Source organism: Pseudomonas sp. FeS53a, assembly GCF_000931385.1.
GTDB classification, from domain to species: domain Bacteria; phylum Pseudomonadota; class Gammaproteobacteria; order Pseudomonadales; family Pseudomonadaceae; genus Metapseudomonas; species Metapseudomonas otitidis.
This window is the reverse complement of record NZ_JYFT01000011.1, coordinates 140,733-197,225: the sequence shown is the minus strand read 5'-3', so window position 1 is coordinate 197,225 and position 56,493 is coordinate 140,733. Positions and strand designations below refer to the sequence as shown.

47 protein-coding genes, 1 tRNA gene, 1 rRNA gene and 3 pseudogenes (1 of these 52 cut by a window edge) are annotated in these 56,493 nt (G+C 60.8%); 19 read left to right on the top strand and 33 right to left on the bottom strand.

Going from position 1 to position 56,493, the window contains the following annotated elements:
- Positions 1-284 carry the beginning of a delta-9 fatty acid desaturase DesA gene (gene desA, locus SZ55_RS04540; RefSeq protein ID WP_044402012.1) on the bottom strand. 901 nt of this gene lie to the left of the window's left edge, so the window shows 284 of its 1,185 coding nt (coding positions 1-284); its start codon is at positions 282-284; the stop codon falls past the left edge of the window.
- Between the two features lie 183 nt (positions 285-467).
- Between desA and dibA the strand changes: the two genes are divergently transcribed.
- The 6 genes from dibA to SZ55_RS04510 all read left to right on the top strand — a co-directional run bounded on the left by dibA (position 468) and on the right by SZ55_RS04510 (position 6,688).
- A complete protein-coding gene (gene dibA / locus SZ55_RS04535) occupies positions 468-2,408 on the top strand; it encodes a phosphodiesterase DibA (protein WP_044402009.1) in 1,941 nt (646 codons plus the stop codon).
- Positions 2,409-2,542: 134 nt separating this feature from the next.
- On the top strand, positions 2,543-2,722 hold the full coding sequence (oscA, locus tag SZ55_RS04530) for a sulfur starvation response protein OscA (RefSeq protein WP_044402006.1): 180 nt from the start codon (positions 2,543-2,545) through the stop codon (positions 2,720-2,722).
- Positions 2,723-2,848: 126 nt separating this feature from the next.
- The gene (locus SZ55_RS04525) at positions 2,849-3,859 is read left to right on the top strand and encodes a sulfate ABC transporter substrate-binding protein (protein ID WP_044402003.1); all 1,011 of its coding nucleotides are present in this window, start codon (positions 2,849-2,851) and stop codon (positions 3,857-3,859) included.
- A 137-nt stretch (positions 3,860-3,996) separates the two neighbouring features.
- Positions 3,997-4,815: a sulfate ABC transporter permease subunit CysT gene (cysT, locus tag SZ55_RS04520; RefSeq protein ID WP_044402000.1), complete on the top strand. Its 819-nt coding sequence runs from the start codon at positions 3,997-3,999 to the stop codon at positions 4,813-4,815.
- A gap of 10 nt (positions 4,816-4,825) precedes the next feature.
- Positions 4,826-5,695: a sulfate ABC transporter permease subunit CysW gene (gene cysW, locus SZ55_RS04515; protein ID WP_044401997.1), complete on the top strand. Its 870-nt coding sequence runs from the start codon at positions 4,826-4,828 to the stop codon at positions 5,693-5,695.
- 3 nt (positions 5,696-5,698) lie between these two features.
- On the top strand, positions 5,699-6,688 hold the full coding sequence (locus SZ55_RS04510) for a sulfate/molybdate ABC transporter ATP-binding protein (protein ID WP_044401994.1): 990 nt from the start codon (positions 5,699-5,701) through the stop codon (positions 6,686-6,688).
- 122 nt (positions 6,689-6,810) lie between these two features.
- Here SZ55_RS04510 and SZ55_RS04505 read toward each other — a convergent pair whose 3' ends face one another.
- Positions 6,811-7,215 carry a hypothetical protein gene (locus tag SZ55_RS04505; RefSeq protein WP_044401991.1) on the bottom strand — a complete coding sequence of 135 codons (405 nt, stop codon included), beginning with the start codon at positions 7,213-7,215 and terminating at the stop codon, positions 6,811-6,813.
- A 134-nt stretch (positions 7,216-7,349) separates the two neighbouring features.
- Here SZ55_RS04505 and SZ55_RS04500 point away from each other — a divergent pair, with 134 nt between their 5' ends.
- The gene (locus tag SZ55_RS04500; RefSeq protein WP_044401988.1) at positions 7,350-8,141 is read left to right on the top strand and encodes a helix-turn-helix domain-containing protein; all 792 of its coding nucleotides are present in this window, start codon (positions 7,350-7,352) and stop codon (positions 8,139-8,141) included.
- A gap of 136 nt (positions 8,142-8,277) precedes the next feature.
- A complete protein-coding gene (locus tag SZ55_RS04495; RefSeq protein ID WP_044401985.1) occupies positions 8,278-9,018 on the top strand; it encodes a hypothetical protein in 741 nt (246 codons plus the stop codon).
- Positions 9,019-9,216: 198 nt separating this feature from the next.
- Here the strand turns inward: SZ55_RS04495 and SZ55_RS04490 are convergent, their stop codons facing one another.
- A complete protein-coding gene (locus SZ55_RS04490; RefSeq protein ID WP_044401982.1) occupies positions 9,217-9,741 on the bottom strand; it encodes an Mpo1 family 2-hydroxy fatty acid dioxygenase in 525 nt (174 codons plus the stop codon).
- 90 nt (positions 9,742-9,831) lie between these two features.
- Here SZ55_RS04490 and SZ55_RS04485 point away from each other — a divergent pair, with 90 nt between their 5' ends.
- Positions 9,832-10,527: a Crp/Fnr family transcriptional regulator gene (locus SZ55_RS04485; protein ID WP_044401979.1), complete on the top strand. Its 696-nt coding sequence runs from the start codon at positions 9,832-9,834 to the stop codon at positions 10,525-10,527.
- 4 nt (positions 10,528-10,531) lie between these two features.
- On the opposite strand, the pseudogene SZ55_RS28990 reads toward SZ55_RS04485, so the two are convergent.
- Positions 10,532-10,939: pseudogene (locus tag SZ55_RS28990) on the bottom strand (methyl-accepting chemotaxis protein); the annotation flags it as partial.
- 620 nt (positions 10,940-11,559) lie between these two features.
- Positions 11,560-12,570 (bottom strand): AraC family transcriptional regulator, encoded by a 1,011-nt coding sequence (locus SZ55_RS04475; protein ID WP_044401976.1) that lies wholly within the window; start codon positions 12,568-12,570, stop codon positions 11,560-11,562.
- 102 nt (positions 12,571-12,672) lie between these two features.
- On the opposite strand from SZ55_RS04475, the gene SZ55_RS04470 reads away from it, so the two are divergent.
- The gene (locus SZ55_RS04470) at positions 12,673-13,740 is read left to right on the top strand and encodes a fatty acid desaturase (protein ID WP_044401974.1); all 1,068 of its coding nucleotides are present in this window, start codon (positions 12,673-12,675) and stop codon (positions 13,738-13,740) included.
- A gap of 117 nt (positions 13,741-13,857) precedes the next feature.
- Positions 13,858-14,022 carry a rubredoxin gene (locus SZ55_RS04465; RefSeq protein ID WP_044401971.1) on the top strand — a complete coding sequence of 55 codons (165 nt, stop codon included), beginning with the start codon at positions 13,858-13,860 and terminating at the stop codon, positions 14,020-14,022.
- 16 nt (positions 14,023-14,038) lie between these two features.
- Here the strand turns inward: SZ55_RS04465 and SZ55_RS04460 are convergent, their stop codons facing one another.
- Positions 14,039-14,611: a TetR/AcrR family transcriptional regulator gene (locus SZ55_RS04460; protein WP_044401969.1), complete on the bottom strand. Its 573-nt coding sequence runs from the start codon at positions 14,609-14,611 to the stop codon at positions 14,039-14,041.
- Positions 14,612-14,693: 82 nt separating this feature from the next.
- Between SZ55_RS04460 and SZ55_RS04455 the strand changes: the two genes are divergently transcribed.
- On the top strand, positions 14,694-15,434 hold the full coding sequence (locus tag SZ55_RS04455; protein WP_044401968.1) for an SDR family oxidoreductase: 741 nt from the start codon (positions 14,694-14,696) through the stop codon (positions 15,432-15,434).
- Positions 15,435-15,591: 157 nt separating this feature from the next.
- Positions 15,592-16,188, top strand: a complete 597-nt coding sequence (locus SZ55_RS04450; RefSeq protein WP_044401966.1) for a 2-hydroxychromene-2-carboxylate isomerase — start codon at positions 15,592-15,594, stop codon at positions 16,186-16,188.
- Here SZ55_RS04450 and SZ55_RS04445 read toward each other — a convergent pair.
- From SZ55_RS04445 to gabD, 3 genes are all read right to left on the bottom strand, one after another.
- Positions 16,175-17,383 (bottom strand): HDOD domain-containing protein, encoded by a 1,209-nt coding sequence (locus SZ55_RS04445; RefSeq protein WP_044401963.1) that lies wholly within the window; start codon positions 17,381-17,383, stop codon positions 16,175-16,177. The genes SZ55_RS04450 and SZ55_RS04445 overlap by 14 nt on opposite strands.
- 197 nt (positions 17,384-17,580) lie before the next feature.
- Entirely contained in the window at positions 17,581-18,858 is a 1,278-nt protein-coding gene (gene gabT, locus SZ55_RS04440; protein ID WP_044402076.1) for a 4-aminobutyrate--2-oxoglutarate transaminase, read from the bottom strand.
- A gap of 175 nt (positions 18,859-19,033) precedes the next feature.
- Entirely contained in the window at positions 19,034-20,485 is a 1,452-nt protein-coding gene (gene gabD / locus SZ55_RS04435; protein WP_044401960.1) for an NADP-dependent succinate-semialdehyde dehydrogenase, read from the bottom strand.
- 420 nt (positions 20,486-20,905) lie between these two features.
- On the opposite strand from gabD, the gene SZ55_RS04425 reads away from it, so the two are divergent.
- Positions 20,906-20,982, top strand: a tRNA-Arg gene (locus SZ55_RS04425).
- 292 nt (positions 20,983-21,274) lie between these two features.
- Here SZ55_RS04425 and SZ55_RS04420 read toward each other — a convergent pair.
- The 3 genes from SZ55_RS04420 to SZ55_RS04410 are packed head-to-tail and all read right to left on the bottom strand — an operon-like array spanning position 21,275 to position 22,957.
- Positions 21,275-21,559: a hypothetical protein gene (locus tag SZ55_RS04420; RefSeq protein WP_044401957.1), complete on the bottom strand. Its 285-nt coding sequence runs from the start codon at positions 21,557-21,559 to the stop codon at positions 21,275-21,277.
- A gap of 11 nt (positions 21,560-21,570) precedes the next feature.
- Complete coding sequence (locus SZ55_RS04415) at positions 21,571-22,731, bottom strand: Arm DNA-binding domain-containing protein (RefSeq protein WP_042165080.1); 1,161 nt, start codon at positions 22,729-22,731, stop codon at positions 21,571-21,573.
- A complete protein-coding gene (locus tag SZ55_RS04410) occupies positions 22,724-22,957 on the bottom strand; it encodes a hypothetical protein (RefSeq protein WP_003282466.1) in 234 nt (77 codons plus the stop codon). Before SZ55_RS04410 ends, SZ55_RS04415 begins: the two co-directional genes overlap by 8 nt.
- Positions 22,958-23,106: 149 nt before the next feature.
- On the opposite strand from SZ55_RS04410, the gene SZ55_RS04405 reads away from it, so the two are divergent.
- Positions 23,107-23,319 (top strand): helix-turn-helix domain-containing protein, encoded by a 213-nt coding sequence (locus SZ55_RS04405; protein WP_003282467.1) that lies wholly within the window; start codon positions 23,107-23,109, stop codon positions 23,317-23,319.
- A gap of 17 nt (positions 23,320-23,336) precedes the next feature.
- On the opposite strand, the gene SZ55_RS04400 is transcribed toward SZ55_RS04405, so the two are convergent.
- The 3 genes from SZ55_RS04400 to SZ55_RS04390 form a co-directional block, all read right to left on the bottom strand.
- Positions 23,337-26,396 (bottom strand): hypothetical protein, encoded by a 3,060-nt coding sequence (locus SZ55_RS04400; protein WP_177329724.1) that lies wholly within the window; start codon positions 26,394-26,396, stop codon positions 23,337-23,339.
- 68 nt (positions 26,397-26,464) lie between these two features.
- Positions 26,465-28,912: a hypothetical protein gene (locus SZ55_RS28595; RefSeq protein WP_044401947.1), complete on the bottom strand. Its 2,448-nt coding sequence runs from the start codon at positions 28,910-28,912 to the stop codon at positions 26,465-26,467.
- A complete protein-coding gene (locus SZ55_RS04390) occupies positions 28,909-29,376 on the bottom strand; it encodes a hypothetical protein (protein WP_044401944.1) in 468 nt (155 codons plus the stop codon). Before SZ55_RS04390 ends, SZ55_RS28595 begins: the two co-directional genes overlap by 4 nt.
- A 406-nt stretch (positions 29,377-29,782) precedes the next feature.
- Here SZ55_RS04390 and SZ55_RS04385 point away from each other — a divergent pair, with 406 nt between their 5' ends.
- Positions 29,783-30,358, top strand: coding sequence for a hypothetical protein (locus tag SZ55_RS04385; RefSeq protein ID WP_044401941.1), 576 nt, complete (start codon positions 29,783-29,785; stop codon positions 30,356-30,358).
- Positions 30,359-30,443: 85 nt separating this feature from the next.
- Here the strand turns inward: SZ55_RS04385 and SZ55_RS04380 are convergent, their stop codons facing one another.
- The 8 genes from SZ55_RS04380 to SZ55_RS27275 form a co-directional block, all read right to left on the bottom strand.
- Positions 30,444-31,046, bottom strand: a complete 603-nt coding sequence (locus tag SZ55_RS04380; RefSeq protein ID WP_023083689.1) for a DUF6088 family protein — start codon at positions 31,044-31,046, stop codon at positions 30,444-30,446.
- A gap of 2 nt (positions 31,047-31,048) precedes the next feature.
- Positions 31,049-31,312 carry a BPSL0761 family protein gene (locus SZ55_RS27285; protein WP_021702831.1) on the bottom strand — a complete coding sequence of 88 codons (264 nt, stop codon included), beginning with the start codon at positions 31,310-31,312 and terminating at the stop codon, positions 31,049-31,051.
- 540 nt (positions 31,313-31,852) lie between these two features.
- Entirely contained in the window at positions 31,853-33,013 is a 1,161-nt protein-coding gene (locus SZ55_RS04370; protein ID WP_223717863.1) for an McrC family protein, read from the bottom strand.
- Between the two features lie 147 nt (positions 33,014-33,160).
- A complete protein-coding gene (locus tag SZ55_RS04365) occupies positions 33,161-34,327 on the bottom strand; it encodes an AAA family ATPase (protein ID WP_236692388.1) in 1,167 nt (388 codons plus the stop codon).
- Entirely contained in the window at positions 34,299-34,931 is a 633-nt protein-coding gene (locus SZ55_RS04360; protein ID WP_023083685.1) for a hypothetical protein, read from the bottom strand. Before SZ55_RS04360 ends, SZ55_RS04365 begins: the two co-directional genes overlap by 29 nt.
- Positions 34,888-37,113, bottom strand: coding sequence for an Eco57I restriction-modification methylase domain-containing protein (locus tag SZ55_RS04355; protein ID WP_023083684.1), 2,226 nt, complete (start codon positions 37,111-37,113; stop codon positions 34,888-34,890). Before SZ55_RS04355 ends, SZ55_RS04360 begins: the two co-directional genes overlap by 44 nt.
- On the bottom strand, positions 37,110-38,204 hold the full coding sequence (locus SZ55_RS27280) for a DNA adenine methylase (protein ID WP_023083683.1): 1,095 nt from the start codon (positions 38,202-38,204) through the stop codon (positions 37,110-37,112). Before SZ55_RS27280 ends, SZ55_RS04355 begins: the two co-directional genes overlap by 4 nt.
- Entirely contained in the window at positions 38,201-38,389 is a 189-nt protein-coding gene (locus SZ55_RS27275) for a hypothetical protein (protein ID WP_023083682.1), read from the bottom strand. Before SZ55_RS27275 ends, SZ55_RS27280 begins: the two co-directional genes overlap by 4 nt.
- Positions 38,390-38,552: 163 nt before the next feature.
- Between SZ55_RS27275 and SZ55_RS28590 the strand changes: the two are divergent.
- Positions 38,553-38,876, top strand: a pseudogene (locus SZ55_RS28590) (IS5/IS1182 family transposase); the annotation flags it as partial.
- 171 nt (positions 38,877-39,047) lie between these two features.
- On the opposite strand, the gene SZ55_RS04350 reads toward SZ55_RS28590, so the two are convergent.
- Positions 39,048-39,869 (bottom strand): hypothetical protein, encoded by an 822-nt coding sequence (locus tag SZ55_RS04350; RefSeq protein WP_044401867.1) that lies wholly within the window; start codon positions 39,867-39,869, stop codon positions 39,048-39,050.
- A gap of 448 nt (positions 39,870-40,317) precedes the next feature.
- Between SZ55_RS04350 and SZ55_RS04345 the strand changes: the two genes are divergently transcribed.
- The gene (locus SZ55_RS04345; RefSeq protein ID WP_003288355.1) at positions 40,318-40,548 is read left to right on the top strand and encodes a helix-turn-helix domain-containing protein; all 231 of its coding nucleotides are present in this window, start codon (positions 40,318-40,320) and stop codon (positions 40,546-40,548) included.
- Positions 40,549-40,570: 22 nt separating this feature from the next.
- Here SZ55_RS04345 and SZ55_RS04340 read toward each other — a convergent pair whose 3' ends face one another.
- The 5 genes and pseudogenes from SZ55_RS04340 to SZ55_RS04320 all read right to left on the bottom strand — a co-directional run bounded on the left by SZ55_RS04340 (position 40,571) and on the right by SZ55_RS04320 (position 50,303).
- Entirely contained in the window at positions 40,571-41,557 is a 987-nt protein-coding gene (locus SZ55_RS04340) for a Wadjet anti-phage system protein JetD domain-containing protein (RefSeq protein WP_044401855.1), read from the bottom strand.
- Entirely contained in the window at positions 41,557-45,978 is a 4,422-nt protein-coding gene (gene mukB, locus SZ55_RS04335) for a chromosome partition protein MukB (RefSeq protein ID WP_044401852.1), read from the bottom strand. Before mukB ends, SZ55_RS04340 begins: the two co-directional genes overlap by 1 nt.
- Complete coding sequence (locus SZ55_RS04330) at positions 45,975-46,655, bottom strand: chromosome partition protein MukE (protein WP_042165060.1); 681 nt, start codon at positions 46,653-46,655, stop codon at positions 45,975-45,977. The genes mukB and SZ55_RS04330 overlap by 4 nt, the downstream gene beginning before the upstream one ends.
- Positions 46,652-47,959, bottom strand: a complete 1,308-nt coding sequence (locus SZ55_RS04325; RefSeq protein WP_044401849.1) for a condensin subunit F — start codon at positions 47,957-47,959, stop codon at positions 46,652-46,654. The genes SZ55_RS04330 and SZ55_RS04325 overlap by 4 nt, the downstream gene beginning before the upstream one ends.
- 66 nt (positions 47,960-48,025) lie before the next feature.
- Positions 48,026-50,303 (bottom strand): annotated as a pseudogene (locus SZ55_RS04320) (AAA family ATPase).
- Between the two features lie 592 nt (positions 50,304-50,895).
- Between SZ55_RS04320 and SZ55_RS04315 the strand changes: the two are divergent.
- Positions 50,896-51,141: a hypothetical protein gene (locus tag SZ55_RS04315; protein WP_042165052.1), complete on the top strand. Its 246-nt coding sequence runs from the start codon at positions 50,896-50,898 to the stop codon at positions 51,139-51,141.
- 633 nt (positions 51,142-51,774) lie between these two features.
- Here the strand turns inward: SZ55_RS04315 and SZ55_RS04310 are convergent.
- The 4 genes from SZ55_RS04310 to rrf all read right to left on the bottom strand — a co-directional run bounded on the left by SZ55_RS04310 (position 51,775) and on the right by rrf (position 56,422).
- A complete protein-coding gene (locus SZ55_RS04310; RefSeq protein WP_044401845.1) occupies positions 51,775-53,271 on the bottom strand; it encodes a PucR family transcriptional regulator in 1,497 nt (498 codons plus the stop codon).
- A 60-nt stretch (positions 53,272-53,331) separates the two neighbouring features.
- The gene (locus tag SZ55_RS04305; RefSeq protein ID WP_044401843.1) at positions 53,332-54,564 is read right to left on the bottom strand and encodes an aromatic amino acid transport family protein; all 1,233 of its coding nucleotides are present in this window, start codon (positions 54,562-54,564) and stop codon (positions 53,332-53,334) included.
- Between the two features lie 80 nt (positions 54,565-54,644).
- On the bottom strand, positions 54,645-56,051 hold the full coding sequence (locus SZ55_RS04300) for an NAD(P)/FAD-dependent oxidoreductase (protein ID WP_044401840.1): 1,407 nt from the start codon (positions 56,049-56,051) through the stop codon (positions 54,645-54,647).
- 255 nt (positions 56,052-56,306) lie between these two features.
- Positions 56,307-56,422 (bottom strand): 5S ribosomal RNA (gene rrf, locus SZ55_RS04295).
- Positions 56,423-56,493: the final 71 nt, after the last annotated feature.

Sequence of the window (56,493 nt, the reverse complement as noted above, 5' to 3'; positions counted from 1 at the left end):
ACGGTGGACAGGCCCTTGTGCACGGGGCTGTGGGGATCGTCCACGGTTTCGCACTTGGCGTGGTGCTTGCGGTGGATGGCCGTCCACTCACGGGTGTTCATGGCGGTGGTCATCCACAGCCAGAAACGGAAGAAGTGCTTGAGGGCCGGGTGGAGTTCGAGGGATCGATGGGCGGAGTAGCGATGCAGGTAGACCGTGACGCTGACGATGGTGATGTGCGTCATCACCAGGGTGACTGCCACGAGCTGCCAGGCCGACAGGTCGAGAAAACCGTTGTACCACATGGGGTGCATAACCTCGGGGGAAGAAGGAACGAGATCTGCCCGCGATGATTTGTCGGACAAACGACCTCATTATCCCCATGCTTCGTGAGAAAACCATCCTGTTCTTTAGATAAGAAAGAGATGAATGCGCGTTCATCTATAATGCGCAACCGATCACAAATCCGACACGGCCCCGACCACCCCATGAGAGCCCGATTCAGCGCCATGCGCGTGGTGTTGCCCTACTTCCTGCTGTCCTGCCTGTGGGTCATCTTCAGTGATCGCCTGCTGCGCCAGCTGCCGCTCGGCGATGCCCAGCGCGACCTGCTGCAATCGGCGAAGGGCCTGTTCTTCGTACTGCTCAGCAGCGCCTTCCTCTACCTGCTGATCTGCCTGTACCTGCGCCGCCTGAGGGCGTACCTGCAGGCGCGCCGGGAGCAGGACGCCAGCCTGCGCCAGGCGGCGGCGGTGTTCGACAGCACCCAGGAAGGGGTACTGGTCACCGACGCGGAGCAACGCATCGTCCACGTCAACCGGGCCTTCGCCCGCATCACCGGCTACAGCGAGGAGGAGGTGATCGGCCGTACGCCGATGCTGTTCAAGTCCGGCCGGCACGATGGAACGTTCTACCAGTCGATGTGGAACGCCCTGGCCAACCGCAACGAGTGGAGCGGGGAGATCTGGAACCGTCGGCGCAACGGCGAGACCTACCCGCTGTGGCAGAACATCCGCGCCATCCACGACGAAGACGGGGCACTGACCCACTACGTGGCGGTGTTCTCCGACATCAGCGCCATCAAGCGCTCGCAGAACGAGCTGGACTTCCTCGCACACCACGACCCGCTGACCGGCCTGCCCAACCGCCTGCTGTTCACCGAGCGCGTGGAGCACGCCCTGGAGCGCGCCCGTCGGGAAGGCAGCGAGGGCATCGTGGTGCTGCTGGACCTGGACCACTTCAAGCACATCAACGAAAGCCTCGGCCACAACGTCGGCGACCAGTTGCTCAAGGCCGTGGGCGAACGCCTGGGGCCGCTGGCCGAGGGCGGCATGACCCTGGCCCGGCTGGGAGGCGACGAGTTCGGCCTGCTGGCCGAGCGACGCAGCGCCGAGCAGGCCGCCGATCTCGCCGGGCGCATCCAGCAACGCCTGGAGGCCCCCTTCGAATCCGGCGGCCGCGCGCTATTCATGAGTGCCAGCCTGGGTATCGCCCGCTTCCCGGGGGACGCGACCAACGTCGAGCAGGTGCTGCGCAACGCCGACTCGGCCCTGTTCAAGGCCAAGAGCGCCGGGCGCCAGACGTTCGCCTTCTACAGCCAGGACCTCACCGAGCAGGCCCGCCAGCGGGTGGAGCTGGTCAGCGCCCTGCGCCAGGCCCTGGAGCGGGACGAGCTGCGGGTCTACTTCCAGCCCATCCACGCCCTGGCCACCGGTCGCCTGCTGGGCGCCGAGGCCCTGGTGCGCTGGGAGCACCCGCAACGCGGGCTGGTGCCGCCCGGCGAGTTCCTCCCGGTGGCAGAGGAAAGCGGCCTGGTGGGCGCCATCGACGCCTGGGTGCTGGAGCGCGCCTGCCGCCAGATGCAGGCCTGGAGCGAGCGCGGCCTGGCGCTCTCGTTCATCTCGGTGAACGTCTCCTGCCGCCTGTTCAGCCGGGGCGAGCTGGACACCCGCGTCGCCCGTGTCCTCAAGGAAACCGGCCTGGAGCCGGGGCGCCTGGAGCTGGAGATCACCGAAAGCGCGGTGATGGAAGACCCGGACACCGCCCTGGAGCTGCTCCAGCGCCTCTGCGCCCTGGGCGTGCGCCTGGCCATCGATGACTTCGGCACGGGCTATTCCTCCCTGCAGCGCCTCAAGCGCCTGCCGGTGCAGAAGCTGAAGATCGACCAGAGCTTCGTGCGCAACCTGCCCCAGGACCAGGACGACATGGCCATCGCTCGCGCGGTGACCGCCCTCGGCCACAGCCTGGGCCTGCAGGTGCTGGCCGAAGGCATCGAGCGCCAGGACCAGATCGAGACGCTGCTGGGCCTGGGCTGCGACCAGGGCCAGGGCTACCTGTTCAACCGCCCGCGCCCGGCGGCGGAGCTGGAGGCGGAGTGGTACCAGGTGACCCACCCGCAGGAGCACCCGGGGCAGATTCCGCTGATCTGACGCCAACCTGCCTGAAAGTTATATAAAAATTCTTAAATAGTATTTTTAAGAATATTTGCGCCTTGCTTAAATGCGCCCACGCCACGCGAACAACCTGTTCATCGACGCGGGGCCCCTCATCAAGGAGCAAGATCATGAGCGCAACCCTCCGTAGCATCGACGGGCAGGACGAGGCCAGCATCCTGCGCGAAATCCAGAGTGCACTGAACGGCCTGCGGTTCGGTGCCGTCGAGATCACCGTCCACAACGGGCAGGTGGTCCAGATCGAACGCAAGGAAAAATTCCGCCTGCAGCAACCGGCCAAGCACGGTTGAGACACAGGCCCGACTGGACCACCGGAGGGCTGCCGCGCCGACCACCTCGGCGGGCCTCCCGCACGTCGCCGCTCGGCCGTGCCCAATAACAACACCAATCGCCGACACGAATTCCCAGGAGCTTCCATGTCCATCCGCCGTTTCGCCCTGGCCAGCCTGGCCGGTGCCCTGCTCTCCACCCTGGTGGTCGGCCCCGTGGCCGCCGCGACCGAACTGCTCAACGTCTCCTACGATCCGACCCGTGAGCTGTACCAGGCCTACAACGCCGCCTTCGCCAAGCACTGGAAAGCCCAGGGCGGCGAAGACGTGAAGATCCAGCAATCCCACGGTGGCTCGGGCAAGCAGGCCCGTGCGGTGATCGATGGCCTCAAGGCCGACGTGGTGACCCTGGCGCTGGCCGGCGACATCGACGAGCTGCAGAAGCTCGGCAAGCTGATCCCCGAGAACTGGCAGGCACGCCTGCCGGACAACAGCACCCCCTACACCTCGACCATCGTGTTCCTGGTGCGCAAGGGCAACCCCAAGGGCATCAAGGACTGGGGCGACCTGACCAAGGCCGGCGTGGAAGTCATCACCCCGAACCCGAAGACCTCCGGCGGCGCCCGCTGGAACTTCCTGGCCGCCTGGGCCTGGGCCAAGAAGCAGTACGGCAGCGACGCCAAGGCTCAGGAATACGTGCAGGCCCTGTACAAGCACGTGCCGGTTCTCGACACTGGCGCCCGCGGTTCGACCATCACCTTCGTCAACAACAACATCGGCGACGTGCTGCTGGCCTGGGAGAACGAAGCCTTCCTGGCCCTCAAGGAGCAGGGTGGCGAGAACTTCGAGATCGTCGCGCCGAGCCTGTCGATCCTCGCCGAGCCGCCGGTTTCCGTGGTCGACAAGAACGTCGACAAGAAGGGCACCCGCAAGGTCGCCGAAGCCTACCTGCAGTACCTGTACAGCGAGGAAGGCCAGCGCATCGCCGCGCAGAACTTCTACCGCCCGCGCAACGAGAAGGTCGCTGCCGAGTTCGCCAACCAGTTCCCGAAACTGGAGCTGGTGACCGTGGACAAGGACTTCAACGGCTGGAAGGAAGCGCAACCGAAGTTCTTCAACGACGGCGGCATCTTCGACCAGATCTACCAGGCGCAATGACGCGCCGCTGAAGCAGAAACAAGGGCGGGTTCCAATCCCGCCGGGACAAGGGGAAGCGCGAGCTTCCCTTTGCCGTGCCCGGGCCAGCGACGGCCGGCATCGGGCTTGAGCGTTCCAACGCAGAAAAAGGACAGATGATGTCTCGACGTATCTCCCCCGTCATACCCGGCTTCGGGCTGACGCTGGGCTACACGCTGGTGTACCTCAGCCTGCTGGTCCTGATCCCACTGGGTGCCATGTTCCTTCGGACCTTCGACCTGAGCTGGACCCAGTTCTGGGGCATCGTCAGTTCACCCCGTGTGCTGGCCGCGCTGAAGCTGAGCTTCGGCACCGCGCTGGCCGCCGCCGTGATCAACGGCCTGATCGGCACCCTGCTGGCCTGGGTGCTGGTGCGCTACGACTTCCCCGGGCGCAAGATCATCGACGCCATGATCGACCTGCCCTTCGCCCTGCCCACCGCCGTCGCCGGCATCGCCCTCACCGCGCTGTATGCGCCGGCCGGCCTGGTCGGCCAGTTCGCCACCGACCTGGGCTTCAAGATCGCCTACACCCCGCTGGGCATCACCCTGGCGCTGACCTTCGTCACCCTGCCCTTCGTGGTGCGCACGGTGCAGCCGGTGCTGGCCGACATCCCCCGCGAGGTGGAAGAAGCCGCCGCCTGCCTGGGCGCCAAGCCGCTGCAGGTGTTCCGCCACATCCTCCTGCCGGCGCTGCTGCCCGCCTGGCTGACCGGCTTCGCCCTGGCCTTCGCCCGGGGCGTGGGCGAGTACGGCTCGGTGATCTTCATCGCCGGCAACATGCCGATGAAGACCGAGATCCTGCCGCTGCTGATCATGGTCAAGCTGGACCAGTACGACTACACCGGCGCCACCGCCATCGGCGTGCTGATGCTGGTGGTCTCCTTCATCCTGCTGCTGCTGATCAACCTGCTGCAGCGCCGCATCGAAACCCCCTGAGGAGGCCGCCATGAGTTCCGCTACCCTGACCGCCGCCTCCGCCAATGCCGCCCGTCGCGGCAACCCCTGGGGGCGCTTCGCGCTGATCGCCGCCGCCTGGCTGGTGTTCGCGCTGTTCCTGCTGCTGCCGCTGTACATCGTCCTGAGCGAGGCGCTGAAGCAGGGCTTCGGCACCTTCTTCGAAGCCATCATCGAACCGGACGCCCTCTCCGCCCTGAAGCTGACGCTGATCGCCGTGGGCATCTCCGTGCCGCTGAACCTGGTGTTCGGTGTCGCTGCCGCCTGGTGCGTGAGCAAGTTCGAGTTCCGTGGCAAGAGCATCCTGGTCACCCTGATCGACCTGCCCTTCTCCGTCTCCCCGGTGATCGCCGGCCTGATCTACGTGCTGCTGTTCGGCGCCCAGGGCTACTTCGGCAAGTGGCTGAGCGACCACGACATCCAGATCGTCTTCGCCCTGCCCGGCATCGTCCTGGCCACCGTCTTCGTCACCGTGCCCTTCGTCGCCCGCGAGCTGATCCCGCTGATGCAGGAACAGGGCACCCAGGAGGAGGAAGCCGCGCGCCTGCTGGGCGCCAACGGCTGGCAGATGTTCTGGCACGTGACCCTGCCCAACATCAAATGGGGCCTGATCTACGGCGTGGTGCTGTGCACCGCGCGGGCGATGGGCGAGTTCGGCGCGGTGTCGGTGGTGTCCGGCCACATCCGCGGCGTCACCAACACCCTGCCCCTGCACGTCGAGATTCTCTACAACGAGTACAACCACGTCGCCGCATTCAGCGTCGCCAGCCTGCTGCTGCTCCTGGCGCTGTTCATCCTGCTGCTCAAGCAGTGGAGCGAAGCCCGTCTGTCCCGCCTACGTCACGCCGACGCGGAGGAGTAACCCATGTCCATCGAAATCCGTAACGTCAGCAAGAACTTCAACGCCTTCCGCGCGCTGAACGCCATCAACCTGGACATCCAGAGCGGCGAACTGGTCGCCCTGCTCGGCCCGTCCGGCTGCGGCAAGACCACCCTGCTGCGCATCATCGCCGGCCTGGAGACCCCGGACGCCGGCAACATCGTGTTCCACGGCGAGGACGTCTCCCAGCACGACGTGCGTGATCGCAACGTCGGCTTCGTGTTCCAGCACTACGCCCTGTTCCGCCACATGAGCGTGTTCGACAACGTCGCCTTCGGCCTGCGCATGAAGCCCAAGGGCGAGCGCCCCAGCGAGCCGGAGATCGCCGAGAAGGTCCACGAGCTGCTGAACATGGTGCAGCTGGACTGGCTCGCCGACCGTTACCCGGAGCAACTCTCCGGCGGCCAGCGCCAGCGCATCGCCCTGGCCCGCGCCCTGGCGGTGAAGCCGAAGATCCTGCTGCTCGACGAACCCTTCGGCGCCCTCGACGCCAAGGTGCGCAAGGAGCTGCGCCGCTGGCTGGCGCGCCTGCACGAGGAGATCAACCTGACCTCCGTGTTCGTCACCCACGACCAGGAAGAAGCCATGGAAGTGGCCGACCGCATCGTGGTGATGAACAAGGGCGTGATCGAGCAGATCGGCGCCCCGGGCGAGGTCTACGAGAACCCGGCCAGCGACTTCGTCTACCACTTCCTCGGTGACTCCAACCGCCTCTACCTGGGCAGCGACGAGCACGTGCTGTTCCGCCCCCACGAGGTGTCCCTGTCGCGCCAGGCAGTGGACGAACACCGCGCCGCCGAAGTGCGCGACATCCGCCCGCTGGGCGCCATCACCCGCGTCACCCTGAAGGTGGACGGGCAGGACGAGCTGATCGAGGCCGAGGTGGTCAAGGACCACGACAGCCTGGTGGGCCTGGCCCGCGGCGAGACGCTGTTCTTCAAGCCCAAGGCCTGGCAGGCCGCGTCCTCGCTCTGAGCCGGTGACCCGCAAGCCCCTCCCCGGAGGGGCTTTTTCATGGGCGCGCGACCCTGGGCGGGGTGGACCCCGCTCAAGCGAACGCCCAGGGCGCATGGACAGCAGCGACCGGCTTGCCCGGGTTATCCACAGACCGCCTCGGCCGAGCGCTTCAGCCCCAGGTACTGCAGCTCGGCGAACAGCACCACCGCCAGCGCCTGGGCGATGACGAAGGCCTGGCCCCAGAAGGTCGGCTGCACCCAGCCGCTGGCCAGCAGCAGGAGGCTGTCCACCACCCAGGCGGCGTTGACGGCGATCACCGCCCACACCGCGCGCCGGTCCAGGGGCGCGCGGCGGGCCATCCACAGCAGCACACCGCACCAGGGCAGCATCAGCAGGCCGGCGATCTGCAGCAGCGCGAGGGGCAGCCCCAGCAGGGCCGACAGGGGCGCCGCCCCCAGGCAGAGCAGCAGGCCGGCGCCGCCGCTGAGCAGGGCATCGAGTTGCAGGACACGGCGGAGCAGAGGATTCGGTTGCACGGTGTTCATGGCGAGTCTCCTGGCTGGACGAGGCGGCGGCGAAGGCCACTGCCGACGGGCCGAGGATTCGCCGTCCCGCAGCATCGCGTCGATTACCTGGCAGGTAATGGCCAGCCCTACCAGCCTCGACTATCGTCGCTGCCATGAACGCACCAACTCTCCCCATCGGCGCCCTGCTGCGCCACTGGCGCCAGCGCCGCCGCCTCAGCCAGCTCGACCTGGCCTGCAGCGCCGACATCTCCACCCGCCACCTGAGCTTCGTCGAGACCGGACGGGCCCAGCCGAGCCGGGAGATGCTCCTGCACCTGGCCGAGCACCTGGAGATTCCCCTGCGCGAGCGCAACCGGCTGCTGGCCAGCGCCGGCTTCGCCCCGCTCTACCCGCAGCACAGCCTCGACGACCCGGCCCTGGACGCCGCCCGCCAAGCCATCGGGCAACTGCTCAAGGCCCATGAGCCGAACCCGGCCCTGGCCATCGACCGGCACTGGAACCTGCTGGCCGCCAACGACGCGGTGATGGCGCTGGTGGCGGGTGTCTCGCCGGCGCTGCTGGTGCCGCCGATCAACGCCCTGCGCCTGTCGCTGCACCCCGAGGGGCTGGCGCCGCGCATCCTCAACCTCGGCACCTGGCGCGCCCACCTGCTGGCGCGCCTGCGCCGGGACCTGGAGGCGAGCGGTGACGAGGCCCTGGCCGCCCTGCATGCCGAGCTGGCGGCCTACCCGGCGCCGCCCAGCGCAGAGACGCCGAGCGGCGATGCGGTGCTGGTGCCGCTGCTGCTGGACACGCCGCTGGGGGTGATCCGCTTCATCAGCACCATCACCGTGTTCGGCACGCCGGTGGACATCACCCTCTCGGAGCTGGCCCTGGAGACCCTGTTCCCCGCCGACCCGGAGAGCGCCGAGCGCCTGCGCCAACTGGTTCGACCGTCGGAATGAAGGCCCCGCCGGCACCAAATCACTCTTTCGGGTAATTCCGTCCATCCCGCGTCGCAGTAGGCTGTGCGCGCACCGGGCGGGCCCCGTGGGCCCGTCCTTCGTCTGCTCACAACAACAAGAAAAGGAGCACGCCGGGATGCTTTCAGACGCTCTATCACGCGCTTTCATCGGATTGCTGCTGGGCCTTGCCGGGGCCGGGATGGCCCTGGCCGCCGAGCTGGCCCCCATCGACCAGATCCAGGTCCACGCCTGCCGCGCCACCAGCAGCCTGCTGCTGTACCGGGGCGAAGGTTTCCAGGAGACCCACAAGGCCCGCTTCGAGGCCGACCTCCAGGCCCTGGATGCCGCGTTCCAGGCGGTGCCGCAGCCCAGCGACGGGCTTCGGCAGAAGTACCGCGCCCTTGTTACCCAGCTGCAGCAGGGTGTTTCCTACGGCCACAACGAGGAGGACGTGCCCTGGCGCTTCCCCCAGGAGCTGGCCAAATCCCTGCGCGACCTGCTGATCGCCGCCCGCGCCGCGCCCGGCAACACCCCCCAGGGCGAGCTGCCGGCCAAGGTCGAGTACCTCGCCGTGCAGTACCTCAGCCGCGCCTACATCGGCACCTTCGAGATCGCCCGGGAGAACGGCGACACCTACATCGGCCAGGACGAGCGCACCCTGCTCCCGGCCATCGACGCCCAGCTCCAGCCCCTGGACAAGGCCGACCCGGTGGTGGGCAAGTTGAAGACCCGCTGGGGCTTCCTCAAGGCAGCGCTGGCCGACATGAACAGCCAGAGCAACACCCTGGTCAGCGCCTCCGGCCGCCCCTACGCACCGATGATGGTGGACCGCCACGCGCGCTCCATGAGCACCCAATTGCTGGCGGCAGGGGGTTGAGGGAACGGGTCGCAGCGCGGGTTATCCACAGCTGAGCCTGCGACCGATCGCGGATGAGTCCGCTCCCGCAGGGGCGCGAGGATCGACCGGGCGCAGGGTGGACGTCGCTTTTCACGTCCACCATCGGTGTGGCGGGTGGCACCGACGATGGACCGATGAAGCGCGGTCCACCCTGGCGCGGGTTATCCACAGAGCGGCTCAGGCGGTGGCCTTTTTCTCGCGGATGCAGGTGGGGCCGGAGCGTTCCTCGATGGCGCGCTCCACCTCCTTGCGCAGGCCGAGCATGAAGCCCAGTTCCGCCACCACGAACAGCGGGCCCACCACCAGACCCATCAGGTCGTCGACGAAGGCGGGCTTGCGGCCCTCGTAGTAGTGGCCGATGAACTGGATGACCCAACCGACGAAGAACAACCCCAGCCCGGCGCCCAGCCACACGGCGGTGGACTGCACGGCCAGGTGCTGGCCGGCCCAGAGGCTGAGGCCGAGCAGCGCGGTCATCACCACGCCGAAGCGCGTGTCGAGGCGGAAGTAGAACAGCGCGGCGGCCAGGGCCACGACGCTGGCGGGCGACAGCCACAGGCCGGCGACGGGCAGGCCCGGGCGGGACAGCAGCACGGCCACGGCGACCACGATCATGGGGATGCCGATGAAGTGGCTGAAGATGTTGCGCCGGTCGCGGTGGTAGTCAGCGTACTGGCTCAGGTGATCGATGAGGGTTTTCATTGTTGTTTCCTCGGGTTCGGGCAGTGCGGTCGATAATGGCGCCTGCACTGGCCTATCCTCTGTCACCTAGCCGACAAACCCCAGCCCGCCATGCCCGAACTTTCCGACTGTCACCAACGCCTGCTCGCCGGCCACTGGTTCGCCAGCCTGCCGGAGGCCTTCCGCGAGGCCCTGCTGGGTGTCGCGCGCCCGCTGGAACTGGCGGCGGGGCAGCGCCTGTTCCGCCGCGGCGATCCGCCGTGCGGCCTGTACGCGGTGCTGGGCGGGGCGATCCGCGTGGGCGGCAGCACGGAGAACGGCAAGGAAGCGCTGCTGGCGCTGGTGGAGCCGCCCCACTGGTTCGGCGAGATCTGCCTGTTCGACGGCCAGCCGCGTACCCACGACGCCTTTGCCGAAAGCCCCAGCCACCTGCTCAACGTGCCCCAGGCGGCGCTGCTGCGCCTGCTGGAACAGCACCCGGCCCGCTGGCGCGACATGGCCCTGCTGATGAGCCAGAAGCTGCGCCTGGCGTTCATCGCCCTGGAAGAGATGAGCCTGCTGCCCGCGCCCCAGCGCCTGGCCCGGCGCCTGCTGCTGATTGCCGAGGGCTACGGCGAGGCGGACGGTCAGCGCCGGGTGATCCACCTGGCCCAGGAGCAACTGGCGCAGATGCTGGCGATTTCCCGGCAGACCACCAACCAGATCCTCAAGGAGCTGGAGGCGCTGGGCCTGGTGCGCCTCACCTACGGCGGCATCGAGCTGCTGGACCTGGACGGCCTGCGCCAGCGCGCCGCTGGCGGGCGCTGACGGCTCAACCCTGCACCAGCCACTGGCGGGCCCATTCGGCCCAGGCATCGCAACGGGCCTGCTGCCGGGCGTGACACGCCGACCATTCCGCTTGCAGCGGCGCCAGCACCTCGCCGACCGCCTGGCTGTCCCGGTCGAGCCGTTGCAGGGTTTCGCCGAGCGGTGCCAGGGCGGCCACCCCGTCGACCAGACCCTGGTCCTGGCTGGCCAGGTGTTCGACGGCGGCGGCGGTCTGCTGGCGGATGTCCTCGGCCATGCGCCCGACTTCCTCGGTGGCCTGGGCGGTGCGTGCCGCGAGGTTGCGGACTTCATCGGCCACCACGGCGAAGCCGCGCCCGGCATCCCCGGCGCGGGCGGCTTCGATGGCGGCGTTGAGGGCCAGCAGGTTGGTCTGGCTGGCGATGGACTGGATGCTCTGGGCCACCTGCTGGATGGCTTCGCTGCGGGTGGCCAGGGCCTCGACCCGCTGGCGCCCTTCCCCGCTGCGCGCCAGTTGGGCGGTGAGCCGCTGCTGGGCGGCCTCGAGGGTGGCGCGCCCCTGTTCGACCGCTTCGCGTACCTGCCGGGTGGCGGCGTCGAGCCCCTCGGCGTGGGGCAGCGGCTGTGCCTCGGCGGCTTCATCCAGCAGCGCCTGGGCGTGTTGTCGGTGGGTGTGCAATCGGGCGCGCGCGTCGGCCAGTTCGGCCTCCAGTTGCCGCCGCTCGGCGGCGTCCTGTTCCAGGCGGCGCTCCCGCTCGAGACGGGCATCGGCGGCTGGATCGATGAGCGGGGTCGGCTCTTCCGGCACCTTCCACGGGCCCAGCCAGGGCCACAGGGCGAGGATCAGGTAGGCCGGCACGCTCCAGGCCAGCGGCACCTGCCAGCGGCCGTAGACCAGCATCAGCAGGGCCAGGCCCAGGGCGTGGAGGATGAAGGCGTAGGGATGGCGGGCATAGGCGGGATGCATGCGGGCCTCGGCGGTTCTTGTTATGGGTAGGCATTCTGGCTGCTCGGCCGGCCCCTCGCCAGCACGGGCAGCCGCCGGGGCCGCGCTCAGCGGGACAGGCCCTCGCGGTACTGGCTGGGGCTCTGCCCGGTCCAGCGCTTGAAGGCACGGCTGAAGCTGCTGGTGTCGGCAAAGCCGAGCAGGTAGGCGATTTCGCTGATGGAGCAGCGCGGGTCGCGCATGTGGGCCAGGGCCAGGGCGTGGCGGGTGTCGCTGAGGAGGTGCTCGTAGCGGGTGCCTTCGTCGGCCAGGTGGCGCTGCAGGCTGCGCAGGCTGAGGTGCAGCGTCTGGGCGATGCCTTCGGCGGAGGGCTCGCCGTTGGGCAGGCGCGCTTCCAGGCAGGCCCGTACGCGGCTCGACCAGCTCGGGGCCTGCAGGTGTTCGAGGGTGCGCTTGAGCACCGCTTCGTTGTGTTCGGCCAGCTCGGGGTTGGCGCCTTCCAGGGGCCGCTCGAAGTCGGCGCGGGCGAACTCCAGGCGATTCTCCTCGGCAGCGAAGCGCAGCGGGCAGCGGAACACCTGGTGCCAGGGCGCCGGGTCGGCGGGTTCGGGGCGACGCAGGTGCACGGCCAGGGGGGCGTAGTCGCGCCCCAGGCGGTTGCGGCAGGTGCGGACGTAGAGCGCGGCGAAGGCGTCGATGGCTTCATCGGCCGGGGCGGGGCCATCGACCGGCACCTGCAGGTGGAAGGCGTAGCGTTCGTCTTCCAGGTGCAGGCGGAGGCTGAGGGCGTCGCTGACCACCCGGTGGTAGCGCTCGATGCGTTCGAACACCTCGCGCAGGCTGGCGCTGGCGATCAGGGCGTAGCCCAGAGCGTGGAAGGTGGTGGGGCCGACGAAGGCCGAGACCCGCAAGCCGAGGGCGGGGTCGCCACTGGCGGCGACGGCCAGGTGCCAGAGGCGGGTGGTGGCGGACAGCGGGTAGCGGGCGTTGGGGTCGTCCATCAGCGCCGGGTCCAGCCCGGCCTGCCGGCAGAGGGCGGCGCTGTCGAGGCCGAGGGCGTCGAGCTGCTTGCGCAGGGCGCGGGTCCAGCTGGCCAGGGTGGTGGGTTCGGCGCTCATGCAGGTTGGCGTGTCCGGTCAACAGGTTGGCGTGCTCGGTCGGGCGGCACCGCCGGGGCGGCGGCACAGTGGTGCCCACAAGACGGACAAGAGGATGTAAGCATGCCCCCGATCACCGCAAGCCCCACGCCCCTCGATGACCCGCAGCGATCAGCCCACATTCGCGAAGTGGTGATGGCCCGTGGCGCCGAGTTGCGCCAGCGCTACCCCTTTCTGCGCCACCAGGACTTCATCGGTGCGGCGATCCTGGCCTTCGCCCTGGCCGGGATGGTGGGCTCGGCACTGCTCTACCTGAACGATGTGCTGCCTGGGTGGGCGTGCCTGCTGCTGAATGCGTTCTTCGCTTCGCTGACCCACGAGCTGGAGCACGACCTGATCCACAGCATGTACTTCCGCAAGCGCAAGGTGCCGCACAACCTGATGATGGCGCTGGTGTGGCTGGCCCGGCCGAGCACCATCAACCCGTGGGTCCGCCGGCACCTGCACCTGAACCACCACAAGGTCTCCGGCACCGAGGCCGACATGGAGGAGCGCGCCATCACCAACGGCGAGCCCTGGGGCATCGCCCGGCTGCTGATGGTGGGCGATAACGTGATGTCCTCGCTGATCCGCATGCTGCGGGCCAGGAGCTGGGAGCACAGGAAGTTCATCCTGGTGCGCACGCTGAAGGTCTATGCACCGCTGGCGCTGCTGAACTGGGGCACCTGGTACGTCTTCCTCGGCTTCCACGCCATCAACGGCGTGAGTGCGCTGCTGGGGGCGCCGGTGGCCTGGTCGGACACCACCCTGGCGGTGATGCACGGCGTGGACATCGCGGTGGTGGTGCTGGTGGGCCCCAACGTGCTGCGCACCTTCTGCCTGCACTTCGTCAGCTCCAACATGCACTACTACGGCGACGTGGAGCCGGGCAACGTGATCCAGCAGACCCAGGTGCTCAACCCCTGGTGGCTGTGGCCGCTGCAGGCGTTCTGCTTCAACTTCGGCAGCACCCACGCGATCCACCACTTCGTGGTGAAGGAGCCCTTCTACATCCGCCAGATGACCGCGCCGGTGGCCCACCGGGTGATGCGCGAGATGGGGGTGCGCTTCAACGACTTCGGCACCTTCGCCCGCGCCAACCGCTGGCGTGCCCGCGAGCAGGAACGCCCGCTCCAGGCCCACACGGCCTGACCTTCCGCCCCAACCTTGGATGGGCCGCCGTGCGGCCCGTCTGCACGTACTATCGCTGCCCGCTGGCCGAGCCCCTCGACCCGCTTCCTGCCCCCGTGAACGACAAGAGGTAACGGCATGAAAACCTGGATCTGTGTGGTCTGCGGCCTGATCTACGACGAAGCCAAGGGCTGGCCCGAGGAAGGCATCCCGGCCGGCACGGCCTGGGGCGATGTGCCGGAGGACTGGGTCTGCCCGGATTGCGGCGTGGGCAAGGCCGACTTCGACATGCAGGAAATCTGACCCCTCCGGGGCGCCTCTAGGCGCTGCGCGCGCCGTCCAGGCAGTCGTCCACCCACCGACGGCTGCCCTGCAACACTGCTTCCTGCGCGGGCTGGCTGGCCAGCATGCGCGCCACCACCAAGGCACCGACGCACTGGGCCAGCAGGGCCCAGGCCAGGTCGCCATCCTCGAGGATCGACGCCCAGGCGCGCTGCAGTTGCAGCAGCCAGTGCTCGGCCGTTTCCCTGACCACGGCATCCGCCCGGGCGATCTCGGCCCCGAGGGCGGGAATGGCGCAGCCGGCGGCCGGGTCCTGCACGTGGGCCAGGCTCAGGTAGTGGTGCAGGCAGCGCTGCAGGCGGGCACGGTCGAAGCCCGGTTCGCGCGCGGCCTGGCCGATCAGGCTGCCGGACAGTTCGCGCTCGACCACGGCGGTGAAGAGGTCGTCCTTGGAGGGGAAGTGGCTGTAGAAGGCGCCGCCGGTCAGGCCGATGGCCTTCATCAGGGCATCCACGCCGGTGCTGGCGAAACCGCCGCCCTTGGCGATGGCGCCACTGCTTTCCAGCAGTTTCTGGCGGGTTTCTTCCTTGTGGCTGGGGGAGTAACGCATGGGGCTTTCCTCGCTTGACGCTGGCGCGGACTGTAGCATAACGTCCGTTCACCTAACGACCGTTTACCCAAGGTGATCCGCGATGACCCGTCAGGACAATACGAACAAGGTGGTGCTGGTGATCGGCGCCGGGGACGCCACGGGCGGAGCCATCGCCAAGCGTTTCGCCCGCGAGGGCTACATCGCCTGCGTGACCCGCCGCAGCGCGGACAAGCTGCAGGCGCTGGTGGACGAGATCCGCGCCGAAGGCGGCCAGGCCTTCGGCTTCGGCTCGGACGCTCGCAAGGAGGAGGAGGTGAACGCGCTGGTGGAGCAGATCGAGCGCGACATCGGACCGATCGAGGCCTTCGTCTTCAACATCGGCGCCAACGTGCCGTGCAGCATCCTCGACGAGACGCCGCGCAAGTACTTCAAGATCTGGGAAATGGCCTGCTTCGCCGGCTTCCTCACCAGCCAGGCGGTGGCCAAGCGCATGGTCACCCGCGAGCGCGGCACGCTGCTGTTCACCGGGGCCACGGCGGGCCTGCGCGGGGCGGCCGGTTTCGCCGCCTTCGCCGGGGCCAAGCACGCCATCCGCGCGCTGGCCCAGAGCATGGCGCGGGAGCTGGGGCCGAGGAACATCCACGTCGCCCATGTGGTGGTGGACGGTGCCATCGACACGGCGTTCATCCGGGACACTTTCCCCGACCTCTACGCGCGCAAGGACCAGGACGGCATCCTCGACCCCGCGCACATCGCCGACAACTATTGGTTCCTGCACAGCCAGCCGCGGGATGCGTGGACGTTCGAACTCGATCTGCGCCCCTGGATGGAACGCTGGTGATTACTGACGACCGGCTGCGCGACGCTCAGGCGTTGTTGGCGTGACGCCGTGAAATGCTCATTGGCAGACGCCAACTCCGCTTTCCCGACGCCCCGCCGCCTAGCCTGAGTGCCGCTCGCTCGGCCTCGACTCCGTAGCGTTATTCGAAGGACAAAAAATGAACAAGAGCGTCGAATTCTTCTTTGATCTGGGCAGCCCGGCCAGCTACCTGGCCTGGACCCAGCTGCCGGCACTGTGCGCCCGCCACGGTGCAGCGCTGCGCTACCGGCCGATGTTGCTGGGCGGGGTGTTCCAGGCCACCGGCAACGCCTCGCCCATCAGCGTGCCGGCCAAGGGGCGCTACACCCTGGTGGACATGCTGCGCTTCGCCCGCCGCTACGGCGTGCCGATGGTGTTCAACCCGCACTTCCCGATCAACACCCTGGCCCTGATGCGCATCGCCACCGGCCTGCAGCTACACGAGCCGGAGCGCTTCGAGGCGTACCTGGACGCGGCCTTCCGCGCGCTCTGGCAGGACTCGAAGAACCTGGGCGATCCGACCGTGCTGGTGGCCGTGCTGGAAGGGGCTGGCTTCGACCCGGCGGCCGTGCAGTCACTGGCGGCCGAGGCGGAGGTGAAGGAGGCGCTGAAGGCGGCCACCGAGGAGGCGGTCAGGCGCGGGGTGTTCGGGGCGCCCACCTGCTTCGTGGGCACGGAGATGTTCTTCGGTCAGGACCGTCTGGACTTCGTCGAGGAGGCCCTCAGGCCTGCATGAGGCGGGCCGGCAGGCGGTCCAGCAGCGAGGGGTCGAGGCGCAGCAGGCGGGCGGAGCGCTCGTCCAGCAGGTCACGTGGGGCGGCGTTGGCGGGCAGGCGCAGGAGGCCGGCGCAGAGGTTCATGGTCAGCGCCTCGCGGGAGAACACGCCGCTGCCCAGGCCGTAGAAGGCCGCCACCAGTTCGCGCAGGCCGAAGGGCAGGCGCCAGCGGATGCGCAGGGCGGAGCCGAAACCGGCGGCGCGCTTGCGCATCACGGTTTCCAATGCATCGTCCTCCAGGGTGCCGCCGGCGTCCTGCCAGTCCTGCAGGCTGCGCAGCAGGGCCAGTTCGCCCATGTTGTGCAGCAAGCCGGCGGTGTAGCAGAGCTCGGCATCCAGATCGAGTTCGCTGGCCATCCAGTAGCCCAGCTCGGCGCTGCGCTGGGCCTCGCGCCAGGCGATGTCGGCCAGCTCGGCCAGGCGCGGGTCGCGCAGCCGGGCGTTGCGTTCCAGGGCCATGCCGAGCACGAGGTTGAGCACACGGGTCACGCCCAGGCGCTGCAGGGCCTGGGTGAGGGTCTGGCAGGGCGTGCCCAGGTGCTGGGCGGCGCTGTTGGCGGCAGCGATCAGCCGGGCGGTGATCTGCGGGTCGCGGGAGAAGACTTCGTCGAGGTCACGCAGGTCGAGGTCGCTGGCCTGCAGGCAGCGGCTGACGGCGTCGCGCACGTCGCTGAGCAGGGGTGCGCCCTGCCCTTCCTCGCGCACGCTGTCGAGGTATTCCTCCAGGGTGGCCACCAGCAGCGGTGCAGCCGGCTCGCGGCCTTCGCCGGCGGGCAGCAGGCTGGCCAGGCGCTGGCGCAGGCTCTCGGCATTGAAGGGTTTGCCCAGGTAGGCGGACGGCGCCAGGGGCAGCACGGCACGCACGCTACCGGCATCCACCCGGGCGCTGATGAGCACGAACGGCAGCATGGGGGTGCGCGGGTGGCGACGCAGCTGGCGCAGCAGCTCCAGGCCACCACCGCCCTGCAGTTCACCGTCGGCGATCACCAGGTCGGGCAGGCGGCGCTTGCAGCGCGCGAGAGCGGTGGGCGCGTCGGCGACACGGACGAGGCTGGCGTCGGCGCGGATATCCAGCACCAGCTGGGCGAGCAGGTCGGCCGTCCACGGGTCTGCCTCGGCAATCAGGACTTCCGGAACCTTGGCGTGGGCGGTCATGGATACCTCGGGCTACTGCGGGAGCGCCGTGAGTGAGTGCGACGGAGTTGGCAAAAAAGAAGGCGACAAGTCTAAAGCGCCGATGAAGGGCTGAGTAGTGGCCTGATGACATATTGACCGACTGGTTGAAATCGGCTTGATCCGAGGCAAAAAAAGACCCGCCGAAGCGGGTCTCAAGTACGCCTGGCTGGTGAGCCTCAGGCGAGTTCGTCGAAGCACTCGGCGACGATGGCCAGGCCCTTGTCGAGCTGGGCATCGGGAATGGTCACCGGCATCAGGAAGCGGATCACGTTGTAGTAGGTGCCGCAGGACAGCAGGATCAGGCCTTTCTCACGGGCGCGGGCCACGATCTTGCCAACCAGCTCGGCAGCGGGCTTGTGCACGTCGCCGCCTTCGAACAGTTCGATGGCGATCATGGAGCCCAGGCCGCGGACGTCGCCGATGACCTTGTGCTTGGCAGCGATGTCACGCAGGCCGGCCTTGAGGCGCTCGCCAACAGCCTGGCTGCGCTCCAGCAGTTTCTCTTCGTCGAACACCTTCAGCACGGCCAGGGCCGCGGCGCAGGCGATCGGGCTGCCGGCGTAGGTGCCGCCCAGGCCACCGGGGGCGATGGCGTCCATGATCTCGGCCTTGCCGCACACGCCGGAAATGGGGAAGCCGCCGCCAACGGATTTGGCGAAGGTGGTCAGGTCCGGGGTGATGCCCAGTTGCTCGGTGGCGAAGAAGGTGCCGGTACGGCCAGCGCCGGTCTGCACTTCGTCAGCGATCAGCAGGATGCCGTGCTGGTCGCACAGGGCGCGCAGGCGCTGCATGAAGGCCTTGGAGTTGACGTAGAAGCCACCCTCGCCCTGGACCGGCTCGATGATGATCGCGGCGATGTCCTGGGGCTGGGCGTCGTTCTTGAAGATGCGCTCGATGCTGGCGATGGAGTCGTCTTCGCTCACGCCGTGCAGTTCGCACGGGGCCAGGGCACGGAACACGCCGCCGGGCATCAGGCCCATGCCGGCGGAGTACGGAACCACCTTGCCGGTCAGGGACAGGGTCATCATGGTGCGGCCGTGGTAGGCGCCGGTGAAGGCGATGACGCCGGCACGGCCGGTGGCGGCGCGGGCGATCTTGACGGCGTTTTCGACGGCTTCGGAGCCGGAGGTGACCAGCAGGGTCTTCTTGGCGAAGTCACCCGGTACGCGCTTGGCGATCTCTTCGCAGAGCTCGATGTAGGGCTCGTAGGCCAGTACCTGGAAGCAGGTGTGGGACAGCTTGGTCAGCTGCTCCTGGACAGCGGCGATCACCTTCGGGTGCAGGTGGCCGGTGTTCAGTACGGCGATGCCGCCGGCGAAGTCGATGTACTCGCGGCCATCCACGTCCCAGACGGTGGCGTTCTCGGCGCGCTCGGCGACGACCGGGTGGATCTGGCCAACACCACGGGCTACAGCGGCGGCACGGCGTTTCAGCAGGGATTCGTTCTTGCTCATGTCTTCCTCACGGCCGCTCATCGGGCGGCGCAGTCTCAAGGATGAATACCCCCGGTGGGCGCTTGCGCAGCATTCGATGATCGACTGCGCAGGCCCGCCGGAGGTTCGTCGGTTCAGGTTGTGGAGCTGGGGCGCCGCGCGCTCTTTCGCGCCTTGCCCCGTCTTTGCATCAGGTTCAGATCCCGCCGAGGCAGAGGTACTTGATTTCCAGGTAGTCCTCGATGCCGTACTTGGAGCCTTCGCGACCCAGGCCGGAGGCCTTGATGCCGCCGAACGGCGCCACTTCGTTGGAGATCAGGCCGGTGTTGATGCCCACCATGCCGTATTCCAGCGCCTCGGCCACGCGGAACACGCGGCCCAGGTCACGGGCGTAGAAGTAGGAGGCCAGGCCGAACTCGGTGTCGTTGGACATGGCGATGACTTCGGCCTCGTCCTTGAAGCGGAACAGCGGGGCCAGCGGGCCGAAGGTCTCTTCCTTGGCGACGGCGGCGTTCTTCGGTACGTCGACCAGGATGGTCGGCTCGAAGAAGGTGCCGCCCAGGGCGTGGGGCTTGCCGCCGGAAACGACCTTGGCGCCTTTGCTGACGGCGTCCTGGATGTGTTCCTGGACCTTGGCCACGGCCTTCTCGTCGATCAGCGGGCCGGTGGTGACGCCGTCTTCCAGGCCGTTGCCGATGTTGAGCTTGGCCACGGCAGCCTTGAGCTTCTCGACGAAGGCGTCATACACGCCGTCCTGCACGTACAGGCGGTTGGCACAGACGCAGGTCTGGCCGTTGTTGCGGTACTTGGAGATCAGTGCGCCTTCGACGGCGGCGTCCAGGTCGGCATCGTCGAAGACGATGAAGGGGGCGTTGCCACCCAGCTCCAGGGACACCTTCTTGATGTCCTGGGCGCATTCGGCCATCAGCTGGCGACCGATCTCGGTGGAACCGGTGAAGGACAGTTTGCGCACGGTGGGGTTGCTGGTCAGCTCGCTGCCCACTTCACCGGCGCTGCCGGTGACGACGCTGAACACGCCTTTGGGGATGCCGGCGCGCTCGGCCAGTTCGGCCAGGGCGAGGGCGGAGTACGGGGTCTGGGAAGCAGGCTTGAGCACCATGGTGCAGCCGGCGGCCAGGGCCGGGCCGGCCTTGCGGGTGATCATCGCAGCGGGGAAGTTCCACGGGGTGATGGCCGCGGTCACGCCGATGGGCTGCTTGATAACGATCAGGCGCTTGTCCGGCTGGTGGCCGGGGATGACGTCGCCGTAGATGCGCTTGGCTTCTTCGGCGAACCATTCGATGAAGGAGGCGGCGTAGGCGATCTCGCCCTTGGCTTCGGCCAGCGGCTTGCCCTGCTCCAGGGTCATCAGGCGGCCCAGGTCGTCTTGGTTGGCCATCATCAGTTCGAACCAGCGACGCAGCTTGGCCGCACGCTCCTTGGCAGTGAGGGCACGCCAGGCCGGCAGAGCACGTTCGGCAGCTTCGATGGCACGGCGGGTCTCGGCAGCGCCCATCTTCGGAACGGTACCCAGGATCTCACCCGTGGCCGGGTTGTTGACCTTGATGGTCTGGCCGCTGTCAGCGTCCAGCCAGGCCCCGTCGATGTAGGCTTTCTGGCGGAACAGCGTGGCATCTTTCAATTGCATCTCTGTCTCCTTCGCACCGGTTACAAGGAGCCGGGGTCCGTTGTTTTTGTTCGGCCAACCCCAGGATTGGCCAGGAAAGGAAGTCGATTGCAGCAGCCGGGCTTGGCAGTGCAAGGGGCGTTTGAAATCTCAAACGAATGCTAGGGCCAGAGGGATCAAAGGGCAATACTACGTTCGATAAAACAGACAAAAAAATGAGCACCCGTCGGGTTTTGCTGTGCAGAATCCGTTACGAGGAGCGTGCGCGTTCAATATTCAGAACACACCACGCAAAATGGACTCCGACGTCACGTGCAGGTATGATTGCGCGCTCTCAAGCATCCGTAGCTCAGCTGGATAGAGTACTGCCCTCCGAAGGCAGTGATCATCGAGTTGAGAAGGGTGCAGGCTAGTGGTCAAATAGTTCGCCGCAACACATACGCACCTGTAGCTCAGCTGGATAGAGTATTGCCCTCCGAAGGCAAGGGTCGTGGGTTCGAATCCCGCCAGGTGCGCCATATCCTCTTGATTCAATGGCCTTTTTCTAAGGCTTCGCCGCTTCCGCTGCTGAATCGGCGCCCTCCAGCAAAATTCCCTTGATGCCAGCTCTCAGGCTGCGATGAGCACTGCCCTCAGTGTCATCTAGCGGCGGCTTTTCAGGCTGTGCCAATTCTGTGCCCAAAGCGTGCCGCACGGTGAGATGGCATGCCGGTTACTTCGCAGAGATTGAGTATTAGCCACAATCAGGCACAACTCCCAACCCATCTGAAAGCACCTAAGCAGAAGGGGCCTTTCGGCCCCTTCGTTACTTTAGTTGTTGAGCATGCTCTCCAGCTTTTCGATCAGGAAGTCCAGCGGGCTGCGCCCCTCCAACCGTTTCTCGAAGACCTCATTACGGTGATAGGCGACCCAGGTATCGAGCGCCTGGCGGTTGTTCTTCTCGTAGCCGGAGCCAAGGATGCAGACCAGTTCATTGCCGTTGGGGCTCTCGAGGTAGTGGCTCATGGCAGAAGCCAAATGCTTCAAGTACTGGTGTTCACGAGCTTCCATCGCCAGATGCAGGTGCGTGACGTTGCTGCGGTTGATCAATTTCATGTGAGTACTCCTCAGTCCTTCAAATTGGCTTGGATCAGATTGTCGAAGGCGCTTCCGTCACGTCGGGTCAAGTTAGGCACGTAGCGCGAGTAGACGCGGAACAGCATCTCTGTAGTTGTGTGGCCCATCTGCCGGGCAATCCACTCCGGGTTTTCGCCTGCAGCCAGCCAAAGGGTCGCAGCCGTATGGCGGGTCTGGTAAGGGCGTCGCTGGCGCAGCCCCAGATGACGCAGCAGCGGAAACCAAACCCTGTTGTTGATGTTGCGGTACGAAAAAGGCGTACCTTCCCGAGAACAGAAGACGAACTGACCACGCCCCGTCTTCTTCTGCTGATCGAGCAGGGCCTTGTACACCGGGCCAGACATGTCGATTTCGCGTTGCGAGCCGTCATTCTTCGTGTAGTCGAGCCGGCCACCGACCCAAGTTTCGCGGATAAGGATTTGCCGCCTCTGAAAGTCGACGAATTTCCACTGCAGGCCGTCGACTTCTCCCGTGCGCATCCCGGTGAAGAAGCGCACCGTGTAGTAGTTGCGGAAGTCCTCGCGCACGGCACCGAGAATCTGCAGCACTTCATCCAGAGTGAATGGCTCCACATCGGTCTTGGGAACCTTCAGCGATTTGATGTTGAGGTACGGTGAAGTAAACTCGAACCGGTCAGCCGCCTCACTAAGGATCATGCGCAATGGCGTCATGATGTGGTTGATTCGCGTCGCTGACAGAGCCTGCCCCTTCAGCCCGGGAACTTTGCCGAGTGCCGAGCGGAAGGACAGGATTTCTGCCTTGGTGATGGCGCTGACTTCTTGTCTGCCGAATGTTGGTAGCAGGTATTTATCAAGGGTCTGACGTACCGTCGTTGTATGTGTGTCGCGCCACTCCACACGCTTTTCGTCGAACCAGCGTTCGGCGAAGTCCCTAAATGGTGGAGTCTTCAATATCGCGCAGCCAGCCCGCAGTCTTGCGAACTCCTGAACCTTGCTGCTTTGCGGAAAGTAAGTGGCATAGTCGAAGCTTCCCAGCGTGATTTCTGCCTCAATACGCTCAAGGATTTTCTCCAGCTTTTTTCGGTTGGCCGGCGTATCAGGCAACGTGGTTTGCTCACGGCAGCGTTTGTCCAGATAAGTGAAGTCGAAGAACAACTTCTCGTTGTCGGCACGGGCACGAATCTTACCCATGGCAAATGCCTCCGCCGGCCATAGGTATCAAACTGGAGGTGCGGGAATGCTTCTGCATGTCCTTTTCGATGGCCTCCCAAATGAACAGGATCTTTCGACCACCAAACGGGCGGAAGTAATGGATGCCTTCGAGCAGTACCGAGTCCTTCAGGCGGTTACGGATGGTGCGCACGTCGTACTTCATACGCGTGGCCAGCTCCTCGGTGGTCAGATAGGTGTGAGACATAGCAATGCCCTCTCTGCTAAATTGAACGACAGTGGATTCTTATGAGCTCCTGATAGCCTATAATGATCTCCTGCAGATCAATATAACGCTCATTTTGAGCTTTGCAAGAACAAAATGATCTCTAGAAGATCATTTTTTTGGAGATTGAGATGGTCAAGTGCCATTTATCTCGCCTACTCGGTGAGCGGAAATTGAAGATAAGTGACGTGGTTAGGGACACGGGGATCAACCGCGGAACCCTCACGCGGCTCTATCACGAGACCGCGCAACGGGTGGAGCTCAAGGACCTGGAGACGATCTGCCAGTACCTGAACTGTGAGGTGGGTGAGTTGCTGGAACTGCAGGATGATCCGGAGGGCTGAATGCCCTCCGGACTTGGTCAGGCACGGAAATGCCAGTCGATGGAAGCCATCAGCATCAGGTAGCGCAGGGCTGCGCCGGAGTGATGGTTCTGCTTAGCCTCACCCTTCAGTTCAAGTTTCGCCCTGATGCCCAAATGTGGACTCGCTACATCGCTATTCTCTGGCGCGTGCTGACTGAACGGCCGACGAGTGTTTCCGAATTGCTGACGCCAGTAAGACTTGGCAGCCTTGGGTTTGCTGATGTCGTACACGATCAGCTCGATAGATCGAGCGTGAATACCTATGGCAGTCAGCAGCCACAAATAGTCCTGAGCATGTTCCTCGTCACGATCGCGCTGGAATCGCAGGGTGGTTTCCGTCGTCCAGCAGCGCTCAACAAAATCATCAATCACGCGTTGGGCACGTTCGCTGTCGGGGCCTTCGAGCAGTTCGTATAGGCGCTGGGCGTAATCGGTCACTGCCTCCCGGCCCCCATGTTTCGGAGGCGAGGGTAATAGCGAGATATCGGATGGCTCGATGGCATGCACAGCGGGTTGTAGCCTATGTTTCGGCCTTGAGCTGTTTGCACCGTGACGTTGCTGCATGTCGCGAATATAGCGAGCTCGCTCCAGCATTAGTGCGCGCTCCTCAGCAGCGAACTCGACCCAGTCGAGATTGATCTCTCGACCTGTCTGTTCGGCATATGAGGCATACGCCAGCATCGACTCGATGGCCTGAATTCGCTCGATCGCCCAGTTCTGCTCCAATTGCTGAACTTGATATCGAGATGCTTTGTGTCGAGTACGTTTGCGCTCTTTTAAAGGCCTGACCCGACCGATGATGCTGAGTAGCGAGCGGCACTCGATAGGGATGCCGTCACCGTGCTCAGTGCTCATGGTGGGTTGGCTCACCTCGGCTATCCTGGCGACGTTTGAGGCGTTGAATGGCCAATGTTTAGGATTCCACTGCCACATCATTGCCATGATCTGAGGCAGGCTATGGACGTAGTGCAACAGCGTAGTTTTTGGACTGCCGTGACCGAGGATGGCACTGACAATATGAACGATTCGCCGAGTCGGCCCCTCGCTAGGCAATAGAGCTCTGCGCAATCTGAGGTCATTCCTTAGCCAGCGCGTGGTTAGGGGAAGATCATGGAAAATCAGCTCTGGCGAGAGCCCATTGTGTGCTCCAACCAACTTGAGTAGCAGCCAAGTAGCGCAGGAATGGCGCAGGTGATGGTAATGCAGGAACTCAGAGCCAGTAACCGCGCGCATACAGCTATGCAGGGCCGGGAACAGGCAGCTCTCGCTGATCCACTGAGTTTTCAGCTGCGGGATGCAGAATAGGAATTCCGAGGTTGGTTTTTTATTTTCTTCTTCTTGGCGTTCTCGATACCAGTCGATCAGCAGCGTGAGCTCATCGGGCTCCAGAAGCTCGCGTAGCGGCAATCGTCGAACGGCATTTTGAGTTTTCAGGCCGCGCAGTGCATGGGGGCGAATGAGCAGATCGACTGGTAGATCCATTCTGCCTTGTTCATCGCTGGATAGCCTGCGCATGTTCGGGTGGCGCGCCTGAATGCGCGCGCACTCCGCCGCAGAAAACTCGGGTAGGTACAGATCACGCAGGCACAACTTGAGAGCCTCGTTACGACGCAGCCCCAGCCGGAATCCCAAAATCAGGAGAAGTCTGGCTGCTGTGACCAGCCGTGGCGTTCGCAGCTCCAGTCCACAAGTGCCGAGTGCCTGCAGAACCAACTGGTACTGATCCTCGCTGATAATGCGAGCATCAACACGGGTCACGCCTGTACCGATGCCTAGAATTGAGTACGGGCTGATTGGCGGGTAGCTGTAACGACGCTGAAGGAACGAGTGAAACTCGTGGATTGCTTTGGCCAGGGTGCGTCGTTTGCTATCTGTGACCTGGGCATCCAGTGAGGATTCATACACGATTTCCAGCGCGCCAATTTCGAGCTCGAAAATACTTATGCCATCTAGCAGAGAGGTAAGTGCTGCCCCTAGTACTCGGGTATATCGATCTATGGTGCTGCGCCCGATACTGTGGCCGTACGCGGAGGCTCCACCCAACATATAGGCAATCCAACTCTGGATTAGGCCGGGGAGTTCTCCACGAGACTCCGCCTGCAAAGGCATCTCGATGGGCAGGTTATCCCGAATCCGATCGCGCAACTCCTGAAGCCATGCAGGTGGGCCAGGGATATCTTTATCTGCATCCGAAACAGATTTATCGTCATAGCTCCCGGCGGGATCCTCGAAATCATCTATGCCGAAAATATTGCCCCAAGATGACGGGCGCAGTGACTGAGAGACAAATTCTTTCCTGCAGGAAAAATTCACCAGGACCTGCGGTAGCCGCAGATTCATTTGCATCCGCAGCAGGTCAAGCGTCTCGCCAAGACTCTTTGGCTGGTCCTGTTCAGGTACGCCCACAAATCTCAGAAATGCCCCCACGCAGCGCATATGCCAATTCCTACGCTGTATGCTGCCACCGCTCTCCTGAATATCATCGGTGCACCGCACCAGCAGAGACAGCGTTGCCGGATCGGGGAACCACTGCCGATGTTCCGCGGCCTCTTTCCCACGGATAGAGAGCGGCAAACGTATCTCGGGAACTCCCGCGACCCACTCGATGCTGTCCAGCGCTGTGCCGAGCATCGCATTCAGCTGAGCCACATCGAGCAGTCCACCACTATAGGCAGCACTCAGCAAAAGCAAGCCGAGGCGTTCTTCGCTATTCAGCGCTTGGAGGTCGAGTTTGAGGCCCAGTTGAACAGCTTGAACCAATTGATTGCTGCGCTGAACTCGTTTGACCGTGTAGTCGTCCGGGTTGATCGGGTTAGCTGCTCGCTGGATGGCAATGGCAATTCGCGCTAGCGGAAACCCTGGAATCTGATCTCTTATCCGTTGGGTGATGCTGCGAAATACGTTGCGCAACGTGTGATTTGTCCCGAGCTGTGCCTCCAGTTCACGGACGTGCGTCGTCGAGATCCCGGATATGGCACATTCACCCAACAGCCATTTGCCGAACGCCGTACCGGACTTCTCGGCAATCGATTTCAAAAGCGCCCGCATCTCGGGCATCCATTCCGGCTCATGAGGCCGAGCCGACCAGATAACACTGCCCTGTTGATCGCTTAGACGGGGCAGATTCATTCTGTCACCCACTGGCTGCTTATGGCCGACCAGCCAAGCTCCCTGAGTAGTGGGGTAATCCACTCATCTAGAACCTTGGCGTATACCGCAGGGCAGAACGTCGAATAGGCGTCCTGAGGCTCCTCACCCCTGAGCCAGTGCCCCATGAACGCAGCCAGCGCTTCTGAAGGACAGCCCCGCTCCGTGAGTTCCGTGCGGATGAATTTCCGGTGGGCATTGACCCGATGCGTGGTGTAACCAGATACCAGCCCCATCTGGTCGTAGATATTGCCCGGGGTAATCTCAGCGCGGCGCACTCCAGCCTGGCTAATCTGCAGGAAAAATCCCCGCGACCACTGATGATCCTCCTCATCCTGTGGCAGATAACCAATCAATTGTCGGCTGATAGAAGCGCAATGCGCGAAGTAGCTTGTTATTTGCCGCCTCAACATCGGCGGCATACAAATCAGCCGACTCATATGACGATCGCCAGAATCCTTGTCTGACAGCGCGCCCATGCCCAACACAGAATCAAATTCGTCGATGAGCATCAAAGGGTCGCGGACCGCCCTACAGGAAGTGACCAACATGAACATCTGCACTGTCCATAGGGTGAAACAGTTGTGCCAAGCGACCATCTCGCTGAGACGCCCGTTCGCTTTCCTCCTCAAGACCCTGGCCATTGCACTGACATTGCTCGCAATGGTTGCAGGCAGCAGGCAATGAGTTGCTCCCAACCCACCCTGTTGGTCTGAATCTAGGTCGACATATTCATATGCGAGACCAGCGCAGGCATAAACCTGCGTCAGCACTCGTACCAGTGAGGTGGTATAAATTTTGCTGAGGTGATTGGCATCGAGCTGAAGGTAATAGCGCGGGGTTTGCGCCGAGGGGATTTCAACGCCAGACAGCATGGATGCTGCTGCTACGTCCTGAGTATCAGCGACTATCTGGTGGAACAAATAACTGCGCAATTTGGTTCGCGTATAGCGTCGATCCCCCCCACCCAATTCCTGCAGCAGTGCCCTGATCTCCGCGTCCAGCTGCTCAGCTTGATAAGTGAATACCTGGTTGTCTGAGTGAGGGAATGCCCTGATCAGTTGCTTTACCAACTGGGCACTACCAGATAGATCGGGCAATATAACTCGCAGTAACGATAGTCGGACACCAGAAGAGGCCTGCCAACGATCGTCGCCAGCCAAATCTGGGCGCTTAACTACCATACTGAACTGCGCCGAATCCCCTAAGATCAATGCCAGACCATCCGCGTCATCTGTCTCATCATCAACGACGGATAACTGGACGACCTGCGTCATCGACTGACCCAGCCATAGGCTGATATGCAGAGCAACAATTGTCTCCATTCGGAGCTGGATTCGAGCTGAGTCTTTTGTGCAGGACAGTTCTTGCAGACACGAATGGAATAGGTCGCTGGCGCCAAACAATAAATTCCGCAACTCCATCAGCGTGAGCTGATTATATGAAAATGGCAGGAACTGTCGGCTGCGGACAATATGCGCCTCGACATTTTGTTGACCTAGCAGATCGGCAACATATGGCCGTTCACAGCCATCATCATCCAAAACCCAAATCTCGGTTGCTGGACTCATTTCTCCGGGCGCCAGATCCTCCCCAGCAGTATCAGCATGCCCAACGATGACGTCGTAATGACCTGGTAGCTGGTCAGGATCATCGGGATCCCCCAGCACAAATCCGCGAGTATCCTCACTGATGTAGTGGTTCAGCTCAGGTAAGCTCTGCTTTTTACGCTTGCCTCTATGACCGCCTCCGCCGCCACCCACGCGTGGCAACTCGCCGTTGCAGTAACGAACAAATCTGGCGATAGCAGCAAAACTATCGGCATTCGCTGATTTTGACTTACTAGGTAAAAAATCTCTGCAGCTCGCGACGAACTCCTCAGTGGTTCCCCGAATATTTAGTTCGGAAGAGATTGAGACGATTTGCAGTTTGCACAGATGGCCGATGGCCTTGTAAACATCATAACGCTGGTCTAGCAAGCGATTAGTAGCGGTTTTCTGAGATGCAACGAGCAACTGTGCAAGCAGTCGCTCATAGTTCTGTTTGTTTTCGTGGTCTCTGAATATGTGCAGGAACGTGGCGTATGGAAATCCGAATGTTTTTACGCCTTTATGTAGAACAGGATTGTTCGCCGACCCTTTATTCCCTAGCCAAAATTGCCCGCCTAGACGTTCTCGGATATTTGGTTTACGGGCCAGGGAGACGATCCATCCGCATGCCTCACGCCACACGAGCACATCAGAATTCTCAAAACCAATCGGCATGCCAACATTACATGCGCGGAGAACTCGTAGAAGCTGATCAATGGCGCGTGGCAGGTCAATGAGCTCAGGATGAGCGCCTAGCAGATTGAGGATTTCGCCAATAATTCGAGGTGACTGCCCCTGCTCCGAGGCGAGGAGCAGCAGAGCCGAGTGCTTACTCATTTTTCGCCCTCCCGCCCCTTGAGCGGTTTTACTCCGACCAGCCGAGATAGGTGGGCGTGACTGCGATAGTCGTGAGGCCACTGCTCTGCTGCAGATCCTATATGCGTATATAAATCACGTACCTGTTGTGGCGTAATCTGAGCCAGGGCAGGCGCAACTAGGCGCTCAATCAGAACGAGCTGGTAGGCACAATCCTTGATTCGCCCCCCCGTCCATTCAATGCACTGCACCGGTGTCTCTGGATCCATATATGTTTTTAGCCATCGATACAGCGTCGTCTGGCCGATACAGAGCGCATCCGGTCTACTGATGACCAACGGGTAGAGCATATTGATGCGCACGGCCATAGCCCTGGGGATTAGAGCCTCATCTGGAACCCCTACAGGAGCTAGATCCAGATCGCGCTCAATACGAGAAAATTCGGGATGCACTCCTTGGATGTCGCGTATTTTGATCGTCAACATGACGCCTCTCTCTAGTGACATGACTACTAGACAATGCGAGGCGCGAGTCCCCCATTAAGGGGAGTGAATCGGACTGCGACGTAACTTTTTGCTCGCTATATGGCGTGGTGACTGACCTCTCTGCCAACGACCGCTTTTGCTAATTCCGCGCATGCGCGGAAAATCGCCGAGCACACTGCAGCTATGCCATCAAGGAAAGCACTCAAATTTCCGCGCATGCGCGGATTTAGCTAGTAAATGGTCTTCGCTGAACCCGTAATCAGAAGGGCGCCGTACACGCCCAAGAAATGGGGCGATATCAAATACCGACCGCATCAACCTGAAAATCAGGGGTAGTCCGACCGCACTCTGAATACGAGGTCAGGCAAAAACTGTCTGGCTACATCTCGTTTTTAGGAGCACGCATATGGGTGATTGGAAGGCATGCATCGGAAAGATGAGCGACCGCGAAGTAGCACGGCGCTTTGGTCTTGGAGCGAGTAGTGTCAGGCGTTACCGCCACTCAATCGGCATTCCAGAGTTTCACCCAAGAGACATCGAGCTGCCGACTGAATTGATTGCGCAACTCGCTACAAGAACGAACTATCAACTGGCACAAGAATTCGGAGTTTCGATCAAGCGCATCAAGCGAAAGCGAGGTGAGCTGAGAATTCAGGAACCCAAGACTGTCCGCGAACGCTTCAAACCCCTTGAGGACATCTGGACCAATGAAGCCATTGCCATGCTCGGGCAGATGCCGGATACCGAGGTCGCTGATCGTCTGGATATCAGCAACTTTCCAGTCAAAAAGAAACGTCACGAGCTTGGAATACAGGCATACAAACGTCTGGTACCAGAAATAACACCTGAAATTGCATCTGCTTTTGGTGTCGTTTCCGACGCCGAGCTTGCACGCCAGCTGGGTGTATCAGTGAATTACATCCGCAAAGCGCGGATCAAGGCGAGCCAGCGAGAAAACGCAGACTCGCTTCAAAGCAGATAAGACGGGCAGTCTAATCAGATGGCTGACTGCCAAATACCCGATCAGTCAAGCTTTAAGATCGCGTACGGAGGGCTATGGACAAGGCTCATTCAGCTAGCGCCACGCGCATCCATTTGGGCATATCGCAGTCCCACAAGGTGGCCAGTTCTCCGGGGTTGAGTGCTGCTTTAATCGCATCGATGCACTCCTGAGTAGCGCCATCTCTACCGAGATAGTAGAGGGCACTGATAGCTACCCCAACCCTGGTTCCTGCGCACTGCATGACCATCGGAGCAGCATGCACGAGCCTGATTTCCGCCTTCCCGACAAAAAGTGATCGGCTGGGGCCGCTCGTGTAATAGATCGGAATGATCGGCACCTGTGTGCTCAGCCCGAATTGCCTCACTGCATCAGCGCCGTGAACCTGCAGCTTCCAGCGACTCTGCCTGGCAATCAGACTCAACAAGTCCCAAGGCCCAGGACGACGAACACGGCCGGTGTATTGGCTGAATTTCGGCCGCATGTAGATACCACGGTACACGCGCAAAAGCTCACCGCGGCGAACTAGCTGGGCGACTGCCTTGGAGATGGCCGAGCTCGAACCAAGCTCTGCAAGACACCTGATGCTGAAAGGTCTCCCCCTGCGCAGACGCTTAACACGCTGCGTGACGAGTTGAGATACCGACTGTTCAGAATGGGAGCGGGGCATCGCTATTGTGTCGAATCCAGCGAAGAGCAGAGCAATGGCTGGTGGAAGGCGATCACTCGTTGTCGGTATTCGACTTCAAGTGCTTCGTTCACCAGGCATTCCTCAAGGCGTCCCAGCGAGAAAACTTGGGCCGCAGAGGGATAGTGCCTGAGCAGGCTTTTCGCATAGCTGCGGATATCCTGCGGTAATCCCGTATGACGGGATAGCTCACGCAGGAATTCCTCGGTTTTGACAATGGCGCGGGTTCTTTCATAAGGAAGGGTCAATCTCGCTATCTCCTGGCCATAAACGTAAAGTCCCGGGCCGCTGGCTCGCCAGCGCCCGACACCAAGCGCGCAGTTAGGGTGCAATGCCAACCAGTGTTTGCCGAGCAGGAAGCTGCAAAGCCTGCAGTCTTGGGAGATCCCATGCAGACCAATCCGGGTCAGCGTGCACGATCATGGCTGCGCTCCGTCTTGGCCTCCTGCCGTTCCATCCACTTGGCTAGGCCCCATATCGTGGTTCCCAGCGCTAGCAGCAGCCAAAGCAACCATTGCGGAATTTGATATTGGGCGCTCAGCCAGAGGCCTGCACCACCACAAAGCATCACCACGAAAAACCATCTCATCAGCGTGCGTCCCCGATTACTTACGAGACACACGGTAACTCGATGTTCCGCTGCGCTAACGCAGATGCCGCAAATTTCGTCAGATCCTAGATTGGGAAATAAGAATGGGCTGATGTGTATTTTAAATGCAGCCTTATAGAGCCGAGCTAGCGGGTAGGCCGGAGCACCTTGAGCACGCCGAGGACTAATTGAGACACTGTTATGCGAAAGCCGCTGAGACCCATTTTGCGAAGCTCAATGCAAACTCGTTGAGAGCACCAGTCTTTGAGATACATCGGCTCTCAACCTGAACACCTAAGATCTGCACCGACTCAACTTGGATTTTCTCAAAAACCTTGCAAGTGCCCACGGGTTGTGGTTTTTCAGTTGGTAGGGCTGGATAGGCAAGAACCACAAAATTGCACGCGGTGGCCCTAGAAAATGCCAGAGATTCGTAGATATCAGCCTCAGAAATGCGAATCCGCCCGTTCTCTACGTGACCTTTGTACTTAGCGTCCAATAGCATGCGGGGTCTAGCCCCATCAGACTCGATGACATAGTCCGGAAAAACCGACAGCGTGCTTCTTACTCCTGTGTTAACTCTGATCTTGGTGCCCAGCGGGAAGCCCTTTTGTGGCACTACGACGGAACGCCCAAAGCCCAGTCGAAGTGCAATCGCCAACAGATCCTCCCAAATGCGCCAAGTAGCCACCAAGTATCCCGGAGCACTGGCCTTGCCTTCTTTGTAATTCAGGCCCAGTCCATAGAGCACATCGACAGAAAGCTCATGTAAGGGTTTCCATGCTCTATGTCTGGCAGGAATAGATCTCCGACGATTCGCAGGGCCGTTCTGAGGAGATAAGTCCTCAATGAGTCGCACCAACGAACTGACAACCGAAGGATCACTCACCTCAGACAGAAGCTCTTTGGCAGCCGCAACGATATCTGCGTTCCACCCGTTGTTTCGGTCAAATCGAATGAGATCTTGCTCGAAGCCATCGGGAGAAGGAAAGATGAGATCCACAGGGTCAGGATCCCCGTCGATAAAGAAGTCCGCTTCACGCACTCTCCTGTAGCTACGCAACGGCCGACGTTTACGAGCCTCGTACATGACTATGATGGAGCGAGCCACTAAAGTAGAAAGATCGCGCGAAGTTCCCCCTGATGCAGATAGGCTCTCAGAAGCCAACAGTCGGCCGTGCCGCGAGAGTGTAGAGAGAAAAAAGAAATCTTCCCGCCACGCAGCATCGGCGTCATCAAGACCCAAGAACTTGGGTGCAACTTCAAGTTCTAGCGAAGGAGCAAGACGAATGAGACCTGCGAAGTCGACGGCCCTCGCCCCCCTGGCATCAATGCTTATGGGGTTGTAGTTGAGTCGCAAGCTTGACGCAATACGGTTTCCAGCCTCAATCAAAAGATTGTTAGCCTTCGCACGGTCTATTCCAATGGTCGATGAAACCTCTCGACTCAGGTCAACAGGCGCTCCGTACTCAACTAGAGACAACCGTGTTCGAGTGTGCGCCACAAACTACCCCCTGGGATGGGCAAATGCTCTCAGAGTGGTGTAGATATTGCCCTCGGTGAAGTTCGTGGGACCTTCAAGTCGGAATCGCAAGTCATCCGCAAATGTAGTCTCAGTCAGCTTAAACGGATTGAAAGCTGGGCCGTCCAATGCATTAAGAGCAGCAGCAATGCCACGAATGTCCCCGAAGAACACCTCTTCCACGTGGGCGCGCACTTTGGCCCAACCCACGCACAATATACTCAGGACTTCGGGAAGTGAAAGAGTCTGGATATTCATATCCGACAATAGCACGCCATGCCCAATCTGGAATTCGGGACCGCGTCCCAAAGCAATTTGCTCATTGACTGCCACCCAGGCTCTAACCGAAGCCTCTAGGGCATCCATTACGCTTGCAGGCATATCAGGCAGAGCATTTGAATTTGCGGCACCAAGACCATAAAAGGCTCTCAGGATGGCCTCATCAGGTTCAAGCCGAAGAGGCTCCCAGCGGCGCAAGAACGCAACATCCAGAGGTTCCACAGACGCATCCGCCTGGTTCATGGCCGCCAGGATGTATAGATCATGCGGCAAAGCGTAAGGGATGACTTCTCCTGTTGTCGGGTCAAGCAATTCAAAGAACTGCGTTTCCGGCCGCTTATTACCATCAGGAGCCAAACGTTTATCGGATTCAATAGCTACGATAGCGCCACCAAAAACCTGAACAGCCGGGCCTCGGTTGATCTCATCAATGATCAACAATGCAGCACCATTGGGAGACTTGGCATGCTCACTGGCCCGATACAGTGTACCCTTTACAATATTGAAATCTGGTGCTCCTGCCACCTTGTTTACCGCGGGCGTGATACCAGATAAAAAATCACGATATTTGGAGTTCTGGTGGAACACTGTCCGGAAGACCTTGCGATCAGTCTTGGTGGGGGCGGGGATATTTTTTACACTCCCGGCAGCCGGAGGAATGGGAATACGTCCCGATGGGTTGAGTTTTGGCGCTCCACCAACAGGTGATACACCAAGAGCGGCTTCAAATGCTAATGCTACCTCAGCTAAAAGCTTTGACTTACCTGTTCCCGGCGCACCAGAAAGCAAGACATTCCTAGAGCGGGCCAGAAGACTTAGTATATGGTGGCAATCAGCAGAATAACTAGCGGCCATTGCAGTAACTTCCGCCATTTAAGAAGTCAAAAAAGCCAATAACTGCCTGGTCTGCCCTGCGCTGAGCATCAATACATTGCAACATTCGCTGAGCGACCTGAGGATCCCACAACCCCGCAGTGCGCAGAGTTTGCTCTTCTGCGTAATACGGCCAAACTGTATCATCCAACAATTGAATCAACAGCAGAAAAACCCGATTTCCAGCCGTAGGCCTCGGCATTAAATCTGTTGAAAGGCACGGTTGTTCATGCACCCGAGTGATTCTTCCTTCGGTAGGCCTAGCGTCGGTGGGAGGCTCAAAATAGGAAACAGCCCTACGGACATTGCCAGCTTGGTCATACCAATAGAATTGACCAGAGTAGATTGTCGTAGGTACTGACATACCACCTCTGCGGCGATTTTCTACTACCTGATCTGGAAACATTCGCATAACAATCGCTGAAATGCTTGGATAGGAACCAAACCGAAAATCTCGCGCGCCACCTCCAGTGTCTGCGTCATTAGACTCTGCATGAATCTTTCGAAGATCTCCCGCAACAATTTCCTTGTAAAGGATACGAGCAACCTGCCCCATTCCATTAGCCATAAACTTTAACTCCCTCTTTTTCGAGTTCTTCGCCACCTAAGGCAAGCTCCGAGGGTACATAGGCCATGGCTCCCATAGCCTGTGCCTCGGTCGCGCGATGCAGCCAGGTTGTCGTTTTATCCATTGTGCGCTTTGCCATTATCGCTAAAACGGTGTCGCGTGTAATCGTTGACTTGACTTCACTAGGCAGTGCGGCCTGGCCCCGATCCAAAATAGGGAAGTCCTGAAGCACCAGCTCCATGTCCTTCAAATCGAGCCCATACGCTACCGCCACTTCGGCATCAATTTCCCCACGAAGCTGGGCCATGCGTTCATATGTTTCACGGGTAGCCCCAGCGTCATCCAGTATGCGAAGTTCGCGTGCAGCACTCACAAGCTTGTTCCACGGCAATCCCCCCTTAGTGAGCTTGGGCATGGGCACGCTTTGTAGAAGGAAGTAATTCACCGTAGTAGTGAGCACACGCCTGAGCATCCAGTCAAAGACAAAACTGTTGGCAACAGATACCCACGCCAGCAACCTTTCTTCCGAGGGGTCCTCGGGAAAGAGGATCGTGGGTACCTTGTTGCCACAGGCCACTCCGGGTGGAATTAAGGCGGCCATGAGCGAGCGCTCATTGGTCTGACCCGCAATATCACAGAACCCTGCACGCAGCACATCTACACGGTGCCGATTGGCACGGGGCAGGTCTGAAGGGCGAATCCAAAACTGTGGAGAGAGGCGAGAACCTCCGATAGCGTAGGTCTCCCACAGAGCACTGCGTCCTGTGCCAGAAACGTGCCCTTTAACTCCAAAGCGATGGCTCTGCACCATTCGCCCTTCCACTAGAGGCAAAGCACCCGGCGTCGCACGACCAAGGAACTTGGGTCGCTCTTTCGTCATATCGACTTCACGGCAAAATTTCGGAGCCCAGCCACTGCCTGGCTCATTCCAAGATACACCTGCCTTTGCGATTTTCGAGAATAGCTTCCACTCAGCCAAGCTCCGCACTTCAGGCAAGCTCAGGTCTTCGCGAACCGCTGTCAGTGCTGCACGACCAATAGTGGCCATACCTGTTTTTTCCAGGCCTGTCGACGTTCCCCGCTCATGCAGTAAAATGATGGGGTCACGCTTGCTCTTCTCTGAGCCCGCCTTGACCAGAGCCACAGCCAAGAATTTAAAGCGCGTATCTATAGCAAAGAACCGTGCGCGGTTGTCGATTATCGATAGAGATACACTCTGGCTGGCCTCGAAGATCTTCTGGCGCATAGCTTGTGTGCCTTGAGAGCGAATGAGCCCTCCGGGTATCAGCGCCGCCACCACACCCTGTTCTTTGCAGAGTTCAAAGAAGAGATCAGTAAAAGCTATGTAGAGGTCGGGCTCACCCATACCTAAATCAGGATAGCGTGCTAGAAGTCGGCGAGAGTAAGTTGCCACTTCTTCGCGTTGTAAAGCAAAACGCTCTTCATCGAGCCCATGAATTTGGGCCCCGTAATGACGGTACGCTCCAGCGGATTTCAGGAATTCATGCCGAGAAAGCTTAACCTTTTCCCAGGGCGGGTTACCGATCACCGCATCAAAGCCCTCAGGAGCCATAGCTGTCCAGACTTCGCGATCTGCCATCAGGCTATCGCCGCAATACCAGCGGGCACGCATGGCCCTAAGGGCCTCCACATCGTCAGTGAAAGATGCAAGGCTCAGCAGAGCTGCACGTAGCGAGTTGGACGAGAGATCTGCCGCACACACACCATTGGCCAGCCAATGCGCCACCTTAGCTCGATCCATCCCGCATACAGCATGGGTCAGAGCTGCCAGCAAAATTCCCGCACCACTTGCAGGATCGATAACCTTACTTTTATGAGTCAGCTTAGGGGCTGCAAGCTGTGCCAGCCTTGTGGCTAAGCGGAAGTCCGTGTGATATGCCCCCGTACTCTTACGTTCCTGTTCGTGCAGGGCCTCACGCGCCAAAGCACTCAATGCCATTGCAGGGTGGACGGGGGAGCACTCAATCGCGCCTGCAACTGGCGCTGCAAGTTCCAAAAGCTCTGCTGCTGAGTAATTGCTCTGTACCCCGAATGCCTTATGAAAGGCTTCCAAATCAAACCCACCAAAACGTGCAGAGGTAGCCTCCAAGACTTGGAGGCGAAGCTCAAAGCTGGCAGGACCATGGCCAGCGGCTTTGCTAAGGGCGCTTTCTGCTGGGGCTAGGTACTCCGCTTCAACGGGCCGCGGAGCACTCATGCATAGCTCTCCACAAGGAGGGGTTTGTTGAGCTTAGCAACATTCTGCTGAGGTTTGAGAGGCTGGGTCACGGGTCGCTCCACTATCACCAGAAATTCGTTCACATCAGAAGCGGTATTACTGGCCACTTTATTAGGGCGGTAACGTCCGATAGCACCTAGAGGATGCATGGTGGACGTGCCGATCTTCGAGAGTTCGGATTTCATATCCTGCATGCAGATATGTCCTTCACTGCTGTACGAAAGCAGAACCTTTTGAGCACTCAAGCCCTGCACCAAACGTGAGAGCGTTTTAAGGGCACGGGTCTTGTAGCAAAAATCCGAAGCCAGCATCTTCCAAGGCCGTAAACCCGAGACACCTTCGACTTCAGGCTCATCACCGAGAGCCACCGTTTCAAGGATATGGTAGTAGCTAGCATATTGCCTTTTGGTGTACGGCGGATCGAGGTAGACCAAGTCATGTGTGTTATTGGGTACGTCAAACACATCACCTACAGTTGCTTCGACGTGAACGCTATTGGCCTTGAGAGCTCTAGGCCGCATAGTGATTCTTTCTTGAGACTGACTAGTCCACTTGGAGAGGAAGCAGCCAAAAGTTCCGGCAATGTTAGCCACACGATTCAATGCCCCAAAGAGATCGGCAATTAATAATCTCTCTTCAATCTCGTCAATGTCGCCTGCTTCTTTCCACTCCGCAATCAAACCACGCATAGCGTCAATTCGAGCCGCATTTTCTTTGGTGAAGTACCTACGCTCAATTCCGCACGAATCGACCGAAGCAGGGCTATATGTGCGCCAAATGAATCCATGCCGCGGCCTAGCTGCGTTCAGCTTGGCAATGGCATCGGCGTATCCTCCAAGACATTGGAATGCCGCCTGGTCATGGCTAATAAGGCGTGCTCCCGCAGAGATCACTGCTGAGTGCAAGCTATCATTCAGCCGAACGCTCCAACCGAGCTCCGCTGCGGCTTCAGCCACCACACCAGTTCCACAAAAGGCATCCACAAAAAAGGCACCCTCTCTGGGTGGCCCTATGTAGGCTGTAATCTGGTCGATGAGTCTGGATTTAGAACCGATATAGCGAAAGGTCATGCCGCTGCCCCCACATTCTTTTTACGGCCAGTTGCTACTCGCTCCTGACCAGGCATCTGGCTGGCTCCTTGATTCGGCAACACGATACCTTTGCGATCACAGTAGTCACAAAGCAGCACTTCAAGCATGTTCACCATGCTCCGTTGCTCATGCTCCGCGGCCTCCTTCAAAGCCAGCTTGAACATGGGGGAAACCCTTAAATTTAAGGTCTCACTTTTGAGGTCATTGAATCGCATTAGAGGCGCCCCGCATTTGTCTGTGCAATTGCGTTATTGTACAGATATACAGTCTTGATGGGTACAGCCCATTTGGAAGGGAATTTCTAAACCACTCTATCGGCGGATCAGGGGAGCCGTCCCCATGGAGAAGCGCCCAGAGCATGAAGGACGTAAGGTCGTCTGGCAGATTGCGACCTGACGTAGCACCTACCAGCACTTGAGTAAACGCAGCCCCCTAAACAAGGTCGTGCGAATATTCGAGAAGACCAAGACGCAGGTACGATCCAAAATTGGGTACCCATTCCGGGGAGATCAAGCGGCAGTTCGGCTACACCAAGGTGCATTCCCGCGGCTTTGCCAAGAACACCTTTCGCGGGTCAAACTGCTCGCCCTATCGAACCTGTGGATGGCCCGCCGACATTTGCTGACGCATGCAGGAAGGGTGCGTCCATAAAACGCAGAAGCCTGGGTTTCTGGTGGAACGGCCGGCTCTGGAAGGCGGGTGAGCAAGCTATAGCCGGATTGGCGCTCGCTTTTCGGACGCCCTGAGGGTCAAGTTAAACTCTCGCGAAAAGCATCTCTTGCCCAACGTATTGTTGGGCAAGAGATCTTGATTAATAGGGGATTACGGGTTGCCTGCCATCTGGCGGGCATAATAACGATCGCTGAGGTCTTTATTAGGATCAGCCTTGAGCCAGCGCTCGGGCTTGGTGCAGTCCATGCAGGTCAGGGTTTTCTTGTCAGGGCTAAGGCTATATAGGTGGGCCTTGGGGCCAGTTCCAATCTTCAGCCCAGCTTCCGTGACTTCGAACCCTGGAACCTCGTGCCACAAACGATCCATGGTCTCAAATTTGAACGACCAGCTTTTGATCTGGCTTTTGCGCCAGATGGTCATGATGGTCAAAGGGTCTTGTTTCGTTGTGCGCTGATAGACCCAATCGCCTTCATAGGGAGTTAGCTTCGGAGCTTCTAGATCCCGCATCCCCTGCTGCAAGGCTTTTTCCTGTATTTTGGCAAGCTCGGCATTCAATTCCTCCTCGTCCCTGCTGGCCTGATCTTTGAGCATCTGGTCTACGTCATAAGGCCCTTTGGGGTCATATTTCCAAACCGTATCGTCCTCGATGCGAAGAATCTTGCAGTTGAGGCAGTCAAGGCTCTGCTCGTCCACATTGCGCTTCATGGCCAAGCGTTCGGAACTATTTACGTCGTCAAGAAGAAGCTTTCCATCTTTGACAGAGACGGTCATTTTGACAAGCGGCTTGATGCGGCCAGTACCTAGCTCCTGCCCAATGAGCTCAGCTTCATTGCCGTGGATATTGAGGACTAGCTCAACTTTGCTATTCGACGGGTTCTTAGCGCGATAGCTGCCTGTGAAATCCTCGCCCCCGCAACCGGCAAGGAGAGCACCAGCAACGACTGTTGCCGCTAGTTTAATTATGAAACGCATATCATCTTTCCAGTCAGTGTGTCTTGTAATGCCCGTATTGAGGCGCAATTCGTTTGCGGAAGGAAATGGGCGAAGACCTTTTGGTCGAACTACTTCTGGCCCCTATCGCTACAACCAGAGCTTGTAAGTGTTGGGGGCATTGGTTCGGGACGAAATACTTTCTGAGCGGCAGGGCATCGTAAAAATGCTGCTCTCGGACTCAATGAGCATCCCTTGCTAATGGCTCAAGATCCGCTTACGTGATTGGCGGATGCAATGCGCACACTCCTTGCGAATGAGGTAAAGCCGACCCACTGGGCCAAGCGCTACCGTGTAAACGAGAGCCGGCCTGCGAGGCGAGCGATGATGGCTTCAGGTTACGAACCGGTGTTTTAGCAAATTCACAGTATATTGTGAAGACCGCAGATGGCTCGACCCAGATAGTCCTTCCTTTTAAGGGAGGGCTTCCGTGGAGGTCGGATTGGCGTTCGGTAAAGTCTTGCGCAGGCGGCGTGTCGCAGCAGGATTTACCCAGGAACAATTGGCCCATGAGGCAGAATTGCAGCGTAATTACGTCAGCCTGATGGAGCGGGGCGTCAACCAGCCAACCATTACCACCTTGCTCAAGCTAGCCATCCCTCTGGGCTGCACAGCAGCAGAAATCGTCGACGAGGTAGAACAACTCGTTGCACACTCCTGAGCACCGGTGTCCTCTGAGCCCCTCAGTTGACGAGTGGTTGAACGATCGACTCAAGCGCACCTCTCATCCTAGAGTCGACCACCAAAGGCTCCTGCTCCAACCAAAGACCTTTGTCCACGAGATCATGCACCAGCTTGGGCGCATGACGAAGATCCAGCCCAGCAGGCCATGGCTTTTTCAACTTCCTAGGCTCCACGCACTCGGCCCAGAAGGGTGGAACGAACCAGCACAGATCTGACCGAAGCTCTCGTAGTTTCAGGAAGATTCGCACGCCGTTTGGGTCGAGATCACCAAAGTGAACGACAGGAATCTCGGGTAGCACCTGAGCGAGTAGATGCACAACGGTGGCTATGTCCCAGCCTGGGACATGAGCAAAAAGCCATCCGTCCAACATTGGTAGGTCACGCCAAGCGCCAGGGTTTTCCACCAGCAATACCGCGCGCAAGGGACCTTCCAAGATGAGGCCATCCAGGAAGGCCCGCTCCGGGATCGGTGCTTCACCAAGAAAACGGGCAAGCTTCCATAGATCCAGGACACCCTGCTCGGTCTGTGCCACCAATCCGCGTGGTGGCCGCAAGCGTAACAATCCGTCGTGGGTCGCTTCGGTGCCGGCAAGCATGGCTTGCCGGCGCGGCGTGAGCACCGCCTTGGAGTGGGGCGCGGTTAGCGCGGCCGCAGTCCGGCGATTGAGGCGTCCTGGCAGCGCCGGAAGCCGCCCTGCGCGGCGCGAATCTTCCAAGCGAGCCCAACCATCAGGCGTAGGAGAAAACCCACCCGCTGTAAGTGCCGCCAGAGCTTCCTGCCAGTCCGGCCATACCCGCTCAAGCAGCGCAACGAGTTCAGTGCGGCGAGTCTCTACCAAGGTAATCTGATCACGCCGACCGGTCGTGCGGATCCAGGATAGCTCTGCCAGAGTGTCGTACGCTTTCGCCTGTGAGGCGCGCCGCTTGAGCGTCCCCTGCACCAGCAACTCGAGCAGAGCGATGCGCTGCTGCGGCGTCTGCCACATTAGCCTACGCTCCTAGTGCGACGACCGAACACCAGAACTTCCTCGCGCCCCTCCGGCGTCACCTGGCGCACCAAGCGATAAGTCGTATTGCCTTCGGCACGTGCCACTTCGGGGGCCGCGATCATCAACTGCAGATCCAGTGTCTGACACAAATCGAACAGGACGCCGAGATTGTCCGGCGACAGGCGGTTGGCTTCGTCCAGGAACAGGAAACGCAGCGAACCGTGAGCGCGCTTGCCGCGCAGCAAGGTCGCATCGCGTTCCCACTCGGTGAGAACCACCATCATCAACGCGGCACCGACACCGATCGCCTCGCCGGTCGACAAACGTGTCGGGTTGGCGACTTCCCACTCGGTGCCGGACTTGCGACGGATCTCCACCTGCAGATGCACGTATTCCCGATAATCGAGCAGGCGCTGCCCTGCTGAGCGCCCACCGCCGTAGCGACGAAAGATTTCGTCGAGCGCCTCCTCGATCGGCATGTCCGCCTGGAACAGCAGCTCTTGGGCCGCACCTTCACGCAGGGCGCGTAGGATCTGCTCCATACGTTCGACAGCCTGCATGCGCACACGGATGCCCTGAATGCTGCCGAAGCTGACCTTTTCTAGATTCTTGGTCAAGCGAGTGACTTGGCCACGCGCCTTACGGATCTGTACGTCAATGCCGCGTGCTACGTCTTCGCTAGCTCCACGCAGGTCGCTTTCCTGACGGGCGAGACGCTCTTCGAGATCAGACAGTTGGTCGCGCAGCCGGATGAGCGCTTCGCGCGGGTCATCGACCTCGGCCACCTGTGCCGGCAGGCGGCGGCGCAGCCAGTCGCGCACAGCCAGCCAAAGCGTCAGGATGGCATCAGCGAAGGCGGTATCGGAGGTGTCGCGCAACTGTTGCAGTTCGGTCAGCAAGATCTCCCCGCCGCGCGCACTACTCAGGCGCTCCAGTAGGACACCCCGGCGTATTTTTGCTTCCTGGACAAAATTAATGTGGCCACGGATGTCGGCAAACTCTTCAGGAGTTCTGGTCAGCAACTCACCTACCAGACCATCGCGCATCGCCCAGTCAAGTAAGTCGTCCCAGCGCTTACGTGCAGGCTCGGCCTCACGGCGTTCGGTAGCGAGTTTGTCGTCGGCAGACTGCAGATCCTGCTGGGCGTTCTGTAAGCCATGTTCCTGGTTGCCTTTGGCCGTCAGCAACACATCGCGCCGCGTCCCATGGGTACGCAGTTCTTGTTCCAACCGCATCACCTCGGCACCAGCCGCCAACAGGGCATCCTCGGTGGGAGCGGGTATGCCGAGGGAATTGAAATGTTCAGCGGCGGATTCATGTTCCTGTCTTGCATAGTCATACTGGCTTTGCGCTGCAAGAAAGCGCTTGCTCGCCTCGTCATACCGGGCTTCCGCCTGGGTGACCTTGTTTTCGCTATCTTGTAGTAGCGTTTCGGCTTCGCTCAGTTGCTCTTGCAGCGCCGGAACCAGTTCCTGCGAGTCTTCGAGCCGACCTGGAGCTTCCTCCCAAGCCAAGGCCTCGGCGTTTTCGCACAGATATTCGAGTGCTTCGATCCCGGCATCGAGTTGCTGGCGTCGCGCCTCCAAAGCATTGGCGTGAAGCGTCAGGTTTTCTATATCCGTGTCCGACAACGGAAGCTGGCGCAAGTCACCAAGCCCATTCTCCACACGAAGGACATCTGCCTGGTTGGCGGCGATCCAGCTCCTGGCCTCGTCTACTTGCGATGCTTTTTCGCTGAGTACTTGCACGCGCTCGCCATGATCGGGAGGATCAAGAAGCATCGCCTCGGCCAGCAACAAACGCAGTCTGCCAATACGCGGCCGCAGTGCCTGTGCCGCCGTAGCATTGCGATCAGCTGTTTCGCGCTGCTCCTCGATCTGTTCATCGACCAAGGTGATCGCCTGCTGCACCTCAGCGATGGCGCCCGCAGGATCGCCCGCCAGCCAGACCTCCAGCCCGGCAAGTAAAGCATCGCCATCGGCCTGCAGCCGCTCCAGCGTGCGCCTTGCACTCCTCATCGTATGCAGTTCGAGGGCTTTCTCTTCGGCCTGGGCCTGCAGGTCAGCCGCCCTTTTCTCGCGCGCCCGCCGCCCTATACGCGGCTTGGTGGGAATACGGGATAAGCGGAGAGCGATACCGTCTTGGATAACAAGATCGCCTTCGCTGGCATTCGTGGTACCAGAGGCTTCTGCCAAGCGGTAGAGGTCGGCATCACGCGATACCAGTAGTACGTCAGCCAGTTCCTCTGGCCGGTCCACAGCCGTACGAGCTGCTGCTGTGAGATCGTCGACGACTAGTGCCTGCACCAAGGCCCCAAGCCGGGCCTCCAGCACCGCAGCCTCCTCTATCGCCACTTCTTCGTAACTACCAGCCAGTAGTTCAGCACCGAGCCTGTCCTTGAGCTGCAACAACGCCGGCGAAAACGGGCCTCCGGCCGCCAGTAAATCGCGCGCCTCGCGGATCAGCCGCTCCTGCGCTTGCTGTGCCTGCTGTTCTGCCCGGCCGGCCTCGGCGTACTGTTTGCCTAAGCAAGCACGGGCTTCATCCAAGCTGCCCCGATCCTCTAATCGTGTACCGATGTGTTCGGAAAAGCGCATAGCGCATTCCGTCAGCTTCCGCCATTGCGGCTCTCGTGCCAGCAACTGTTGATATTGTTGCTGGAGCTCCTCGCGCCGACGCCGTAGCTCGGCAAGCTCGCCATTAGCCGTCCGTTGCGCCTGCTCGTGTACGGATCGTTCGGCTTCAGTATTGGTGAGCAAAGCGTTGACGACTTGCGTGGCGGGTGCCTCAGTCAAAACCACACCCAACTCGCTCGCCTGTGCGCGTACCCGAGCCTGCCGAATCTGCAACTGTTGTGCTTCGGCCAGTTCACGTTCGATGCTGTGAATCTGATCAGCAAGTACGCTCAGTTGCCGGTGAAGACGCAACGCTTCAGTAGCCGCATCGTACGCAGCGATGATTTCGACATCCTGCCCTGCGAGCCGCCGGACAGCCGCCATTAGCTGCGCATACCGCTCACGATGCTCCAGCGCATCGGACAGACGTGTCCTGGCTTCACGACGCTCCTGGTCGATGGAGTCGAGTGTGTTACGTGCCAATGCGAGGTGATCGACGAACTGCGCCGGGAGCAAAGGGGCAACCTGCAACGTCACCTCGGCTTCCCGCAGTCGTCGGGTTACTTGGCGATAGGCAGCGGCCCGGCGATGCAGTTCCTCTATTCCCCGCTGTAGGTCGGCGAGCCCCTCAGCGGCACGTTTGTAATCCTCCTGGGCACGCTTGAGTTCCTCGCGGCTGCGGATTCGCAACGTTTCAGCCTCGCTTCGCAGCCTGCCCGCTTCCTGTGCTTCGAGCTCGGTCTCCGCGAGACGGATAACACTCTGTTGCAGGGTGCACAATGCCGCCAAGGCATCCTTCAGCTTGGAGTGCCAATTGCGTGCGGATTCGAGCACTGGCTCCAGTTCGACCTTGCGAGCATCGAGCTCATCCAGCTCGGTCAGAGTCGCGTCGAGTGCTTCACGCGCAATTTCCTGCGCATGGAAAGCCTGATCACGCGAGCTCTGAGCCTCGCTCACCCGGCGTGCGAGCTCGTCGGCACGTTCGCGAGTAGCGAGAAAGGCCGCGCCGAACATGGCCTGGCCGGCTTCGTAGATACTGCCGATTTCTTGCTCCAGACGACGCGACTCTTGCACTTCTACCCGGGTCCGCCGACAGGCATCCAGGTTTGATCGCATCCTCTGCAAGGTATCAGCGAGGCCACTTTGCTCCCTGAGCAGGAACGAGCGTAGCTCCGAAGTGAGCACCCTTGAGATGCCGCCGGTCATGCTGGTACGCAACATATCGTTAAACTTATTGCGTTCCTCGTCGGTGCCAAGGCGCAGTGGCATGACTCCCTGGTCGAATAGCGCGGCGAAGTACTCCCGGGCGGAGGGATAAGATTGTAATCGCCCACCGAGCCGCGCCGCGTTGTCGCGCAGCTCCTGCAACTCCGGTACAGACTCGACGCCCCCCTGTGCAACCAGCAGCAGATCTTGCAATCGGATCGCAGGGTCGAGGCCCCAGACAATAAATGGGGTAGGCTCCACGGAGGGTTCACCTTTGCGTTCCAGATGCACCCCAGCCAGCAGCCTCTGTGCACCTGCAAGGGCAAAATCTACCACCACGTAGGAAGGGCGTCCGGGATCACCTAGACGTCCCCAAATACCCTTGTCGCCGCCAGTCGCTCCAGTCTCGCCGAGATTGGTGAAGCGCAGGCGGGACATATCGGGCAACAGAGCGACATAGGCGGCAATCATCACCGTGGTCTTGCCGGCACCGTTGCTGCCTTCCAGCGCAGTGACATGCCGATCGAGTAGATAACGCTCGTAGAAGACACCTTTCCAATTGACCAGGGCTAAAGCATCGGCACGCGTTCGACTCATGACGACATTTCCTCCCCCTCCGCGTCGCCGCTATCGTCATCCATGTCGTTAGCATCACCCAGTAATACCTCTCCACGCGCAACCAGCCGCTCTAGGGCGTCGCTGGGATCTGTGAGCCCGCGAACTGGCTCGGCAAAGCGCATGAGTGCCGGACGCAGGCGCAATCTGGCCGCATCAACCACATCGATGAAACCCAGCTCAGCTAACTTACGCAGCGCCTCGTCCGCTTTCCCTCGCACAGTTTCAGCAGCAATGCGTTCGTCATACTTGCGTCTACGCGGATTTAGCGTACGCACCAGCACATCGGTGCCCAGTAATCCGGACAGCCGCTGCAATAGCGCTTCACGTGTCGCCATGCCGCCATGCTGCAAAGTCGCGGGATCGAGATACATCAGCGCCAGCACCTGCCCGACAAGCATTTCGCCGACGGATAGCTGACGTCGCCCCAGCCGCTCGCCGCTGGGCAGCAAATAGAAATAGCCATCGCTCTGCTGGATCAGCTCACAACCGAAACGCCGATAAAAAGGTTCGAGCAGCGCCTGTGCCTCCACCAGGTAATCATAGGGGCTGCCATCATCTCGACCGATATGGCGTCCACGTCGCAGCATCAGATCCACCTCGGGGAATCGCTCGTCGACAATCACCTCTTCCAGAGAATCGAATACGGCATCGCTCACTCCACTTTCCTCCGGCCCTGGACAGTCCATTCCTCGACTTCGAGCTGTTCGCCCACTTCTAGCCATAGCCGCTCGCGGCTTGAACGCAATCGGGCTAGCCTTGCAGCTGCGTCAGCGATGCGACCCGCAGCCACGTATTGGCTATCGTCGGTCAGCGTGGCGAGTACCTGCACCGTTAGCCCCGCCAAGGTATCTACGCCCTCGTCGAGCGCCCGACTCACCAACACTTCGATATCTGCCAGCGCATTTTCAGCTTCCACCCAGGCTGGTTCGGCCTCACGATCAGTCTTTGGCCTGGCCACCACCGGACGCTCGACGCGTGCTTCAAGTGGACGTAGCAGGCAGATAGAGCCTGCATGCGCAGCTAGTAGATGAAAAGGCCTGTTTTCCCACTCCGCAATCTGATCGCGCAAGCGCTGGCTCAGCGCCCGATCAGGATCCAGTCTGACCACGTCGCGCAGGTAGCGGTGTACATACTGGTAGTATTCGGACCATGCCTTTTGGCGTGCACCGCCCCAGGCTCCGATCCGGTCTACATGTTCGATGACCCGCTGTGCGGCTCCCTCGGCTTCGACATTTTCTGCTGAAACAGCCAGCGCCTGGATGTCCTGGAGCAACGCAACGAAATGGTGTGTGTCTCGCAGCAGGATTTCATTGAGCTCGCGCAATGTGTGGGTCGTTGCGTCGAGCAGGCTCTGGCATCGATCGATTGCGCTAAACCAGTCGTTCGACAGCAGGCTAGCGATTTCCGCCTGGATTTCCTCCTGCTGGGCATCAAGCCCCCGCTGCCGACGTTCGATACCCGCCACCATGTCACCGACCGTGATCCTCAGGGGAGCGACCACGCGCTGACGCCAATCCTCATCGTTATGGGCCTTCCTGGCTGTCGCCAGGATGTCGGCAAGTTGAGCGCGCAAGGTGCCGGTCAATAAGCTGAGGCTTTCCCGAGTCAGGGCCTCGTCCGCCAGAAAGTATTCGATAACCGCAGCAGCAAGTCGTGTCAGCGCATACTCACCCGCCCGTACGATGCCGGCGCCATCAACTCGGGCCAGCATGCGCTGCTCGCGTAATCGTTGAATGGCGTGGGTCGCGCGCTTGCGCGGATTTTCGGCAGCGGGCTCAACGACATCGCAGACCTGTTCGAACAGGTCGATCAGCAGATCTTCCTCGAACGACGCAAGCCCAGCCTTGTCCGCTCTCAGGTACAGACCTGCGAGAAAGCAGACATCCGCTGTCTTCAGGTCAAGATTGACCTGATCCCGCACCAGCGAGGCTATGAGGCGATTGGGATCGGATGCTGTCATAAGCGCTGAGTAGGCTTCTCTGCTACACAGTAACCTCGTTGTGAATGTATCCAGGCCTCATATCGTTTAGGCATTGACGGCCCCCAGTGCATTGACCTGCTGTTCCTGAGTTTTGGGCGCGATCTCGGAATCGTCTGAATATGCTTCGCACATCATCATCTTGTAGTGTGCCAAATGCCCGGACTTGACGAAGATCGCCTTGAAAATGTTTAGGTAGCTTTCCACCATTGCATCGTCGACAGCGACATACAGGTCATCGTGTGCGAAGTGGGAACCATCATTGACCCATGAGAAAAGCGATCGGCATATGACCTTCTCACGCCCCTCAAACAGGTTGCAGATGTCGTCGGTATCGGTTCCACCGAGGATCTTGAAGTAGTTTTCAATAATGCGCCTGAGGGTGTTCTGGATTGAAAGGTTGGATCGGTCGGCCCGTCGCACCTCCGCCCACAGCAGTTCGTATGAGGTGACTATCGGGTTGCTTGTATGGGCCTCTACTCTGGAAGAGTGGTGGGATTTTCGGACGACCCAGAAGGTTTCCTCGCTACGCATCGCGTTTCTACCAGTGCGCCGGGCGTTGAAGGTCACTTCCTTGTGGAAGTAGACATTATGGGTCAGCACGAAAACCTGTTTGATGTGGCCGGTTCCTTGGCGCACCTCATCGAATAGCGCCTTGATCAGACTGCTAACGATGAAGAGGATGTCGCTATCCAGACTCGACACAGGATCGTCGATGACCACTATACGGTCGGTCGTCACGCCGCTTTCCGAATCGCTGCCTTTGAGCAGATGGTAGAAATAGAGGAAGGTGACGAAGGTGCGCTCGCCTTCGCTCAAGGTTTCCTTCGCATCCATACCATCCGGTCGCCGCAGCACATAGGCGGTACCGCTATCTGCCTTGGCTAGAGAGAAACCATGAAAACCGAACGAGGCTAGCAAGGCATTTATTGCATCGATGGTCGGCTGGACACTGGTGGTCGCACGCTCTAGCTCAGCTATTTCTCTCTCCATCTGACGCCGGTCTGCTTCCGCCGCTTCGATCTTGCCGTTCAAGGCAGTGATCGCGCCCACCAACCCTTGCTTCTTCGCCGAGTAATCCTGCAATGCAGGCGCAAGCTCGATGGCGACGATATGTTTCCACACCTGGCTTGCCAGTTGCTGCTTCTCTTTGCCCAGATTAGCTACCATAGCGTTGTGTGCCTTGATCTGCTCGTTGGCCACTGCCAGTGCCTGGGAGATCGCGTACAGAACGTCAGCCAGGGGCTCCAGTGCAACGAGCTGACTTGGCTCGCGTTGCTTATCGGCAAGTTGCTGACGATTGAGAGCAATCCGGGAAGCCAGAAGCGCCACTTCTGTCTTGAGTGTTTCCGCATCGAGGAATCGGGAAGGCGCATTAAGGATCTCGGACAATTGCGCCAAAAGCTGATCGGCCGCCGCGGAATAGGTCTTAGCCAGGTCATCAATGGCAAGACTGTCATTCAGAAACGTTTCGTCGAAATAGGCCTCCAGGCTGGCCGCGAACGAGGTCTCTGTGGCTTGCTGGCAGAAAGGGCAGATTCCTGTCGCCTCATCGAAGTAAGCCCGGCCCTGCCGCACCCAGTCGCTGTTACCCAGCGCCTTGATCATTGCCGCGATATCGACATCTTCCCGGCCCAGAACGCGCTTGCTCAGGATCGGGTTCGATTCGTGGGACAACAGCGCATCGAACGTAGGCAATACGACGAGGGGCTCCGACACAGGTGAGGGGCCAAAAATGGTCTTGGCTTTCTCCTGGAGATCAGCCAACGAAACCAATGCTGCAGAATTCCCACCATGCTCCTGCAGCACACGGACCTTGAAGTTCTCGGCATTGTTGCGTACGCCCTGGAAGGCCAAAGCGAATGCACTATCGTGTTTTTTTCTGGGCCCAGCAAGCCTCCAGAAACCGAGCCTCGAGATCAGCAAGTTCTTTGCGTTTTCCTCCCTGACCATCCAGCCCTTCTAGAGTCTCCCTCAGACTGCTGATGCGTTCACTACAGCGACCGGATTCCTGCTTGAGTGCCGCGATCTTGGCAAGATTGTCGACGTTCTTTTCACCGAGGGTGAAGATGCCTTTGAGCTCCGCGGAGGGACCGAAATTACGTGCAACGAAGTCGCGGTTGTAGACCATGGCCTGAAGAGGCACTCCACTCTTCCAGCCAACATGGCAACTCGGGTAACGAGTAGGGTTGTCGATCACCCTGGAAATTGTGGTTTTGCCACACCCATTGGCACCATAGATAAAGTTGAACTTCGTCAGCCCATCAAGCGCTTGTACCTCTTGTCCATACGAAGCCACCCCCACTATCCGTATTGACTCAATCATTCGCCTCCCTCCCTAGGCAATCGCTGCCAATCTCTGGCTGGCTATTCGTTATATAGCTCGCAATTTCATTCGAATAGAGTGAGTGAAAGACTAGACCAGTCGAGGTCTAGTGATTTATCCCGGAGGCGCACGCTGGATATTGGCGATGTGGCGGCGGGTTATGTCGTCGCGAGGGTGTATTTGGCTAATTCGGCGAAGGTGTCCCAGTGAAGGCTTGTGGAGACTCAGTGGTTTTTGCAGGACTGCCACCGACATTTTGCGGTAATCGAGTGCGGCCACGGTGGCTACAGAGCGAAGTCTCGATGACCTATCAATGAACTGCCGGCGGATTAGCTGAGTGCGGCATGGGGATATTAAATTCTCCCGGTGGTATTGCAGGATTTTCAGCTCAACAGGAGAGGGGTAGCTAGCAGGCCTGGGGCGAGTTCAAATGTCAGAATCCGCGCCTTGAGGTCAGGGGCGTCGTCGTTACAACGCCTGAGCCCAGGAGCTTTTGCTATTCTGTCGACCCGTGCCGCGGGACCTCGTTTACAACGGCTCGCCGTTGTCTTCCCCCCTGCGGATACCCATTCAACCGCTTCCTGGGGGTACGATGCGGAATCATGTAGTGATAGAGGACTGGGAAGGCGACGGTGCTATTCGCCTACCCGACGACGTTCTCCAGGAAATGGGCGTCGACGTTGGGGACACGCTCTACCTCCTTGAGGAATATGTGGGTACAACCCGCTGTCTGGTGCTGAGTAAGTCACCGCGCATTCCTGATCGCGTGGATGAGCTGGTTGGCCACTGGGAGTCGTTTGGCAAGGTCTCCGCCGAGATAAACACCAAGGACGAGTGAGCTGACTACCCAGCCTCCTGCCCGTGAATCCCGGTGCTTGCCACTCTGCCATTGCCTCCTGCAAGAGCAGAGTCCTTCGTGCTTAGACACATGCCGATAGCTTTTGGCCAACCAAATTCCTGGGTTTCGCATATTTAACAGCCCAGGACAAAAAGCAGGTTTGTGCGAATTCAGGCGCAGCACGATTGTAGTCGTGCATTCCACGCGCCGATGGAGCCGGAGCAGCGCTAGGTACCAGCGATCTGTTAACCTCCACTGAGCGTACTGAGCAACGATGCTCGCTGTAGGTCGCGAGCCGACTCAGGCTCAATGAGACGACGGTAGGACGCGTCAGGGTCTGGCTAGTGGTCAAAAATCGATATTCTGGATTTCGTTTTTTGTGCCAAGGCTAACCGCCCTCAGATGTCGCTATTAGCCCTAAACTGCAAGGCACGGTAAAAGACGAAACCCTTGCGGTACGGCACTTAGAGGCATTTTTGAACGCTTGCCGCCAACCAAGATTCCTGTACCGCATTGCCCTCCGAAGGCAGGGGTCGTGGGTTCGAATCCCGCCGGATGCGCCAGACAACGAAAGGCCCCCTGGAGAAATCCAGGGGGCCTTTGTGTTTCTGCACCCGCCCGGAGGCTGCCTCTTCACGACGGCCCGATCCCCGCGAGGCGAGCCGCTCGCAGGGCAAGCCAGAGAACGGTGACGTCTTCGGTGCTGTCCAGGGAACGGCCCGTGATCGCTTCGATACGCCGCATGCGATACACCAGGGTCTGCTTGTGGACATGTAGACGCTGGGCGGCTGCCTGCCAGGAGCGATTTTCTTCAAGAAAGACCTGCAAGCTATGCAGCAGCGGCGCACCTTGGGCTCGCTCCTGTTCCAGCAATGGGCCGAGCGTCTGCCGCGCAGTGCGCTCAGCTTCATCCAGGGAGCGGGGCAACCAGGGCGCCCCCGGCCCCAGGGTGGCGTAGAGGATCAGGGGCATCCGGGGGCCCGCATGCGCGAGAGCGAGACGTGCTTCGCGAAGCGCGTCGGCAAATCGCTCGGGCCGGTCCACCGGGTTGCTCGCTCCCAGCTCTGCGCCCAACCCGGCCTGCAGTTCGCCAATCCGCTCAACGGGTTGAAGCAGGACGACCTCATGGCCCTGGATCCGCAGCAGCCCGCGCTGACCCCAGTGCTGCAGAAGGTCGTCCCTGTCTGGAGCGTCTTCGAGCGGCATCCGAGCAATGCACAGCTGCAACGCAGTGAGTGGCAGTCCCGGCATGAGCACCTGCAGGCGCTGCTCAGCTTGATGGGACGCTGCGCGCCCGTTCAACAGGTCATCCAGAAGCTCGGAACCCAGGCGCAGCCGGCGCTCGCTCTCGACGTGCATACGTTCGAGCTCGATTCCCACGATCGCGAGCAGGTGATGCAGCAGCGCGTAGTCGGGCAGTTCACCAGCGCGGACCACCAGCAGGCAGTCGGGCTCCGATGGCAGGGCCATGCCCAGCATCTCTCCATCGGGATGGGGATAACGCTGCAGCATGGGCGAGAGCCCCGTGCGCCCCTGAGCGCGCGTTTGCCTGATGGCCAGTCGGGCGCTTTCGGCAAGGGCTGGCAAGGCTTCATCCCAAGGCGCCAGGGTGCGGCTGTCGATCAGGTGAAGTGCCGCTGCGACGTCCTTTTCCAGTCGGACTAGGAGTGGCGCCAGCCCGAGGCCACCCAGGCTCAACCGGGCGGTTTCGTAGATGCGCTGGAGCGCCAGGTGCCGTTCGCGCTCGATGCTGCGTCCGGCATCAGCGATGGCGCGGGTAACTGCGGCAAAGGGGACGCCGTACTCGGTGAAGACAAGGGGAAAGCCCAGGCGCTCCGCGGCGTCGCACAGCGCTGCGAGGTCAGCTGGCGCTTGCATGTCTTCGCCGATCATCAGGCCGGCCAGACCGGCCTCCATGAGTCGCTGGACATAGCGACGCTGCTCCGTGGGAGCGGCGGGGATACCGAGGCCTGTGCTCATGAGCAGGTCCCCCTCCCCGAGCCATTCGGTGGGATCGGGGAGTTCGCAGACGTGGGCCCAGCGAACAGGTCGATCAAGGCCGGCAGCTCCGCTCACCAGTCGCGAGCGGAGTGCCGGTAGGGCGAGGAGTTCTCGCAGGGTGAAGGGCATGTCCAGGCTGCTCCAGGGTTGAGCGACCAGTGTAATCGCCAGGGGCCGCCGGTCCGGACCTCACCAGCTGGCCGGCAACATGCCGAGTGCGGAGGCGATGGCGTAGAGGCCACTGGCGGCGAAGATGAGGATGATCGCGACCTGGATCATGGGGTGCGCATACCAGCCACAGGTGAATGCAGGCGCCTGGTCACCGGAGCGGCGCGCGGCGTTGAGCAGCAGGATCGGGATGATGCCCATCAACACACCACCGAAGGTGCCGGCGAAATAGAGGGCGTTGACGAAGCCGCCGATGCCGGAATAGGCCAGCAGGAAGGGCGGTACGGCGACCAGGGCGAGAACCAGGAGGCGCTTGCGCCGGTTGCGCTCGCTGCCCAGGCGGAAATGGTCGAAGAAGTTGGTGAACAGGCAGCCGCCCAGCCCCCAGTAAGAGGTCAGCATGGCCAGCAAGGCGAAGGTGTTGGCGGTGTAGTAGGCCCACTGCCCAAGGGACCTGCCCCAACTGAGCGTGGCCACTTCGCTGAGATTCTCGGGCCCTACCAGAGCGATCACGGAAGCGGGTATCGCGGCGACCAGGATAAAGGTGAGGACCATGCCGAGGATGATCAGCCATGGGAGTCGCCTGGGCGTCGTGAGGTTACCGCGCACCAGTTCCGGCACCAGGAACTGAGCGCCAAAGACGAATACGGCGAGGTTGAAGATGGGGACCACATACTGCCAGTCACTTCGCCACAGGTGGGCGATGCGGGTGTCCGCATGAGTGAGGGTGGCGGCGATCAGTACGCAGACGATCAGCACCATGCCGGTACTGATGAGCTTTTCTCCGATGCCAAGGGCCTTGAGGCCGAGGTAGAGAACCAGCGCGGAGGGGATGAAGAACACCAGGCTGCCCATCTCCCGAGTCAGGCCGTACTGGCCGAAGAAGTCGGCCATGATGTTGCCGCTGCCGCTCATGTAGGCGACCAGGGCACCATAGCTGTTGGCAGCGACGGCAATGAAGATCAGCCAACCTCCGAACGTGCCCAGGTAGCGCCGCGCGAGGCCACTGAGCTGATTGTTGCCGCGTGTGCGCAGGCAGGCTTCTGCGACGTAGAGCATGGTGATGATGCAGAAGAAACAGGTAATGGCGAGGCAGGCGAGCAGCGGCAGGTAGCCGACCTTGCGGGCGGCATAGGCCATGCTGAGCACGCCAGCGCCGATATTGGTGCCGATGATGATGGCGACGGTCTCGAGCGAGCCCAGGGCATGGGCTTCGAGGCCGGATTCCGTTTCGATTCGTTGGTTGATGCCCATTTGTTATGTCCTCTTTTATTGGGATCAAGGGGGGGGAGTGAAGCGGCCCTCGGGTGCAGCATGCTGCGGGATACAGCCCTTCAGCCTTTATCCTCCAGGCCGGCGGGGGCGAAGCGGGCGAGGAAGCGGTCGAGGGGGGCAGGCTCATCGTTCTTCAGCTCTGCGCGCTCCTTGCGCATCACGGCGCTGCGCACCAGAGAACCGCCGATGTAGCGCAGGGGTTCAGGCGGGAACTGGCGACAGCGACGCTCCACCAGCGGGCAGCGACTCCAGGCATCGTCACGCCCCAGAGCCAGGCTGGCGAGGATGCGGCCGCCGAGGCGGCTGGGGCCGACGCCATTGCCGCTCCAGCCGATGCCGTAGTGGATGTTGGTATGCCCGGCGAGTCGACCGAATACGGGCAGGCTGTCGTAAGTGCGGTCGATCGGGCCGGACCAGCGGTGAGTGATACCGACGTCGTTGAGCATGGGATAGGTACGGCGCAGATCGGCCTCGGTAAGGCGAAGACTGGGCGGGTGATCGCTGAAGGTGGCGTCAATCCGCGAACCATATGCGAGGGCTCCGGTGCCCTTGCCGAATGCGATGCGACCGTCGTGGGTGGTTCGGTAGTAGTCGACCATCAACTGAGAGTCGGTAATGGCCTCGCCACCGGTCCAGCCGATCTCGGCCAGTCGATGGGGAATCGTCTCGGTGACGACGATGGAGCTGTTGACGGGCACTATCGCACTGGCGAGTTCGGGCAATGCGGCTGCCCAGGCGTTGGTGGCAAGCACGACGCGGTCCGCTCGGATACTGGCACTGGCTGTGCTCACCTCCACGGGCTCGCCGGGGTTGATGGCGGTCACTCCGGTGTGCTCGTGGATCTCCACACCGCTGGCCAGCGCTACCCGTAGCATTCCGCTTACCAACAGAGCGGGCTGAACGGTGGCGTTGCTGCGTTCGAAGACTCCTGCCAGATGCACGCGGGAGCCTGTTCGCCGGGCCACCTCATCGGCATCGACCCGCTCGAATGGGCTCACACCCAGTCGCTCACAGGCAGCGAGCGTCGCGTTCCAGGTATCGAGGTGTCGTGGAGTGGTGGCGGTCCACAGCCAACCTGCCTGCCGGTAATGGGCGTCGATCTGGTGCTCCTCGCAGAACTCCCCGAGTTCGGAAATGGCACGCTCGGCCTGTTCGCCCAAGAAGTGTGCCTGGTTGGCATCGCAGAAGCTCAGGAGGGTTCCGATCTTGGGCCACCAGGACATGACGAATCCTCCATTGCGCCCGGATGCACCGCCGCCACAGACATCCTGCTCGACCAGCATGACGCGCGCCTGGGGCTCCATTTGCTTGATGGAAAGGGCTGTCCAAAGTCCGACGAAGCCGCCACCGATGATCAGGACATCGACCTTGTGCTTGCCAGTCAGAGGAGCGGGCGGGCTCACATCATGCTCGATGGACTCCATCCAATAGCTGGCCTTGAGGGGAGGGGTAAGCGTTAGCTTCATGTCGAAAGGACCGGACTCGAAGGGTAAGTCGAGCCAGTCTCAGGGAGGGCCACCCAGGCAACAATCAGGCGTTATTAGGAAATGTCACGCCCTGTTCGTACGAAGGTATGAAGCTACTTGGCCAAGCGAGCGTGCTGCAAAGGAAGGGGAGTCGGAAACACTCGAAGTGGGACTGGAGTTATCCCCAGCAGACTTTTCATCCGCGCAAAGTCAAACCCCCGATCATCTTTCGATGATCGGGGGTTTGGTATAGGTGCTTGACGATGACCTACTCTCACATGGGGAAACCCCACACTACCATCGGCGATGCATCGTTTCACTACTGAGTTCGGGATGGGATCAGGTGGTTCCAACGCTCTATGGTCGTCAAGCAATTCTTTAGGGTGATCGTCGAGACGCTCACCCGAATTCGGGTATGTGACAGCAATTTGCGGTTCAATCG

What these genes read in the sequence shown, in the direction of transcription:
- SZ55_RS04450 (WP_044401966.1), top strand. Translation starts at nt 15,592, where the DNA reads ATGAACAAGAGCGTCGAATTCTTCTTTGATCTGGGCAGCCCGGCCAGC.
- oscA (WP_044402006.1), top strand. Translation starts at nt 2,543, where the DNA reads ATGAGCGCAACCCTCCGTAGCATCGACGGGCAGGACGAGGCCAGCATC.
- SZ55_RS04410 (WP_003282466.1), bottom strand. Translation starts at nt 22,957, where the DNA reads ATGTCTCACACCTATCTGACCACCGAGGAGCTGGCCACGCGTATGAAG.
- SZ55_RS04500 (WP_044401988.1), top strand. Translation starts at nt 7,350, where the DNA reads ATGAACGCACCAACTCTCCCCATCGGCGCCCTGCTGCGCCACTGGCGC.
- SZ55_RS04325 (WP_044401849.1), bottom strand. Translation starts at nt 47,959, where the DNA reads ATGACAGCATCCGATCCCAATCGCCTCATAGCCTCGCTGGTGCGGGAT.
- SZ55_RS04445 (WP_044401963.1), bottom strand. Translation starts at nt 17,383, where the DNA reads ATGACCGCCCACGCCAAGGTTCCGGAAGTCCTGATTGCCGAGGCAGAC.
- SZ55_RS04470 (WP_044401974.1), top strand. Translation starts at nt 12,673, where the DNA reads ATGCCCCCGATCACCGCAAGCCCCACGCCCCTCGATGACCCGCAGCGA.
- SZ55_RS27275 (WP_023083682.1), bottom strand. Translation starts at nt 38,389, where the DNA reads ATGTTCAAGCTGGCTTTGAAGGAGGCCGCGGAGCATGAGCAACGGAGC.
- mukB (WP_044401852.1), bottom strand. Translation starts at nt 45,978, where the DNA reads ATGAGTCGAACGCGTGCCGATGCTTTAGCCCTGGTCAATTGGAAAGGT.
- SZ55_RS04315 (WP_042165052.1), top strand. Translation starts at nt 50,896, where the DNA reads ATGCGGAATCATGTAGTGATAGAGGACTGGGAAGGCGACGGTGCTATT.
- SZ55_RS04305 (WP_044401843.1), bottom strand. Translation starts at nt 54,564, where the DNA reads ATGGGCATCAACCAACGAATCGAAACGGAATCCGGCCTCGAAGCCCAT.
- SZ55_RS28595 (WP_044401947.1), bottom strand. Translation starts at nt 28,912, where the DNA reads ATGAGTAAGCACTCGGCTCTGCTGCTCCTCGCCTCGGAGCAGGGGCAG.
- cysT (WP_044402000.1), top strand. Translation starts at nt 3,997, where the DNA reads ATGTCTCGACGTATCTCCCCCGTCATACCCGGCTTCGGGCTGACGCTG.
- SZ55_RS04415 (WP_042165080.1), bottom strand. Translation starts at nt 22,731, where the DNA reads ATGGGTAAGATTCGTGCCCGTGCCGACAACGAGAAGTTGTTCTTCGAC.
- SZ55_RS04490 (WP_044401982.1), bottom strand. Translation starts at nt 9,741, where the DNA reads ATGAAAACCCTCATCGATCACCTGAGCCAGTACGCTGACTACCACCGC.
- dibA (WP_044402009.1), top strand. Translation starts at nt 468, where the DNA reads ATGAGAGCCCGATTCAGCGCCATGCGCGTGGTGTTGCCCTACTTCCTG.
- SZ55_RS04485 (WP_044401979.1), top strand. Translation starts at nt 9,832, where the DNA reads ATGCCCGAACTTTCCGACTGTCACCAACGCCTGCTCGCCGGCCACTGG.
- SZ55_RS27280 (WP_023083683.1), bottom strand. Translation starts at nt 38,204, where the DNA reads ATGACCTTTCGCTATATCGGTTCTAAATCCAGACTCATCGACCAGATT.
- cysW (WP_044401997.1), top strand. Translation starts at nt 4,826, where the DNA reads ATGAGTTCCGCTACCCTGACCGCCGCCTCCGCCAATGCCGCCCGTCGC.
- SZ55_RS04510 (WP_044401994.1), top strand. Translation starts at nt 5,699, where the DNA reads ATGTCCATCGAAATCCGTAACGTCAGCAAGAACTTCAACGCCTTCCGC.
- SZ55_RS04475 (WP_044401976.1), bottom strand. Translation starts at nt 12,570, where the DNA reads ATGAGCGCCGAACCCACCACCCTGGCCAGCTGGACCCGCGCCCTGCGC.
- SZ55_RS04380 (WP_023083689.1), bottom strand. Translation starts at nt 31,046, where the DNA reads ATGCCCCGCTCCCATTCTGAACAGTCGGTATCTCAACTCGTCACGCAG.
- SZ55_RS04455 (WP_044401968.1), top strand. Translation starts at nt 14,694, where the DNA reads ATGACCCGTCAGGACAATACGAACAAGGTGGTGCTGGTGATCGGCGCC.
- SZ55_RS04400 (WP_177329724.1), bottom strand. Translation starts at nt 26,396, where the DNA reads ATGCCCGAGATGCGGGCGCTTTTGAAATCGATTGCCGAGAAGTCCGGT.
- SZ55_RS04340 (WP_044401855.1), bottom strand. Translation starts at nt 41,557, where the DNA reads ATGTGGCAGACGCCGCAGCAGCGCATCGCTCTGCTCGAGTTGCTGGTG.
- SZ55_RS04525 (WP_044402003.1), top strand. Translation starts at nt 2,849, where the DNA reads ATGTCCATCCGCCGTTTCGCCCTGGCCAGCCTGGCCGGTGCCCTGCTC.
- SZ55_RS04420 (WP_044401957.1), bottom strand. Translation starts at nt 21,559, where the DNA reads ATGAAATTGATCAACCGCAGCAACGTCACGCACCTGCATCTGGCGATG.
- SZ55_RS04350 (WP_044401867.1), bottom strand. Translation starts at nt 39,869, where the DNA reads ATGCGTTTCATAATTAAACTAGCGGCAACAGTCGTTGCTGGTGCTCTC.
- SZ55_RS04390 (WP_044401944.1), bottom strand. Translation starts at nt 29,376, where the DNA reads ATGTTGACGATCAAAATACGCGACATCCAAGGAGTGCATCCCGAATTT.
- SZ55_RS04300 (WP_044401840.1), bottom strand. Translation starts at nt 56,051, where the DNA reads ATGAAGCTAACGCTTACCCCTCCCCTCAAGGCCAGCTATTGGATGGAG.
- SZ55_RS04385 (WP_044401941.1), top strand. Translation starts at nt 29,783, where the DNA reads ATGGGTGATTGGAAGGCATGCATCGGAAAGATGAGCGACCGCGAAGTA.
- SZ55_RS04460 (WP_044401969.1), bottom strand. Translation starts at nt 14,611, where the DNA reads ATGCGTTACTCCCCCAGCCACAAGGAAGAAACCCGCCAGAAACTGCTG.
- gabT (WP_044402076.1), bottom strand. Translation starts at nt 18,858, where the DNA reads ATGAGCAAGAACGAATCCCTGCTGAAACGCCGTGCCGCCGCTGTAGCC.
- SZ55_RS04465 (WP_044401971.1), top strand. Translation starts at nt 13,858, where the DNA reads ATGAAAACCTGGATCTGTGTGGTCTGCGGCCTGATCTACGACGAAGCC.
- SZ55_RS04405 (WP_003282467.1), top strand. Translation starts at nt 23,107, where the DNA reads ATGGTCAAGTGCCATTTATCTCGCCTACTCGGTGAGCGGAAATTGAAG.
- gabD (WP_044401960.1), bottom strand. Translation starts at nt 20,485, where the DNA reads ATGCAATTGAAAGATGCCACGCTGTTCCGCCAGAAAGCCTACATCGAC.
- SZ55_RS04365 (WP_236692388.1), bottom strand. Translation starts at nt 34,327, where the DNA reads ATGGCGGAAGTTACTGCAATGGCCGCTAGTTATTCTGCTGATTGCCAC.
- SZ55_RS04495 (WP_044401985.1), top strand. Translation starts at nt 8,278, where the DNA reads ATGCTTTCAGACGCTCTATCACGCGCTTTCATCGGATTGCTGCTGGGC.
- SZ55_RS04310 (WP_044401845.1), bottom strand. Translation starts at nt 53,271, where the DNA reads ATGCCCTTCACCCTGCGAGAACTCCTCGCCCTACCGGCACTCCGCTCG.
- SZ55_RS04505 (WP_044401991.1), bottom strand. Translation starts at nt 7,215, where the DNA reads ATGAACACCGTGCAACCGAATCCTCTGCTCCGCCGTGTCCTGCAACTC.
- SZ55_RS04355 (WP_023083684.1), bottom strand. Translation starts at nt 37,113, where the DNA reads ATGAGTGCTCCGCGGCCCGTTGAAGCGGAGTACCTAGCCCCAGCAGAA.